General features: G+C 72.6%; 53 protein-coding genes and 1 tRNA gene (3 of these 54 running past the window's edge). 16 read left to right on the top strand and 38 right to left on the bottom strand.

Features of this window, described 5'->3' with window-relative positions:
* Positions 1 to 54 carry the start of a bifunctional FO biosynthesis protein CofGH gene (locus ACFHWS_RS01390; protein WP_416567503.1) on the bottom strand. Its footprint begins 2472 nt before the window's first position, so 54 of the gene's 2526 nt are visible here — the first part of the coding sequence; the start codon lies at positions 52 to 54; its stop codon lies beyond the left edge, outside the window.
* Between the two features lie 128 nt (positions 55 to 182).
* On the bottom strand, positions 183 to 1034 hold the full coding sequence (locus ACFHWS_RS01385) for a hypothetical protein (protein ID WP_416567456.1): 852 nt from the start codon (positions 1032 to 1034) through the stop codon (positions 183 to 185).
* 80 nt (positions 1035 to 1114) lie between these two features.
* Here ACFHWS_RS01385 and cofD point away from each other — a divergent pair, with 80 nt between their 5' ends.
* Positions 1115 to 2128, top strand: a complete 1014-nt coding sequence (gene cofD / locus ACFHWS_RS01380; RefSeq protein ID WP_416556052.1) for a 2-phospho-L-lactate transferase — start codon at positions 1115 to 1117, stop codon at positions 2126 to 2128.
* Positions 2125 to 3288 carry a coenzyme F420-0:L-glutamate ligase gene (locus ACFHWS_RS01375; RefSeq protein WP_416556051.1) on the top strand — a complete coding sequence of 388 codons (1164 nt, stop codon included), beginning with the start codon at positions 2125 to 2127 and terminating at the stop codon, positions 3286 to 3288. The genes cofD and ACFHWS_RS01375 overlap by 4 nt, the downstream gene beginning before the upstream one ends.
* A gap of 13 nt (positions 3289 to 3301) precedes the next feature.
* On the opposite strand, the gene ACFHWS_RS01370 is transcribed toward ACFHWS_RS01375, so the two are convergent.
* Together ACFHWS_RS01370 and ACFHWS_RS01365 are read right to left on the bottom strand one after the other, a co-directional pair.
* Positions 3302 to 4402, bottom strand: coding sequence for a mannose-1-phosphate guanylyltransferase (locus tag ACFHWS_RS01370; RefSeq protein ID WP_416567455.1), 1101 nt, complete (start codon positions 4400 to 4402; stop codon positions 3302 to 3304).
* A gap of 78 nt (positions 4403 to 4480) precedes the next feature.
* Positions 4481 to 5644 carry a glycosyltransferase family 4 protein gene (locus ACFHWS_RS01365; protein ID WP_416556047.1) on the bottom strand — a complete coding sequence of 388 codons (1164 nt, stop codon included), beginning with the start codon at positions 5642 to 5644 and terminating at the stop codon, positions 4481 to 4483.
* A 197-nt stretch (positions 5645 to 5841) separates the two neighbouring features.
* On the opposite strand from ACFHWS_RS01365, the gene ACFHWS_RS01360 reads away from it, so the two are divergent.
* On the top strand, positions 5842 to 6549 hold the full coding sequence (locus ACFHWS_RS01360; RefSeq protein ID WP_416556045.1) for a TIGR03089 family protein: 708 nt from the start codon (positions 5842 to 5844) through the stop codon (positions 6547 to 6549).
* Positions 6550 to 6586: 37 nt separating this feature from the next.
* Here ACFHWS_RS01360 and ACFHWS_RS01355 read toward each other — a convergent pair whose 3' ends face one another.
* Positions 6587 to 6925 carry a hypothetical protein gene (locus ACFHWS_RS01355; RefSeq protein ID WP_416567454.1) on the bottom strand — a complete coding sequence of 113 codons (339 nt, stop codon included), beginning with the start codon at positions 6923 to 6925 and terminating at the stop codon, positions 6587 to 6589.
* Between the two features lie 69 nt (positions 6926 to 6994).
* Entirely contained in the window at positions 6995 to 9004 is a 2010-nt protein-coding gene (locus ACFHWS_RS01350) for an acetoacetate--CoA ligase (RefSeq protein WP_416567453.1), read from the bottom strand.
* A gap of 273 nt (positions 9005 to 9277) precedes the next feature.
* Here ACFHWS_RS01350 and ACFHWS_RS01345 point away from each other — a divergent pair, with 273 nt between their 5' ends.
* Positions 9278 to 10009: a hypothetical protein gene (locus tag ACFHWS_RS01345; protein WP_416556041.1), complete on the top strand. Its 732-nt coding sequence runs from the start codon at positions 9278 to 9280 to the stop codon at positions 10007 to 10009.
* A gap of 80 nt (positions 10010 to 10089) precedes the next feature.
* Entirely contained in the window at positions 10090 to 10998 is a 909-nt protein-coding gene (locus tag ACFHWS_RS01340) for a hypothetical protein (protein ID WP_416556039.1), read from the top strand.
* A gap of 38 nt (positions 10999 to 11036) precedes the next feature.
* Here ACFHWS_RS01340 and ACFHWS_RS01335 read toward each other — a convergent pair whose 3' ends face one another.
* Complete coding sequence (locus ACFHWS_RS01335) at positions 11037 to 12200, bottom strand: acyl-CoA dehydrogenase family protein (protein WP_416556037.1); 1164 nt, start codon at positions 12198 to 12200, stop codon at positions 11037 to 11039.
* Positions 12201 to 12468: 268 nt separating this feature from the next.
* Between ACFHWS_RS01335 and ACFHWS_RS01330 the strand changes: the two genes are divergently transcribed.
* Positions 12469 to 13896, top strand: a complete 1428-nt coding sequence (locus ACFHWS_RS01330) for a UDP-glucose dehydrogenase family protein (RefSeq protein ID WP_416567452.1) — start codon at positions 12469 to 12471, stop codon at positions 13894 to 13896.
* Positions 13897 to 14062: 166 nt separating this feature from the next.
* Positions 14063 to 19159 (top strand): SCO7613 C-terminal domain-containing membrane protein, encoded by a 5097-nt coding sequence (locus ACFHWS_RS01325; RefSeq protein WP_416567451.1) that lies wholly within the window; start codon positions 14063 to 14065, stop codon positions 19157 to 19159.
* Between the two features lie 40 nt (positions 19160 to 19199).
* Here the strand turns inward: ACFHWS_RS01325 and purE are convergent, their stop codons facing one another.
* The 7 genes from purE to mca all read right to left on the bottom strand — a co-directional run bounded on the left by purE (position 19200) and on the right by mca (position 27638).
* Positions 19200 to 19694 carry a 5-(carboxyamino)imidazole ribonucleotide mutase gene (gene purE / locus ACFHWS_RS01320; protein ID WP_416556031.1) on the bottom strand — a complete coding sequence of 165 codons (495 nt, stop codon included), beginning with the start codon at positions 19692 to 19694 and terminating at the stop codon, positions 19200 to 19202.
* Positions 19691 to 20860, bottom strand: coding sequence for a 5-(carboxyamino)imidazole ribonucleotide synthase (locus ACFHWS_RS01315; protein WP_416567450.1), 1170 nt, complete (start codon positions 20858 to 20860; stop codon positions 19691 to 19693). The genes purE and ACFHWS_RS01315 overlap by 4 nt, the downstream gene beginning before the upstream one ends.
* 12 nt (positions 20861 to 20872) lie before the next feature.
* Positions 20873 to 22906: a thioredoxin domain-containing protein gene (locus ACFHWS_RS01310; protein ID WP_416567449.1), complete on the bottom strand. Its 2034-nt coding sequence runs from the start codon at positions 22904 to 22906 to the stop codon at positions 20873 to 20875.
* A gap of 80 nt (positions 22907 to 22986) precedes the next feature.
* Positions 22987 to 23589, bottom strand: coding sequence for an HAD-IA family hydrolase (locus ACFHWS_RS01305; RefSeq protein WP_278173904.1), 603 nt, complete (start codon positions 23587 to 23589; stop codon positions 22987 to 22989).
* Complete coding sequence (locus tag ACFHWS_RS01300; RefSeq protein ID WP_416567502.1) at positions 23586 to 26117, bottom strand: putative bifunctional diguanylate cyclase/phosphodiesterase; 2532 nt, start codon at positions 26115 to 26117, stop codon at positions 23586 to 23588. The genes ACFHWS_RS01305 and ACFHWS_RS01300 overlap by 4 nt, the downstream gene beginning before the upstream one ends.
* Before the next feature lie 327 nt (positions 26118 to 26444).
* Positions 26445 to 26702: a hypothetical protein gene (locus tag ACFHWS_RS01295; RefSeq protein ID WP_416556027.1), complete on the bottom strand. Its 258-nt coding sequence runs from the start codon at positions 26700 to 26702 to the stop codon at positions 26445 to 26447.
* A gap of 51 nt (positions 26703 to 26753) precedes the next feature.
* The gene (gene mca / locus ACFHWS_RS01290) at positions 26754 to 27638 is read right to left on the bottom strand and encodes a mycothiol conjugate amidase Mca (RefSeq protein WP_416556025.1); all 885 of its coding nucleotides are present in this window, start codon (positions 27636 to 27638) and stop codon (positions 26754 to 26756) included.
* Between the two features lie 128 nt (positions 27639 to 27766).
* Here mca and ACFHWS_RS01285 point away from each other — a divergent pair, with 128 nt between their 5' ends.
* Entirely contained in the window at positions 27767 to 28201 is a 435-nt protein-coding gene (locus ACFHWS_RS01285) for a DUF4307 domain-containing protein (protein WP_416556023.1), read from the top strand.
* Positions 28202 to 28355: 154 nt separating this feature from the next.
* Complete coding sequence (gene greA, locus ACFHWS_RS01280) at positions 28356 to 28856, top strand: transcription elongation factor GreA (RefSeq protein ID WP_416567448.1); 501 nt, start codon at positions 28356 to 28358, stop codon at positions 28854 to 28856.
* A 27-nt stretch (positions 28857 to 28883) separates the two neighbouring features.
* Here greA and ilvA read toward each other — a convergent pair whose 3' ends face one another.
* From ilvA to ACFHWS_RS01265, 3 genes are all read right to left on the bottom strand, one after another.
* Complete coding sequence (gene ilvA / locus ACFHWS_RS01275; protein ID WP_416556021.1) at positions 28884 to 30104, bottom strand: threonine ammonia-lyase; 1221 nt, start codon at positions 30102 to 30104, stop codon at positions 28884 to 28886.
* On the bottom strand, positions 30101 to 31492 hold the full coding sequence (locus ACFHWS_RS01270; RefSeq protein WP_416567447.1) for an amidase: 1392 nt from the start codon (positions 31490 to 31492) through the stop codon (positions 30101 to 30103). The genes ilvA and ACFHWS_RS01270 overlap by 4 nt, the downstream gene beginning before the upstream one ends.
* Before the next feature lie 117 nt (positions 31493 to 31609).
* Positions 31610 to 32752 (bottom strand): cystathionine gamma-synthase, encoded by a 1143-nt coding sequence (locus ACFHWS_RS01265; protein ID WP_416556018.1) that lies wholly within the window; start codon positions 32750 to 32752, stop codon positions 31610 to 31612.
* Positions 32753 to 32888: 136 nt separating this feature from the next.
* On the opposite strand from ACFHWS_RS01265, the gene msrA reads away from it, so the two are divergent.
* Positions 32889 to 33545 (top strand): peptide-methionine (S)-S-oxide reductase MsrA, encoded by a 657-nt coding sequence (gene msrA / locus ACFHWS_RS01260; protein ID WP_416556017.1) that lies wholly within the window; start codon positions 32889 to 32891, stop codon positions 33543 to 33545.
* Positions 33546 to 33590: 45 nt separating this feature from the next.
* On the opposite strand, the gene ACFHWS_RS01255 is transcribed toward msrA, so the two are convergent.
* Positions 33591 to 34658: a helix-turn-helix domain-containing protein gene (locus ACFHWS_RS01255; RefSeq protein WP_416556016.1), complete on the bottom strand. Its 1068-nt coding sequence runs from the start codon at positions 34656 to 34658 to the stop codon at positions 33591 to 33593.
* A gap of 783 nt (positions 34659 to 35441) precedes the next feature.
* Here ACFHWS_RS01255 and ACFHWS_RS01250 point away from each other — a divergent pair.
* A complete protein-coding gene (locus ACFHWS_RS01250) occupies positions 35442 to 35996 on the top strand; it encodes a GNAT family N-acetyltransferase (RefSeq protein ID WP_416556015.1) in 555 nt (184 codons plus the stop codon).
* Positions 35997 to 36324: 328 nt separating this feature from the next.
* On the opposite strand, the gene ACFHWS_RS01245 is transcribed toward ACFHWS_RS01250, so the two are convergent.
* Positions 36325 to 37701, bottom strand: coding sequence for a cystathionine beta-synthase (locus tag ACFHWS_RS01245; RefSeq protein WP_416556014.1), 1377 nt, complete (start codon positions 37699 to 37701; stop codon positions 36325 to 36327).
* 120 nt (positions 37702 to 37821) lie between these two features.
* Positions 37822 to 38178, bottom strand: coding sequence for a YkvA family protein (locus tag ACFHWS_RS01240; RefSeq protein WP_416556109.1), 357 nt, complete (start codon positions 38176 to 38178; stop codon positions 37822 to 37824).
* Positions 38179 to 38423: 245 nt separating this feature from the next.
* On the opposite strand from ACFHWS_RS01240, the gene ACFHWS_RS01235 reads away from it, so the two are divergent.
* A complete protein-coding gene (locus tag ACFHWS_RS01235) occupies positions 38424 to 39545 on the top strand; it encodes an SGNH/GDSL hydrolase family protein (RefSeq protein ID WP_416556013.1) in 1122 nt (373 codons plus the stop codon).
* Between the two features lie 41 nt (positions 39546 to 39586).
* Positions 39587 to 40393, top strand: coding sequence for an SGNH/GDSL hydrolase family protein (locus ACFHWS_RS01230; protein ID WP_416556012.1), 807 nt, complete (start codon positions 39587 to 39589; stop codon positions 40391 to 40393).
* A 68-nt stretch (positions 40394 to 40461) separates the two neighbouring features.
* Here ACFHWS_RS01230 and ACFHWS_RS01225 read toward each other — a convergent pair whose 3' ends face one another.
* The 3 genes from ACFHWS_RS01225 to ACFHWS_RS01215 form a co-directional block, all read right to left on the bottom strand.
* Positions 40462 to 40779: a hypothetical protein gene (locus ACFHWS_RS01225; protein WP_416556011.1), complete on the bottom strand. Its 318-nt coding sequence runs from the start codon at positions 40777 to 40779 to the stop codon at positions 40462 to 40464.
* 68 nt (positions 40780 to 40847) lie between these two features.
* Positions 40848 to 41669: a Bax inhibitor-1/YccA family protein gene (locus ACFHWS_RS01220; protein WP_278173889.1), complete on the bottom strand. Its 822-nt coding sequence runs from the start codon at positions 41667 to 41669 to the stop codon at positions 40848 to 40850.
* Positions 41670 to 41812: 143 nt separating this feature from the next.
* Positions 41813 to 41893, bottom strand: a tRNA-Leu gene (locus tag ACFHWS_RS01215).
* 138 nt (positions 41894 to 42031) lie between these two features.
* Here ACFHWS_RS01215 and ACFHWS_RS01210 point away from each other — a divergent pair.
* A complete protein-coding gene (locus tag ACFHWS_RS01210) occupies positions 42032 to 43894 on the top strand; it encodes a hypothetical protein (protein ID WP_416556010.1) in 1863 nt (620 codons plus the stop codon).
* Here the strand turns inward: ACFHWS_RS01210 and ACFHWS_RS01205 are convergent.
* From ACFHWS_RS01205 to eno, 13 genes are all read right to left on the bottom strand, one after another.
* Positions 43887 to 45236, bottom strand: coding sequence for an NAD(P)/FAD-dependent oxidoreductase (locus ACFHWS_RS01205; protein ID WP_416567446.1), 1350 nt, complete (start codon positions 45234 to 45236; stop codon positions 43887 to 43889). The two genes, ACFHWS_RS01210 and ACFHWS_RS01205, sit on opposite strands and share 8 nt — an antisense overlap.
* A 112-nt stretch (positions 45237 to 45348) precedes the next feature.
* The gene (locus tag ACFHWS_RS01200) at positions 45349 to 45912 is read right to left on the bottom strand and encodes a hypothetical protein (protein ID WP_416556008.1); all 564 of its coding nucleotides are present in this window, start codon (positions 45910 to 45912) and stop codon (positions 45349 to 45351) included.
* Positions 45909 to 47321: a DUF58 domain-containing protein gene (locus ACFHWS_RS01195; RefSeq protein WP_416556007.1), complete on the bottom strand. Its 1413-nt coding sequence runs from the start codon at positions 47319 to 47321 to the stop codon at positions 45909 to 45911. Before ACFHWS_RS01195 ends, ACFHWS_RS01200 begins: the two co-directional genes overlap by 4 nt.
* A gap of 13 nt (positions 47322 to 47334) precedes the next feature.
* A complete protein-coding gene (locus tag ACFHWS_RS01190) occupies positions 47335 to 48372 on the bottom strand; it encodes an AAA family ATPase (RefSeq protein WP_416556006.1) in 1038 nt (345 codons plus the stop codon).
* Complete coding sequence (locus tag ACFHWS_RS01185; RefSeq protein WP_416567445.1) at positions 48369 to 48953, bottom strand: hypothetical protein; 585 nt, start codon at positions 48951 to 48953, stop codon at positions 48369 to 48371. Before ACFHWS_RS01185 ends, ACFHWS_RS01190 begins: the two co-directional genes overlap by 4 nt.
* Complete coding sequence (locus ACFHWS_RS01180; protein ID WP_416567444.1) at positions 48946 to 49689, bottom strand: DUF4129 domain-containing protein; 744 nt, start codon at positions 49687 to 49689, stop codon at positions 48946 to 48948. Before ACFHWS_RS01180 ends, ACFHWS_RS01185 begins: the two co-directional genes overlap by 8 nt.
* A 47-nt stretch (positions 49690 to 49736) precedes the next feature.
* Positions 49737 to 50471 carry a uracil-DNA glycosylase gene (locus tag ACFHWS_RS01175; protein WP_416567501.1) on the bottom strand — a complete coding sequence of 245 codons (735 nt, stop codon included), beginning with the start codon at positions 50469 to 50471 and terminating at the stop codon, positions 49737 to 49739.
* 119 nt (positions 50472 to 50590) lie between these two features.
* Positions 50591 to 51298 carry a dienelactone hydrolase family protein gene (locus tag ACFHWS_RS01170; protein ID WP_416556002.1) on the bottom strand — a complete coding sequence of 236 codons (708 nt, stop codon included), beginning with the start codon at positions 51296 to 51298 and terminating at the stop codon, positions 50591 to 50593.
* Between the two features lie 140 nt (positions 51299 to 51438).
* Positions 51439 to 52425, bottom strand: coding sequence for an exopolyphosphatase (locus ACFHWS_RS01165; RefSeq protein ID WP_416556108.1), 987 nt, complete (start codon positions 52423 to 52425; stop codon positions 51439 to 51441).
* Positions 52426 to 52511: 86 nt separating this feature from the next.
* Positions 52512 to 53039: an amino-acid N-acetyltransferase gene (locus ACFHWS_RS01160; RefSeq protein ID WP_416556001.1), complete on the bottom strand. Its 528-nt coding sequence runs from the start codon at positions 53037 to 53039 to the stop codon at positions 52512 to 52514.
* Between the two features lie 9 nt (positions 53040 to 53048).
* Positions 53049 to 53579, bottom strand: a complete 531-nt coding sequence (locus ACFHWS_RS01155) for a DUF501 domain-containing protein (protein WP_416556000.1) — start codon at positions 53577 to 53579, stop codon at positions 53049 to 53051.
* Entirely contained in the window at positions 53576 to 54253 is a 678-nt protein-coding gene (locus tag ACFHWS_RS01150) for a septum formation initiator family protein (protein ID WP_416567443.1), read from the bottom strand. Before ACFHWS_RS01150 ends, ACFHWS_RS01155 begins: the two co-directional genes overlap by 4 nt.
* A gap of 140 nt (positions 54254 to 54393) precedes the next feature.
* A complete protein-coding gene (gene eno / locus ACFHWS_RS01145; RefSeq protein WP_416555998.1) occupies positions 54394 to 55677 on the bottom strand; it encodes a phosphopyruvate hydratase in 1284 nt (427 codons plus the stop codon).
* 215 nt (positions 55678 to 55892) lie between these two features.
* On the opposite strand from eno, the gene ACFHWS_RS01140 reads away from it, so the two are divergent.
* Both ACFHWS_RS01140 and nudC read left to right on the top strand, forming a co-directional pair.
* On the top strand, positions 55893 to 56603 hold the full coding sequence (locus tag ACFHWS_RS01140; RefSeq protein ID WP_416555997.1) for a hypothetical protein: 711 nt from the start codon (positions 55893 to 55895) through the stop codon (positions 56601 to 56603).
* Positions 56604 to 56613: 10 nt separating this feature from the next.
* Positions 56614 to 57480, top strand: coding sequence for an NAD(+) diphosphatase (nudC, locus tag ACFHWS_RS01135; RefSeq protein ID WP_416567442.1), 867 nt, complete (start codon positions 56614 to 56616; stop codon positions 57478 to 57480).
* A 57-nt stretch (positions 57481 to 57537) separates the two neighbouring features.
* Here the strand turns inward: nudC and ACFHWS_RS01130 are convergent, their stop codons facing one another.
* Positions 57538 to 57671, bottom strand: partial view of a hypothetical protein gene (locus ACFHWS_RS01130; RefSeq protein WP_416555995.1) — the 3' portion only. Its footprint extends 4 nt past the window's final position; only the last 134 of its 138 coding nucleotides appear in the window; its start codon lies beyond the right edge, outside the window; it ends in the stop codon at positions 57538 to 57540.
* Positions 57645 to 57671, bottom strand: partial view of a helix-turn-helix domain-containing protein gene (locus ACFHWS_RS01125; protein WP_416555994.1) — the 3' end only. 168 nt of this gene lie beyond the right edge of the window; the window shows 27 of its 195 coding nt (coding positions 169-195); its start codon lies off the right edge, out of view; the stop codon is at positions 57645 to 57647. The genes ACFHWS_RS01130 and ACFHWS_RS01125 overlap by 31 nt, the downstream gene beginning before the upstream one ends.

Genomic DNA, 57671 nt, shown 5'->3' with positions numbered 1-57671 from the left:
CGCCCGCCGGACACTTGCGGTGGTGGGCTGTCCCGCCGGGGCGGCCCCGGTCACCCGGGCGACGACGGATTCGGTGTGCTCGGCCACCAGTGCAGACTAGGCCCTCGGGCTTGCGCCGGCCGGTGGCGCTCGCCACAGCGGTCACCGGCGACCGGAGCTGAGCCGCCGACGACCGGAGCCACTTAGGAGATTCGCTGGGTCGGCCCGTCCGGTCCCGGCTCCTGCGGAGCGGGCTCGTTCCCAGCCGGCCCTGGCTTGTCCCCGGGCGGAGCCGGCGGCCCGGAAGACGGCGCCGTCGGCACAGGCGGCGCGTACATCGGATGCGGGCCGCTCTGCGGTGGTGGCGGTGGCGGGTACGCCGGTCCGGGCTGGTGGTACGGGTGGTACGGGCCCGGCTGGCCGTACTGACCCGGCTGGCCGTATTGACCCGGCTGGCCGTAGCCGGGCGGCGGTGGGCCGTACGGACCGGGCTGGCCGTACTGCCCTGCTGGGCCGTAGCTGGGCGGTGGGCCGTAGCCGTCCGGTGCCGGCGGCTTCGGTGGCACCACCTGGTAGCGCCCCTGCCAGATCCGCCACAGCGCGTACCCGGCGACGCCGAGCACCGCCAGCCACGCCGCCCGGGTCAGCAGCGCCTGAAAGCCGCCGCGGATGGTGTCGTCGACCAGCACGACGAAGCCGACCAGCAGCCCGAACAGACCACCGAACACCGCAGCGACCGCGTACTCGACGAGGGCGACCAGGGTCATCAGCCGAGCCCGGCCCAGCTCCGGGGTGAGGTGCGTGGCGAGCAGCACCGCCAGCAATGGGAAGCTGACCGTGGCCAGGTTGACGAAGCTGCCGAAACTGTCCGCCGAGCGGCGGGCGAACCCCGGCCCGAAGCCGAGCCGGTACGGCACGAGCAGGTCCAGCAACGCGGTGAACAGGAACACTGCGGTGGCACCGAGCAGGACGGCGGCGGCGAGCTCCCGCAGCGGCATGGTGAGATCTCTGGCTGGCGGCCGGTCGCCGGGCCCAGCCTCTGGTTGGGTGGTCACGCGTTTCTCCCGGTGCTCGCAGGTGGCGGCGGTCGATGCCGGTGAGCGTAGTGCTCCGCCGATGGACGAGGATGGACGGCATGCGGATCGTGGTACTGACCGGCGGGATCGGCGGCGCGAAGTTCCTGGTCGGCGCGCGAGAGTACGCCCGACGCACCGAAGCCGAGCTGACTGCCGTGGTCAACGTCGGTGACGACGTGATCCTGCACGGGTTGCGGATCAGCCCGGACCTGGACAGCGTGATGTACACACTCGGCGGCGGCGCGGATCCGGAGCGTGGCTGGGGCCGGGTCGGCGAGACCTGGGCGGTGAAGAACGAGCTGGCCGCGTACCAGGCGGAACCCACCTGGTTCGGGCTCGGTGACCGGGACGTCGCCACCCATCTGGTCCGCACCACCATGCTCAACGCCGGCTATCCGCTGTCGGCGGTCACCGAGGCGCTCTGCGCCCGCTGGCGGCCGGGGGTGCGGCTGCTGCCGGCCACCGACGACCGGCTGGAGACCCACGTCGTCGTCTCGGACCCGGAGTCGGGGCCGGGCTCGGAGTCGGGGCCGGGGCCCGATGCCGGCGGCGAGCGGGCCATCCATTTCCAGGAATGGTGGGTACGCCATCGGGGCGCGCTGCCCACCCACCGGTTCGTCTTCGTCGGCGCGGCACAGGCCAAGCCGGCTGCCGGCGTACTGGACGCACTGGCCGCCGCCGACGTCGTGCTGATCGCACCGAGCAACCCGGTGGTGAGCATCGCACCGGTACTCGCCGTACCCGGGATCCGCGAGGCACTCGCCGGCAACCCGGCCCCGGTGGTCGGGGTGTCGCCGATCATCGGCGACGCACCGGTACGCGGCATGGCCGACCGGTGTCTCGCGGTGCTGGGCGAACCGTGCACGGCGGCGGGTGTGGCGGCGCTCTACGGTGCCCGGCGCGCCGGTGGGCTGTTGGACGGCTGGCTGGTCGACCCGGTGGACGAGGCCACCCGGGTGGACGGGATCGAGGTGCGGGCCGTACCGCTGTGGATGTCCGACGAGGCGGCGACGGCCGCGATGGTCGGCGCCGCGATCGAACTGGCCGGTCGGCCGACCGGGGTGACCGGATGAGGCTGGAGATCCTGCCGGTCACCGGGATCGGCGAGGTGCTCCCCGGTGACGACCTGGCGGCGCTGATCGGGGACGCCGCGCCGTGGCTGCGCGACGGCGACGTCCTCGTGGTGACCAGCAAGATTGTCTCCAAGGCCGAGGGCCGGCTGGCGGACCTGCCGGCCGACGATCCGGACCGCAGCCGGGTCCGCGACGAGGTACTGGCCGCCGAGACCGTCGAGGTGGTGGCGCGGCGTGGGGCGACCCGAATCGTCCGCACCCGGCACGGGTTCGTGATGGCGGCCGCCGGGATCGACAACTCGAACGTGGCTCCCACCCAGCTGGTGCTGTTACCGGTCGACCCGGACCGGTCGGCCCGACAACTGCGGGCCGGGTTGCACGCCCGGCTGGGGCTCGATCTGGCGGTCGTCGTGTCGGACACCATGGGACGGCCGTGGCGCAACGGCCTGACCGACGTCGCGCTCGGGGCCGCCGGCATCGACCCGGTGCGCGACTACTGCGGCCAGACCGACCGGTACGGCAACGAGCTACGGCTGACCCAGATGGCGGTGGTCGACGAGATGGCCGCTGCCGGGGACCTGGTGAAGGGCAAGTCGGAGCAGGTGCCGGTGGCGGTGGTCCGCGGCTATCCGTGGCGGCCGGCCCCGCCGGCGGGGCCGGCCGGTCCCGACGGGCCGGGCGTGCGCCCACTGATCCGCGAACCAGGTCAGGACCTGTTCACGCTGGGTACGGCGGAGGCCCGGCGGGCCGGGCTGCTCGCGGCGGCGACCCTGCCACCGGCCGGGCCGGTAGCGGCCCCGGCCGGACCGGCGGGTGCTCCGGCCGTCGGAGTCGACGATCGCCGTCCGGTCGACGGCGAGACCGTGGCCCGAGCGGTCCGGCTGGTGTCCGAGGTGGTGGCACCCGGCACCCGCTTCGAACTGGCCGACGCCGACGATCAGCGGACCGCGACCGACGGTCTGCCGGCCGACGCAGCGTACCCGGTGTTGCTGCGCTGCCGGCCGCCCGGCGATACGCCGCCGGACCTGGTGCGCTTCGGCGCCGACCTGCACCGGCTACGGGCGGCGCTGGCGGCCGACGGGGTCGCCAGCGCCGAGCTAGGGACCGTCGCCGGCCCCGACGGTACCGTCGTCGCACTCGGGCTCGTCGCGCCGCCGTGACGGACCCGGTGGCCTACACGTAGCCGTCCTCGCCGCGCTCCTTGAGCGCGTCCACCAGCCGCTTGACGTCCTGCGCCCGATCGCGCGGGCAGACCATTACCGCGTCCGGGGTGTCCACCACGATCAGGTCCCGTACGCCGAGCGCCGCGACCAGCCGGTTGGAGTGCGGCACCACCACCAGGCCGCTGCTGTCCCGCAGCAGCACCCCCGGCTTCTCCTCGGCCGCCGAGGCGCCGAGGACGACGTTGCCGTCCGGATCGGCGGGCAGCACGTCGCCGAGGGTGTGGAAGTCCCCGACGTCGTTCCAGCCGAAGTCGCCGGGGACGGTGCCGACCCGCCCGGCGGCGGCCGCGCCCTCCATCACCGCGTAGTCGACGGAGATGCGGGGCAGTGTCGGCCAGATCTCGCCGAGCACCTCGTCCCGGTCGGGGCTGTCCCACCTGGCCGCGATCCGGGTCAGGCCGGAGTGCAGCTCGGGCTGTTGGCGGGCCAACTCGGTGAGGAACGCGTCGACCCGCCAGACGAACATGCTGGCGTTCCAGAGATGCCGGCCGGAGCGCAGGTACTTCTCGGCAACCGCCAGCCCTGGCTTCTCGGTGAACTGCTCGACCCGGCGGACCGGCCCGGAACCGATGGTGTCGCCGCAGGCCAGGTAGCCGTAGCCGGTCTCCGGCCGGGTGGGGGTGACACCGACGGTCATCAGCAGGCCGGTACGGGCTCCGTCCACCGCCTGACGAATCGTCTCCACGAACCGGTCGGTGTCGCCGATCAGATGGTCGGCCGCGAACGAACCCATCACGCCCTGGGGTTCACGCCGGGCGACGACCGCGGCGGCGAGGGCGATCGCCGCGCAGGAGTCCCGGGGCGACGGCTCGACGAGCACGTTCTCCTCCGGCACCGTCGCCAACTGCCGGGCGACCGCTGCGGCGTGCGCCGCACCGGTCACCACCAGTATCCGTTCCGGATCGGTCAGCGGCGCCAGCCGTGCGACGGTCGCCTGCAGCAGTGAGGCGGTGGTGCCGGTGAGGGGGTGCAGGAATTTAGGGTTACCGGCGCGGGACAGCGGCCACAGTCGGGTGCCGCTGCCACCCGCCGGAATAACGGCGAAGAGCATCAGCACATCATGCCCGGCACGGGCACGCCACCCGACGAGATGGCGGAAACCTACCCGTACCGGTAGGTAGTGGTCGGGTCACCAGGCGACCCGGTTCATGCTGGCGGCCCGGCTCCACGCCGCCACGTGCACCTCGGCGCTGGATGCCCAGGTGAACTCCTTGGCCCGGTCCACCCCGGCCTTGGCCAACGCGTGCCGGCGGGACTCGTCGTCGAGCAACGCCACCAGGTCGGCGGCGATCCGGTCCGGATCCTCGCTGGTGTAGGCGACCGCGTCACCGCCGACCTCGGGCAGCGACAGCCGGGGCGTGGTCAGCACCGGAGTACCGCAGGCCATCGCCTCCAGGATCGGCAGGCCGAAGCCCTCCCCGTAGGACGGGTAGGCGGCGACGAGGGCACCGCCGAGGAAACCGGGCAGGTCGGCGTAGCGCAGGTAGCCGGGACGCAGCAGCCGCAGGTGGGCGGGGACGTCGGTGACGGCACGGTCGATCTCGTCGTCGTGGCCCTGCCCGCCGGCGACCACGAGCGCGGGCGGCTCGGGCCGGTCCTGCACCGCGCGAACCCAACCCCGGATCAGGTTGGGCACGTTCTTACGCGGCTCCTTGGCACCGAGGAACGCGATGTAGTCGGTGCCGGTCAGTCCGAGCCGGGCCCGCACCCGAGCCTTCTCTTCGTCACTGGGCACGTGGAAGGCGCGGCAGTCGACGCCGTGGTACGCCACGTCGATCCGGGCCTGGTCGGCGTTGAGTAGCCGGATCAGCTCGTCACGGCTGGCCTTGCTGGGCACGATCACCCGACTGGCCCGGCGCAGCGAGGTCCTGATCGCGCTACGGAAGAAGGTTCGCCGCGACTTGTCGTAGTGCTCCGGTTCAGTGAAGAACGTCGCATCGTGCACGGTTACCGTTATCGGACATCCAGCCCGCATCGGACAGGTGTAGTACGGCGAGTGCAGCACGTCAGCACCGGTCTGCTGGGCGAGCAGCGGCAACCCGGTCTGCTCCCAGGCCAGCCGGGCCGGGCGATGCGCGACGGCGGCCGGCGCAGCGATCACGTCGGCGGCCGGCAACATCCGGGTGTACCGCTCGACATCTGTACGCAGCGCTACGACGGAGAGCTCGACGCCGCTGCCGATGAGCGCACCGAGGGCCCCCAGCAGGCCGTCAACGTATCGACCGACGCCACCGCGGTCGGTGGGCACGCTCGTGGCGTCGATGAGTACGCGGGGCGGTCGACCGGCGGTCACTGGGCAACTCCTCTAAGGGGGTGGTGGAGGGTTGTGAAGAACGACACGTGTGCCAAGACTACGCCGCCCGACGCCGTCCGCCGTGTCGACGACGCGACCGAAAACGCGGCGCGGCGAACCGCGCCGCCAACGATCAGCGGGGCGAGACCACCCGGTGACAGCGTGTACGTACAGTGACGGCGCTACGCTCAGCCCCGATGACCAACAACCTGGCCGGGCTGCTCGCGGTCGCCGTCGCTGCGGACCCGACACGGCCCCTGCTCACCTGGTACGACGACGCGACCGGCGACCGGGCCGAGCTGTCCGGTGCGACGCTGGCCAACTGGGTGGCCAAGACCGCCAACCTGGTGGTGGACGGGGCCGGCGCGGCCGCCGGCGACCACGCCGACGTCGCGTTGCCGGCCCATTGGCAGACCGCCGGCGTCCTGCTCGGTTGCTGGTCGGCCGCGCTGGTGGTACGGACCGCCCCGGCCGCCGGGCCCGGCACCCCGGCTGCGGAAGTGCTCTTCGCCAGCCCGCCGGCGGTGCCCGAGGTCGATCGGCGGCCCGCCGGCGAGCGCTACCTGCTCAGCCTCGCCCCGATGGCGGCACCCGCCCGGGAACTGCCGCCCGGCTGGACCGACTACATCACCGAGGTACGCGGCCACGGCGACCATTTCACCCCGTACCCGGCGGTCGACCGACAGGACCCGGAGCTGGCTGGCCGGGCCCGCCGGCGCGGCGCGGAGCTGGGCATCGGGGCCGGGGCCCGGGTCCTGGTCGACTGCGACCGGTACCCGGACCCGACCGACTGGCTGCTGGCGCCGCTGGCCGCCGAGGCGACCATGGTGCTCTGCCGCAACCTCGACCGGCAGCGACTCGACGGGCGGGTGGACAGCGAAAAGGTCGATTTGGTCCTGACCTGAGTGGTCGTCGTCGGCACCGCCGGACGATCGGGGCCGGTCAGAGTTCGCGGGGCACCACTTCCCGCAGTTCGCCGTCCGGCGCGCACACGTAGAACCCGGCCCGATCGGCCAGCCACGGCTTGCCCGCCGCCTCACCGTCGCTGAGCAGCTTCTCCTGCACGCCGAGGATGATGTACCGGGACCCGTCCGGATTGCCGTCCCGCCAGCCCGGGCCATACAGCCGGTCGACCAGCATCTCGCGCCGCTGTCGCGGCACCGCGCCGTCCACCACCCAGTCAGTCGGCAGCCGGTACCAGAACGTCCGGGTGATCCCGGCCAACGGGTTGAAGGCGTGCGCCCCCTCGACCCGGACGCCGAGCGTGTCGGTGATCTTCAAACGGAAGTAGACACCCACGCCTGTGAGACGCGCTGCGCTGACGCTGCGTTGCCATCCCGGCGGAATCGGTCAACCCACCGACGCTTCCCGGTCCTGGGCGAACCGGATGAACGGCGCCAACGCCGCCGGATCGGTCAACGCCCCGGCCGCCGCCGCCTGCCCGGCAGGCACGCCGGTGAGGATCTTCTTCACCGGCACCTCCAGCTTCTTGCCGGACAGCGTCCGGGGCACGGCCGCGACCTGATGAATCCCGTCCGGCACGTGCCGCGGTGACAGCGCCGAGCGCAGCTCACGCACGATCCGGGTACGCAGCGCGTCGTCCAGCCCGACCCCGGCCCGCAATGCCACGAACAGCAGCAGCTCCCCCGCCCCGCCCTGCGGATCCTCCAGGTGAACCACCAGCGAGTCGGCGACCTCCGGCAACGCCTCCACCACCGAGTAGAACTCGGCGGTGCCCAACCGCACCCCGCCCCGGTTCAGGGTGGCATCCGAACGGCCGGTGATCGCGCAGCTCCCGTCCTCGGCGACGGTGATCCAGTCACCGTGGCACCAGGTCCCCGGGTACCGGTCGAAGTACGCCTGCCGGTAACGGCTGCCGTCCGGGTCGTTCCAGAACCCGACCGGCATGCTCGGCATCGGCTCGGTGATAACCAGCTCGCCCAGCTCGCCGACCACCGTCCGGCCGTCGGCGGCCCGGGCCTCGACCCGCGCGCCCAGACACCGGCAGGCAATCTCCCCGGCCCGCACCGGCAACAGTGGTACGCCGCCCACGAACCCGGTGCACACGTCGGTGCCGCCGGACAGCGACGTCAACTGCAGGTCCTCGCCGACCGACCGGTACACCCAGGTGAAACCCTCGGCCGGCAGCGGCGCCCCGGTCGAGCCGACCCCGCGCAGCCGGGACAGGTCGGCGATCTGGCGGGGCACCAGCTTCTCCTTACGGCAGGCCAGCAGGAACGGCGCCGAGGTGCCGAAGTAGGTGGCGCCGGTCTCGGCGGCCAGTCGCCACAGGGTGCCCAGGTCCGGGCTGGCCGGGCCGCCCGGGGCGGCGCTCACCGCCGGGTTGCCGTCGAACAGCACGATGGCCGCACCCACCGCCGGCCCGGAGGCAAGGTAGTTCCACATCATCCAGCCGGTGGTGGTGTACCAGAAAAACCGGTCCCCCGGCCCCAGATCGTGATGCAACGCCAGCATCTTCAGATGCTCCAGCAGGATGCCGCCGTGCCGGTGCACGATCGGCTTGGGCAGCCCGGTGGTGCCCGACGAGTAGAGCACGTACAGCGGCTGGTCGAACGGCACCGCGTCGAACGCCAACGGCTCGTCGGTCGGCGCGGCGAGCGCCTCCCAGGTCGAGGTGGCCCACGACGGGGCGTCCGACGGCTCAGCCGACAGGTACGAGATGAGCACCCGGTGCCGCGCCGACGGCAACGCGTCCGCGATCGCTGCCACCTCGGCGCGGCGGTCGACCGCCTTGTCGCCGTACCGGTAGCCGTCGACCGCGACCAGCACCGTCGGCTCGATCTGCTGCCAGCGGTCGGTGACGCTGCGAGTGCCGAACTCCGGCGCGCACGACGAGAAGATCCCGCCCAGGCTGGCGGTGGCCAGCATCAGCACGTACGTCTCGGGGATGTTCGGCGCGTACGCCGCAACTCGGTCCCCCGGCCCCACCCCGAGCCGCCGCAGCCCGGCCCGCACCCGGCGGACCTCGTCGCGCAGTTGCCCGACGGTGAGGGTGACCGACGCTCGGGTCTGGCTGTGCGCGATCACCACCGGGGCGTCCTCGGCCAGCCCGGGGGCGCGCAGAACGTGCTCGGCGTAGTTGAGCCGGGCACCGGGGAACCACCGCGCGCCGGGCATCCGCCGGTCGGCGAGCACCTGCTCCGCCGGCTGATGGCCGACCACCTCGAAGTAGTCCCAGATCGACCCCCAGAACCCGGCCAGGTCGTCGACCGACCACTGCCACACCTGCTGGTAGTCGGCGAACCGCAGCCCGCTGGTGCGCTCCAGCCACGCCAGGTATCCGCCGATCCGGGTCCGTTGCCGCACGTCCGCCGGTGGGCACCACAGCACCTCGCTCACGACTGACACTCCTCCCCGGGTCACGGCCGCGTCGCCGGACCGCGTGTGGCCGTCCACTTCCATCCTCGCTCACGTCGCGCGCCGCCGGCGGCGGTGCCGCTGATCGATTGTCCTGCCAACCGGGGCGCAACGGAGCGTGCCGTGAACACAAGCTGTCGTCGGCAGGTAGCGCAACGGGCACAGGCTGCGACGGATACCGAAGCGTCCGGAAAAAGTTCGCCGCCCGTTGCGCCCCGGCTCAAGCATCCCCGCCCGAAACGGTACGGTTTGCCCATGCGTCATCTCTGGAGCCTCCTCAGCGGCCTGGCCGTGGCACCGCTGTGCTGGGTGCTGATCGCGGTCGGCCAGACGACATCGGCCCGCACCATCGCCGGCTGGGTGACCGACGGCACTTACCACCCGGCGACCCTGCTGGCACCGGCCGCGTTCGTGTTCGCCGCCGGGCTGCTGCTCGGGCTGCTGGGCACGCTACGGTTCTCCCCGCTCGGTCCACTCACCGCCGGGCTGGCCCTGGCCACCCCGTACGTCGCGATGTTCGTCGACCCGTTCGGTGCCCGCGACCTGATCGGTATCGGTACGCCGTGGCGGCTCCTCGGTGAACCGGTGGTACTGCTGCAGCCGGTGGAGAACGGCACTCTCGCGTTACTCGGGGTGCTGCTCAGCACCGCGGTGCTGAGCCGGCAGCGGTGGCGGTCCCGGCCCGCGGCGAACAGCACCTCCGGCGACAAGGCCGGCTCCGATGCGACGGCGGCGGAGCCGTTGCCGGTCCGGCCGCTCGGCGAGTTCGATCCGTCGCTCTGGTCACTGCCGGGCGGCAGCACCACGACGTCGGACGAATCCGCCGGCGCGCCGACCGGCCCGGACCGGGCCGACGCAGGTTGGCCGGCGTCGTTGACCACGAAGACGAAGTCGACACTGGCCGCGCCGGCCAAAGACGTTCGACCCGACGGCGACGGGCTACGGCCGGCCCGGCGCATCCCCCGGTCCAGTCGGTTGATCCGCTGAGTTGACCCACCGAACATCGTCGGTGACGTTGCGACCGGCGGGTACCGTGCCGGAAGGCACCATCCCCGCGAGGAGGTCAGATGCGGCACCTGGGCTCGCTGATCCTGTCCCTGCTCCTCGCACCGGTGATCTGGTTCCTCGCCGGGCTCGGCCTGAGCGAGTACGCGCTGGCCCGACGGGACGCGTACAGCGAACCACCGCTCGACGTGTTCATCGGGTTGGCCGCGCTCGCGGTCTGCGGGGTGTCGTACGCACTGTTGCTGCTACCCCGTTTGTCCCCGGTCGGGCCGGTGCTGGCCGGGGCGTCGTTCGTCGCAGTGTCGGTGTGGGCCACCGTCGACATCGTGGGGTTCTACGACACGATGCCGCGCCGGCTGCTCGGCACGGACTTCGTCCTCACGGCGCCGGCCGAAGGGCTCGCCGTGGTACTGGCCGTCCCGTTGTTGGCCACCGTGTTCAGCCCGCGTCGTTGGCGGGGTGAGCGGACGGTGGCGCTGTATGCCGGCGGACCACCACCGCAGGACGTGACGCGGACCGCCCCACTGCCCGGCCCCGGCGGGTACGGCGACCCGGGCGGATACGGCGGCGACGCCGGACCGTCGCCGTGGTCGGCCCAGCCGCCGACCGGCGATCCGGCTCGGACCATCGCGTTCCCGGCTGCCGCCAACCCGCCGCTGCGGCCAGCCCGATCGGCGACGGGTGCCGGGACCGACTCGGAGCACGACACGATGCGGCTGACCCCACCGGGGCACCGGCGAGACGATCCGACCGTCGTACTGCCCCAGGCGGCGGCGTTCGCACCGCCCCGTCCGGCGGGGACCGGCACCGACCCGGACGAGACCACCCGAATCAGCCAGCCGACCACCACCGACCCGGACGAGACCACCCAGATCAGCCAGTCGGACCAGACGGAGCGGATCGACCAGGCCGACGAGACCACGACGGTGCTGCCGGCCCGTCCCGGCGATGCCGGGAAGTCCCCGAGCTGAGGCCGGACCCGGAACCTCAGGTCCGGCCTCAGGTCAGGTCAGGGCGTCAGCAGCTGACGCGCCATCACGATCCGCTGCACCTGGTTCGTGCCCTCATAGATCTGAGTGATCTTGGCGTCCCGCATCATCCGCTCGACCGGGTAGTCCCGGGTGTAGCCGTACCCGCCGAGCAGTTGCACCGCGTCGGTGGTGATCTCCATGGCCGCGTCGGAGGCGAAACACTTCGCCGCCGCCCCGAAGAAGGTCAGGTCGGCGTCGGCGCGCTCCGACCGGGCGGCGGCGGCGTAGGTGATCTGCCGGGCCGCCTCCAGCTTCATGCCCATCTCCGCGATCATGAACTGGACGCCCTGGAAGTCGGCGATCGGCTTGCCGAACTGCTGGCGCTCCCGCACGTACCCGCGGGCGAAGTCGAGCGCGCCCTGCGCGATGCCGACGGCCTGGGCGGCGATCGTCACCCGGGTGTGGTCCAGGGTGCGCATCGCGGTGGCAAACCCGGTGCCCGGCTCGCCGATCATCCGGTCCGCCGGAATCCGGACATTGTCCAGGTAGACCTCGCAGGTCGGTGACCCCTTGATGCCGAGTTTCTTCTCCGGTGCGCCGAAACTCACCCCGGGGTCGGACTTCTCCACGACGAACGCGGAGATCCCCCGTGACCGGGCACCCGGCTCGGTGACCGCGAAGACCGTGTAGTACTCCGAGACACCGGCGTTGGTGATCCACCGCTTCACCCCGGTGAGCACCCAGTGGTCGCCGTCGCGCACCGCGCGGGTGGTCATCGACGCCGCGTCGCTGCCCGCCTCCGGCTCGGACAGGCAGTACGAGAACATCGCCGCCCCGGACGCCACCGGCCGCAGATAGCGCTCCTTCAACTGCTCCGAGCCGGCCAGCAACAACGGCATCGTGCCGAGCTTGTTGACCGCCGGGATCAACGATGAGGATGCGCAGGCCCGCGCGACCTCCTCGATGACGATCGCGGTGGCGAGGGCGTCGGCACCCGCCCCGCCGTACTGCTCCGGGACGTGCGGGGCGTGGAAGTCCGCCGCCCGTAACGCGTCGTAGGACGCGGTGGGAAACTGTGCGGTCTCGTCGGCCTCGGCGGCGTTGGGGGCGACCTTCGCGTCGCACACCTCCCGAACCGCTTCCCGGATCGCCGTGTGCTCCTCTGGTAACTGATAGACATCGAACGCCGGCCCGGACGTCATCACGCCCTCCCTCGCCTGGAGTGTTCCCTCGATATCCTGCTCGAGTGCGAGGATACCGGCGAGTAACGCCGACGTCGGTCGCCCCCACCCAGACATACGGACTATCGTCTGCCGGGCAGCCGATCGGCGGCTCTCAGCCGGGTCGGTCCCCACGGAAGCGGTATGCCGCGAACGTCAAAACCACGATGATTGGTGTCGAGCCCCCCGGCACCGGACCACCGAGTGCGACGCGACCACAGCGCCGCCAGCGCGAGCGGAGAATCAAGGCGTGACCATCCCGTACCCGAACATCCAGCCCGTCCCGGCCATCGCGGCGGTGACCCCGCCGTCCGGCGCCCCCCGCCCGCGCCTGACCTTCCTCGGCACCGGCTACCTCGGCGCGACCTACGCCATCTGCTTCGCCGAACTCGGCTACGAGGTGATCGGCTACGACGTCGACGCCGACAAGATTGCCAAGCTGTCCGCAGGTGAGGTGCCCTTCCACGAGCCGGGTCTGGACGAGTTGCTCAAGCGGAGCCTGGCCGCCGGGCGGTTGCGGTTCACCACGGACATGGCCGCCGCCGCCGATTTCGGCGACGTGCACTTCATCTGTGTGGGCACCCCGCAGCGGGCCGGCGCGATGGGCGCGGACCTGTCCTACGTCGAGGCGGCGGTCACCGGCCTGGCCCAACACCTGACCCGTAAGGCGTTGATCGTCGGCAAGTCCACCGTGCCGGTCGGCACCGCCGAGTGGATCGAGCAACTGGTCGGCAAGCACGCCTCGGCCGACCTGAGCGTCGAGGTGGCGTGGAGTCCGGAGTTCCTGCAGGAGGGCTTTGCCGTCGAGGACGTGCTGCGGCCGAACCGGATCGTGGTCGGGGTACGCAGCGAGTGGGCCAACGGCATGCTGTACGCCGCACACAAAGGGGTGTTCGACCTGGCCGCCACCGAGGACCGGGAGGTGCCGTTGGTAGTGACCGACTTCGCCACCGCCGAGCTGGTGAAGGTCGCGGCGAACGCGTTTCTGGCCACGAAGATCTCGTTCATCAACGCGATGGCCGAGGTGTGTGAGGTGGCCGGCGGCGACGTCACCCAGTTGGCCCGGGCGATCGGCTACGACCCGCGGATCGGCAACCGGTTCCTGCAAGCCGGGGTCGGGTTCGGTGGTGGCTGTCTGCCGAAGGACATCCGGGCGTTCCAGGCGCGGGCGCAGGAGCTCGGCGCGGGTGAGGCGTTGCGGTTCCTGCACGAGGTGGATCTGATCAACCAGCGGCGACGGTCCCGGGTGGTGCAGCTGGCGGCCGAGCTGCTGGGCCGCTGGTCCGGGCCGGCCGGGCCGGATCTGTCCGGCACGACGGTGGCGGTGCTCGGGGCGACCTTCAAACCCAACTCCGACGACGTCCGCGACGCGCCGTCGCTCGCGGTGGCTGCGATGCTGGCCAAGACCGGCGCGCAGGTGCGGGTCTTCGACCCCGAAGGCACGGAGAACGCCCGGCGGGCCCAGCCGGACCTGACCTACGTACCGTCGATGGTCGACGCGGTCCGCGACGCCGACCTGGTCTGCGTCCTGACCGAGTGGGCCGACTTCCGTAACGCCGACCCGGTGGCGTTGGGTGAGCTGGTCGCCGGCCGACGGGTGATCGACGGCCGGAACTGCCTCGATTCGACGTTGTGGACCGGCGCCGGCTGGCAGTACCGCGGTATGGGCCGCCCCTGAGCCCGGCACCGCCCGCGCCGAACCGGCCGGTTGTGGGGCCGTGACGGACCCACGACCGGTTTTTCTCCGATCTCCACGCCGCCTGGGGCTGTTCAACAGTTGCTTGGTTTAGGCATGCTTCGTAGGAAGTGGTCCACAGTGTGGTCCGGGCGTGGAGGAGGGTGCCATGAGTACGCCGTACCGCTGCGCCTCGTGCGGGCGAACCGTGCCGGCGGCGGCGACCTGCCCGCGGTGCGGTGCCGAGCAGCCGCAGTTCGCTGAGGACCTGGCCCGCATCGAGCGGTCCATCGCCGAGATGAAGGCCCGCGAACTCGCGCTGGCCAAAGAGCAGAAGCAGATGGCCAGCGATCTGCAGGCGGCGATCTTCCAGCGGGACATCCTGTCCACCGGCGGTGCCGCCGGTCGGCGTGGCCCGGGGCCCCGGGTCTCGGTCCGCCGCCGGGCCGGGCGTCGACCGCCGACCGCCGACCAGGGTACCGCCCCGCCGAAGTTCCCCCGGCAGAGTCCCAACCTAGCCGCCGACGACGACGCGCCACCGACCGGGCCACCACCGGGCTCTGAGCGTCCCGCCTCCGGCCCGCCCGGCTACCCGCCGGCCGCCGGTGACGACGATCCAACCCAGGTCCTGTCGTCGGACGGCACCCGACCGGAGGCGTCCGCCCAGTCGATCCAGAACGTCCTGCTCGGCCTCGGCGCGTTGATGGCGGTGGTGGTGTTCGCCGCCGTCGCCAACAGCGCGTTGCCCGACGTCACCCGGCTGAGCGTGCTGTTCGCCGGCACGCTACTGCTGCTCGCGGCCCCGCCCGCGGTCGCCGCCCGCGGGCTCACCTCCACCGCGGAGACGATCGCCGCCGTGGCGCTGGTCCTAGTCCCGATCGACGGCTACGCGATCTGGGCGACCGACGCCGTCCGGGCCGGCCCGGTCAGCCCGTCGGCGTTCGCCGGCCTCACCTTCGCCGTCACCGCGCTGGTCGCCGCCGGATACGCCGCCACGACCGGGCTGCGGCTGCCCCGGTACGGCATGGTGCTCGCGATCCAGCCGGTCGTGCCGCTGCTCGGTCAGGACCTGATCCGAGGGCCGGCCGGGTGGGCGTCGGCGCTCGCCGCGGTCGCCGTGCTCGACCTGCTGCTGGTCCGGCTGCTGAGCGGCTCCGGAAAGCTCGGCGCCAGCTGGCGGTCCGGGCCGCCAACGGTGGCACGACCCCGGCCGGACGCGCCGGCCGGACCGGACGGCGGCAACCGGCCCGGCGACCGGGCCAGCGGGCCGGCACCGTCCGGCACCGGCTCCGACCGGCCGGAGAGCGCGCCGGAGGAGGCCGACGCCGTCGTCGAGGGCGAGCCTCCCGGTGGCGGCGACGGTGGCCGACAGCCGGGCTGGCTGCCGCCGGCACCCACGGCGGCCGTCCTCTGGCTACGCGACCTGATCTGGACCATGCACGGGCTGGCCGTCACCGCCGCGCTGCTGTTCGCTGTGGTGGCGGTGCTGCGCGCCGACACGGTGCCCGCCACGCTGGTCGCGGCGGCGGTGCTGCTGATCGCCGCCGGGGTCGGGCTCGTCGGCGGCTTCACCCTGGGCCACCCGCCGTTGCCGGACCTGGCCGCCGGCGTGTTCGCCCTGGCAGTCATCGGCGCGGCCAGCCGGGTCGCGGCGGTCGCCCTGCCGGGCCCGGCGCTGTTGTTGATCGCTGCCGTGGTCGCCGTCGCCGGGATCGGCGTACGGGCCCTGCCGGAGCAGGTCCGCCGTGGCCCGCAGCTCGCGGCGGCGGCCGCGTTGACCGTGCTCGGCGTACTCGTCGCCGGTGGTGCGCTGCGGGCGGCGCTGGCACCGGTCCGCGCCGCGTTACCCGCCTGGCAGGCCGACCTGGCCGGGTACCAGCAGAGCCTGGTGGACTACGCCGGGCCCGCCGACTGGCAGCTCGCCCTGGCCGCGCTGCTGATCACCATCGCGGCGGCGGTCGCCATGCCCGTCGACTGGCGTCGCGAGGCGACCGTCGTCGGCGTGACGCTGACCGCGCTGGCCGTACCGGCGTCCTTCGCCCTGCCCTGGTACGCCGCGCCGTGGCTGCCGGTGCTCGCCGCCGTCGCGGTGGCCGGCACCGGTTTCCTCACCGACACCACCCGGGCCGCCCGGGTGCACGTGATCTGCGCGGCGGTGCTCGGCACCGCCGGTGCGGGCGCTGCGCTGGCCCGACCCGGCTCCACCGCTGCCGCCCTGCTGGTGCTGGCCGCCGCCGGCGTACTGATCGCCGTAGCCGGGACGCTGCCGGAGGTACGCCGCCGGCCCGCCGGGGACGCGGTCGGGGGTTGGGCCGCCGGCGGGGCCGCGTTCGCCCTGCCCGGTGGGGTGGCGGCGTTCGTCACCGCTCTGGTGCCGCCGCCGGGGCCGACCGCACTGGCCGTCCAGGAGACGACCGCCCCGATCCTGGCCGCCGGTTTCCTCGCGGTCTGCGGCACGCTCGGCTACTCGACGCTGGCGCAGGTGGCGGAACGGCAGATCCCCCGACCGTTGACCATCGGCACCGGGCTGGGGGCGCTCGCGGTCACCGCCGCGGCGTTCGGCTCGCCCGGGGCGGCCATCGCCGACGTGTGGGTCGCCGTCGGACTGCTGGTCGCCGCGGGGCTGCTGCTCATGGCGCCTTCGATCGACGCCGGCCGGCGGGCGGACCGGCTGCTCGACGGCCCCGACTACGCCGCGGCGGCGGCCACCGCCGCGCTGGTCGGCACGCTGGCCAGGGTCAGCGCGATCGTGGTACCCGGCACCGAACTGGTGGCCAGCGCGGCGCTGACCCTGCTGGTGGCGGTCGCCGTACGCGCCCTGCCCGAACACTGGCGACGCGGACCGGTCCTGGGCACCGCGGTCAGCGGTGGGGTCATCGCCGTCCTCGCCGGCTACACGGCGGTCGCCGGCGGCGTCCAGGCACTGGCCACTCCGGGCCAGCTCTGGCAGGCGGACCTGACCGCCTGGTCCACCGAGGTCGCCGCCAACTCTTGGCAGGTGCCGCTGGCCCTGGTGCTACTCGCGCTGGCCGCCGCCGTCGCGCTGCCCCGACCCTGGTCGTTCCACGCCGGCGGCGTGCTGGTCGCGCTCGCCACCGTCGGCACCCCGGCGGCGCTCGGCCTGCCCTGGTGGTCGCCGATCGTGGTCGGCTGCCTGGTCGCGATCGGGTACGGGATCGTCTCGGTGGCCGCCAACGATCCACAGGCCGCCACCGCCCGGGCCGGCGTCGCCGTGGCGGTCGCCCTGTACGCCATCGGTGCCAGCCTGGTCCGTCCGTGGACCACCGCCGCCGCGCTCGGTGTCGTGGTACTGACGTGCGTGGTGGTGGCGGTACTCGCCCGGGTCGTCGCCACCGTGACGCTGGCCGATCGATCTGCTCAGGCCGACCAGGCCGACCAGGCAGGTACCGGGCCGCCCGTCCCCGACCGGGAGTCGATGCCGGCGCACCTGGCGAAGATCGGTGGCGCGGCGACCGGGGCCGCGCTGCTGGCACTGCCCGGAGGGGTCGCCGCGCTGGCCGCCGCGCTCGGCTGGACCACGGAGATCGTGCTGACCGGGGCGTTGGCCGCCTCGGCGCTCGGCGTCGCCGTGCTGGCCATGGTCCGCCGCCGGGTCCCGCACTACCTGCCGTACGCCACCGTCGGGTTGGCCGCCGGCGCGACGGTCACCGCCCTCGCCTCGCTCCCGACCAGCCTGCCGACCGGCATGTACGCCGCCGGAGCCGCACTGCTCGGCGTACTCGCCGAACTGCTCCGGGCCGCCACCCCACCGCCGGTGGACCTGTCCCGGCCGAGTCGTCGATGGTCCGGACTCGGCGGCCGGTGGAGCCAGCCGGGGCCGCTGGAGATCGGCCAGGAGTGGGCGATCAGCCCGGTCAAGGGAGCGTTGGCGGCCGCCGCGCTGCCCACCGCGCTGGCCGTCGCGGCGGTGGCGCCGACGCTGGCCGCCGCACTGGTCGAGCCGTACCGCACCCTGACCGCAATCTGGCAGGGGCCACCGGCCAGGCTGCTCGACCCGCCGGCCGCCGCCGTGGATCCGACGAACGTGCTCGCGGCGCTGCTGCTCACCGTCGCGGCGGCGCTGGCCGCGACCGGGTTCAACACCGGCCAGCCGGGCCAGGCGGTTCCGGTGGTACTGCCCGGCGTGGCGATCACCCTGCTGATCACCCCGATGTCGTTCGGCGTCGGCTGGCCGGCGGGCACCATGGCGGCGCTACTGGTCTTCGCGGTCGCCATGGTCGGACTGGCGTTGACCGAACCGCCGCCGGACACCGAGCGGCACCGGCCGCTGCGCATCGCCCGCCGGCTGCTGTTCCTGATCGGCCTCGCCGCCGGTGGCGCCGGACTCGCCGGGGCGCTGGCCAACGATCAACTGACCGTCTTCACGCTGGGCAGCTCGGTGTGCGTCGGAGCGGTGTCCGCGTACGCCGGACGCAGCCAGCCGGCCCGGATCCTCGGCTGGCTGTTCGCCTCGGTGATGGCGCAGATGTTCGTGCTGACCATGGGCCTCGTCGCCGGTTTCCCGCCGAGCTGGTCGGCGTTCGGCGTACTCGCCGTCGGCGCCGGCCTGCTGTTGTCCGCGACCCGACTGCCCCGGCTCAGCCACCCCGAGGCGGTACGCGAGGCGGCGGTGGTCGAGTGGAGCAGCTACGCGGCCGCGCTGCTCGCGCTGGCCCTGGCGTACAACTCGGCCGCGCATCTGGCCGGGCTGCTGGCCGCCTGGGGTGCGGTGCTCGGGGTGACGGCCACCCGGCCTGGCCGCCGTGCGATGGAGCGCCGGGTGCTGTTCTGGCTGGCGGTCGGCTGCGAGATCACCGCCTGGTGGATGCTGATGCGGATCACCGACGTGGCGCTCACCGAGGCGTACACCTTGCCGTTCGCCGTCCTCGCCCTGCTGGTCGGGGTCCTCGAGCTGCGGCACCGGCCGGACCTCAGCAGTTGGACGGCGTACGGGCCGGCACTGGCCGCGGCGTTCCTGCCCACCCTGGTACTGGTGATCAGCTCGGGGGAGAACAGTTTCCGGCAGGTCCTGTTGCTGCTCGGTGCGGTCGGCACCCTGCTGGTCGGGGCGATGAGTCAGCAGCAGGCCCCGGTGGTGGTCGGTACGGTGGTCAGCGCGGTGACCGCGTTGCACGCGTTGACCTTCTTCGGTCCGTGGCTGGTGCTGATCCCGGTCGGGCTGGTGCTGCTGGCGCTCGGGGCCAGCAGCGAGTGGCGCCGGCAGACCCAGGAGCGGGTGCGGGGCGCCCTGCGCGGCATGCGCTGAGGCCGGCCGCCGAGACCCGGCCGGGCCGACTCGGCTGGGGCTAGGTGGTGCCGCCGCGTTGCGCCTGCAGCGCGGCGTCCTTCGCGGCGACCAGCTCGACCAGCTCCTGCTGGTAGGCGAGCATCCGGGCGCGCAGCCCCGGGTCGGTGGCGGCGAGGATCCGTACCGCCAGCAGACCGGCGTTGCGGGCGCCACCGATCGACACCGTGGCCACCGGCACGCCCGCCGGCATCTGCACGATCGACAGCAGCGAGTCCATCCCGTCCAGGTGCTTCAACGGCACCGGCACCCCGATCACCGGCAGCGGGGTCGCCGAGGCGACCATGCCCGGCAGGTGCGCCGCGCCGCCCGCCCCGGCGATGATCACCTGGAGGCCACGGTCGGCGGCGGCGCCGGCATAGTCGAGCATGCCGTGCGGGGTACGGTGCGCCGAGATCACCCGCACCTCGTGCTCGACGTCGAACTCGGCGAGGGCCTCGGCGGCGGCTCGCATCGTCGGCCAGTCCGAGTCGCTGCCCATGATGACGCCGATCATCGGCCCTCCTGTAACCAGCGGGCGGCCCGGGCGGCCCGGATCCGGACGTCGGTGAGGTCCTCGCCGAGCGCCGTCACGTGGCCGATCTTGCGGCCCGGCCGGACCTGTTTGCCGTACAGGTGGACCTTGGCGCCGGGGTCGGTCGCGAACAGGTGGTGCAGCCGCTCGTCGATGCCCATCCCGCCATCCGCGCCGCCAAGCACGTTGGCCATCACCACCGCCGGGGCGGTCAGCCCGGTGTCACCCATCGGATAGTCCAGGACCGCCCGCAGATGCTGCTCGAACTGGGAGGTACGGGCCCCCTCGATGGTCCAGTGCCCGGAATTGTGCGGCCGCATCGCCAGCTCGTTGACCACCAGGCCACCGGGCACCTCGAACAGCTCCACCGCCAGCAGCCCGACCACGCCGAGCGCGCTGGCCAGGTCGATAGCCAGCTGCTGGGCGGCCAGAGCGCGCGACTGCGGCAGGTCCGGAGCGGGCGCCAGCACCTCGACACAGATGCCGTCCCGTTGCACGGTCTCCGCCACCGGGTAGACCGCCAGCTGACCGAACGGCGAGCGGGCCACCTGTACCGCCAGCTCGCGGACCAGCTTCACCCGCTCCTCGGCGATCAGCTCCACTGCCGGGTCGGCCGACGGGCCGGCCGGGTCGAGCCCGGCGGCGACCAGCTCGTCCGGCGTGTCCAGCAACCACACCCCGCGGCCGTCGTAGCCGCCGCGCGCGGTCTTGACCACCACCGGCCAGCCGACCTCGGTGCCGAACTCGGCCAGCTCGTCGACCGAGCCGATCCGCCGCCAGCGCGGCACCGGGGCACCCAGCTCGGTCAGCCGCTGCCGCATCACCGCCTTGTCCTGGGCACACCGCAGCGCGTCGGCCCCCGGGTGGATCCGCACCCCGTCGGCGGCCAGCGCCCGGATGTGCTCACCCGGCACGTGCTCGTGGTCGAAGGTGACGACGTCGCAGCCCTTGGCGAAGGTACGCAGCGCGGCGAGGTCGGTGTGCTCGCCGTACTGCACGTCGGCGGCGACCAGGGCGGCGCCGTCCTCCGGCGTACGGGCCAGCACACGCAGCGACTGGCCGAGCGCGATCGCGGCCTGATGGGTCATCCGGGCGAGCTGCCCACCACCCACCATGCCGACGACGGGCAGTCCGGTACGGGTATCCATGGCGGCGACAGCCTAACCCAGCTGCGCGACCAGGTCCGCGACGGAGGTGACCGGCCGGTCGCAGACGAAGCCCCGGCAGACGTACGCGGTCGACGCCCCGCCGATCATCGGCCGGTCCGCCAGCAGCGGTACGCCGGCCTGGTCGGGACGGCCGGCCACCACCACCGCACCGGGCGGCGCGTGCCGCCGCGCCGCCCGTAGCAGCGGGTCACCGGTCGGGTCCTCGGTGACCACGGCGATCTCGTACGGACCGGAGAGCAACGCCTCGCCGACGGCGGCGGCGTAGCCGGTGAACCGGGCATGCCGGGCGACCACCGGCGCGACGGTGGCCAGCGCGGCCTCGGCGGCGGCCCGGTACTGCGGGGCGCCGCGCAGCGCCGCGTACCCGGTGAGCGCGGCGGCGGTGGCCGACAGCCCGGACGCGGTGGCGTTGTCGGTCGGGTTTGCCGGCCGGGCGACCAGTTGTTCGGCGTCGTCGGCGGTGTCGTAGAAGCCGCCGTTGTCGGCGGCGAACCGGGCCAACGCGACGTCCAGCAGCTCGCCGGCGAGATCCAGCCATCGGCGTTCCCCGGTGAGCTGGTGCAGCGCGCAGAACGCCTCGGCGAGGCAGCCGTAGTCCTCCAGCACCCCGTCTGGCGCGCCGACCAGACCGTCCCGGGAGACCCGGCGCAGCCGCCCGCCGACCAGGTGGGTACGGGCCAGATACGCCCCGGTCGCGACCGCCAGCTCGGCCGCCAGCTCAACGTCGCCGTCGGTACCGGCTGCGGCACCAGCCGGGGCGTCGGCACCAGTCAGGGCGTCGGTGGCGGTGGCGAACTCGACCAGTGCGGTGACGGCCAGGCCGTTCCAGGCGGTCACCGCCTTGTCGTCGCGGGCCGGCTGCGGCCGGCCCGACCGGGCCCGCCGCAGCGCCGCCCGGACCCGGTCCAGCTGCTCCGGCGGCGTGTCGTCGACGTCGCGGGCCAACCGAAGCACGCTGGTGCCGTGTTCGAAGGTGCCGTCGCCAGTCACCCCGTACAGGTCTGCCGCCCACCGGCCGTCGGCCTCGCCGAGGACCTCGATCAGCTGCTGCGGCGTCCACACGTAGCTGGCGCCTTCGACCCCGCCGGTGTCGGCGTCCAACGCGGAGGCGAACCCGCCACCGGGTACGGCGAGCGCCTCGGCGAGGAAGCGGACCGTCTCCCGGGCGATCCGACCGGCCATCCGGTCGCCGGTGAGCCGCCACAGCAGCGTGTAGACCCGCAGCAGCAGCGCGTTGTCGTAGAGCATCTTCTCGAAGTGCGGCACCGTCCAGGTGCCATCCACCGCGTACCGGGCGAAGCCCCCGGCGAGTTGGTCGTAGATGCCGCCCCGGGCCATCGCCTCGCAGGTGTGCTGGACGATCTCCAGGCTGTCGGCGGCGCCGGTGCGTTGATGATGCCGCAGCAGGAAGAGCAGGCTGAGATGCGGGGGGAACTTCGGTGCCCCGCCGAACCCGCCGTGCGTCGGGTCGTACTCCTTACCCAGCGTCGCCGCGGCGGCGTCGAGCAGGTCGGCGGTCAACGGCGTGGTCGCCCCGCCGACCGCCTGCGCGCCGCCGACCGCCTCGGCTACCGCGGCCCCCTGGCGCAGCACGGCGTCGCGCTGGTCGCGCCAGGCGGCACCGACCGAGTGGAGCAGCCGGACGAAGTTCGCCTGCGGGACGTAGGTCCTGCAGAAGAACGGGGTGCCGTCGGCGGTGGCGAACACGGTCATCGGCCAGCCGCCCTGACCGGTCATCGCCTGGGTCGCGGCCAGGTAGACCGCGTCCACGTCGGGGCGTTCCTCCCGGTCCACTTTGATCGCGACGAAGTTGTCGTTGATCAACTGCCCGACCGCGTCGTCCTCGAACGACTCGTGCGCCATCACGTGGCACCAGTGGCAGGCCGCGTACCCGACCGAGATCAGCACCGGCACGTCCCGGCGGCGGGCCTCGTCGAACGCCTCCGGGCACCACGGCCACCAGTCGACCGGGTTGTCGGCATGCTGCTGCAGGTACGGGCTGGTTGCCTCACCGAGCCGGTTCACGCTGGGTCGCTCCTCGGGGTCGTGGCACGACTCCGACGGTGGGGGTCGCACGTTCCGACCATAGCCAGTCGGTGGGCGGCTCACCGCCGGGTCGGCACCGGAACGTCCGGGTATCGCAGCGCGGTGAGGCCCGCCTCGGCGGCGGCCTGGACGTTCTCCGGGCGGTCGTCGACGAAGGTGACCCGGTCGGCGGGCGCGCCGAGCCGGTGCAGCAGCGCCGCGAAGATCGCCGGATCGGGTTTGGTCAACGCCAGCCGGCAGCTGAACAGCCGGTGGTGGAACACCGCCGCCCAGTCGGCCGAGTCGATCGCCGTGGCGATGGACTCGGGGGCGTTGGACAGCAGCGCCAGGCCGTGTCCGTCGGCGGCAAGGCCGGTGACGAGTTCGACGGTACGCGGATTCAGCTGCGACCAGCTGGCGATGTCGGCCCGGTCCAGTTCGGCCACGAGCGGATCGTCGGCGGATAGCGGCCGACCGACCACGTGGCTCCAGTAGCGGTCGGCCGGCCAGCCGGCGTCGTAGGCGTCCCGGTGCCGCCAGTACCCCTCGTCGAAGGTGGCCTGCGGTAAACCGGCCAGCTGGGCCATGGCGGCCACTGCGGCCGACGGCTGCGGCAGCGAGATGACCTGACCGTAGTCAAAGACCAGCCAGTCCCGGACGGCACCGCTGGGCCCGCCGGTCACGATGCACCGTCCGCGCGCAGCGGGTAGATCTGGGCCTGCGCGGAGTCCGCCAGGGACCGGAGCACCGCGAGTACCTTGTCGGCGGGCATCGGCTTGAAGAAGTGGTAGCCCTGGGCGGCGGCGCAGCCGAGGGCGGCCAGGGTGGCCCGCTGGTCGGCGGTCTCCACCCCCTCGGCGACCACCCGCAGGCCCATCTCCCGGCCCAGCCGGACGGTGTGTCGCACGATGGCGGCGTCGCGTGGCGAGTCGGCCATCCGGACCACGAAGGACCGGTCGACCTTCAACTCGTCGACGGTGACCCGGGTCAGGAAGGCCAGTGAGGAGAACCCCGTGCCGAAGTCGTCAACGGCGAGCTGGACGCCCATCTCCCGGAGGCTGGCCAGCACCTCGTCAATGATCTCCAGCTCGCTCATCACCACCGTCTCGGTGATCTCCAGCACCAACCGGTGGGCCGGGACCTGGTGGCGGCGCAGCAGCTCGCCGATCTCGGCCGGCAACTGCGGGTCGAGCAGGCTCCGGGCCGAGATGTTGACCGAGATCGGTACGTCGATGCCGTGCGCCGCCCACTCGGCGGCGGCCGACAACGCCCGGTCGACGACGTACCGGGTGAACGGGGCGAGCAGTTCACTGCCCTCGACCGCTCTGACGAAGTGGACCGGGGTGAGCCGGCCGCGTCGCGGATGCCGCCACCGGATCAGCGCCTCCACCCCGGTCGGCCCGCCGGTGGCGAGGTCGACCGCCGGTTGCAGGGCCAGCTCGAGCTGGTCGTCGACGTCCAGCGCGGCGCGCAGTTCGGCCAGCAGTGCCAACTGGTCGGTGTTGGCGGCGTCCTTCGCGCTGTCGTAGCCGGCGACGCTACCGCCGATCGTCTTCGCCTGGCTCATCGCGATGTTCGCCCGGCGGAGCAGTTCGTTGATGTCGGCGGTGCCGGCACCGGCGACCACCACGCCGAGTGCGCCTTCGACCGACATCCGCACGCCGGCGACCTCGGTCGGCTCGGCCAGCATCGCGATTAACTCGCGGGCCCGGCGCATCGCCACCCCGGTCGGCGAGGTCCGCTCGACGCAACCGGCCGCCGCCGGGCTCAGCGAGGTCAGGAGCAGGGCGAACTCGTCGTTGCCGAGCCGGCCGAGGAGCTCGCCGGGGCGGAGTCGGTTGCTGAGCCGCCGGGCGGCGGACTGCAGCAGCTCGTCACCGGCGGCGTTGCCCAGGGTGTCGTTGACCTCTTTGAAGCCCTTGATGTCGAGCAGCAGCAGAGCGACCGGATGATCGTGCTCCAGCCGGTGCAGAGCGGCGTCCCCCTTGGTGAGCAGCGCTGCCCGATTGAGCAGCTCGGTCACCGGATCGTGCATCGACCGGTGCATGGTCCGGTCGGTGAGGTGGCGCAGTGCCCGCTCGGTCGCCGCGTCGTGCAGGGCTGCGGCGAGCGCGTCACCGAAGGCGGAGAGCGCGGCGCGGTCCCGGGACCTCGGCATGGTGCTGGCCGGCAGGTGGATCCGCAGTTCACCGACGCCGGTCCGGCCGACCGTGAGCGGGTGGACGAGCATCTGGTCGGTTGCGTCGTCCGCGACGTCCTCTGCCGCCGCGACGGGGTCGACGGGATCGGCCGGTGGCTCCGACCGGCGCAGCCCGCCGGCGGCGTCGCCGACGTAGCGCCACAGCCTGCCGTCGACCTGCCGGACGTCGATCTCGACCCGCTCGGCACCGAACAGGGCCAGCCCGCCGGCGACTCCGGCGCCGACGACGGCCGGCTCGTCGAGCTGGTTGAGCGCCCGGGTCGCCCGGGCGAACTCCTGCCAGGCCCGACGCTCGTCCTCGATCCGCAACCGGTGGCCGTAGGTCTGCTGTAGCAGCCACAGCACCGGGGGCAGCAGCAGCAGCCAGCGCGGATCGTGACCGAGCATCCCGACCGTGACCAGCCCGACCAGGACGTTGCCGACGAACATCAGCAGCTTGTTGCGCAGCGCGTGCAGCAGGGTGGCACCGAACGGCCGACCGTGCCGCAGTGACAGGGCGACCGTGGCGAGGACCGCGGTGATCAGCAGATAGACCAGCCCGCCGAGGAGCATGGCGGCGGCGAGCAGTGGGGTGAGCTGCTGGGCGTACGGGTCGGCGACCGCCCGGGCGGCGACGCCGGCCGCCGCGACGGCGACGGTCAACGACGCGGTGACCCGGAGGATCTCCGGCACGGTACGGGGCTCGGAGAAGATCGACAGCAGGGTCCAGGCGATGCCAACGCCGACTGCGGCGGCGGCCGGCAGCCAGCCGGCCGGGAGGACGTAGAGCCCGACGATGAGGGCGGCCTCGCCCCAGGTGAAGCTGACCGTGCCGGTCCCGATGCGGAACCGCAGTCGGGCGAGTTGCGCGACGCCGAGCAGCGCCGCGACGATCGCGAATCCGGCCGGGGGCGGGAGCGCCGACGTCTGCGGGGCCGACCCGGTGAGCAGCCCGATGGCGATGGTGGCGACGGCGGCCACCAGAACGGCGACGGTGAAGACGGGCAGCCGCCACCGGCCCCCGCCGTCCAGGGTTTCGATCGTCGCCTGGTGCGCGGTCGCAGCCGGTTCCGTCCGCGCCGGCGTCACGGATCACTCCCGGTGACCGCCGGGCCGTGGACCGACGCCCGGCGCGGACGACCGACCATGATGAGCATCCCTCGCGTCCGTTCCGTACGACCAGGGACGACAGTTGTGCGATCCATGGTCGCCCCTTTCCGCGCGCGGTCGGAGGAACTGAAGGTCCCCGGCGGAAGGCTAAGCCAAAGCCGATTCCGGCAACAGGGGCCACTGGGCCGGTTTACCGGCGGAGGCCCGCTGGAGGGGAGAAAAGTCCCTGGTGAGAGCGCACGTAAGCGCTTACAAAGGGGATCCGGGACGCGAGTCGCCTTCTGTCGGATCAAGGACATTGCGTTCCGCCGCCGCCGACCCGCTGCCCGGCGCCGCGTCGTCGAACCGCTCGGGCAGCCGACGCAGCCGGGAGTTCATGTTCCTGATCAGAAACACCGTCGCGGCGGCGAGCACCAGGAGCAGGAACAGCCCCATCGGCCCGGCCAGACCACCACTGCGGGTGTCCCCGAAGTTGTTCACCGCCAGGACATGGACAGCACTCAGCACGATCGGACCCCTCTGCGTCGCTGACGTCGACTACACGTTACGCCCGGCGGATCAGGAGTGGCCGAGCCCCTCGCGAATCCCGGCAAACAGGTCGGATTCCGGCTTTGGGCTATCGACGAACGACCGGACCAACTCGAAATCCTCGGTCGGCCAGGCCTGCCGCTGCACCTCCATCGGCACCTGGAACCAGAAGCCGTCCGGATCGACCTGGGTGGCGTGCGCGCGCAACGCGTCATCGCGAACCGGGAAGTAGTCGGCGCAGTCGACCCGGGTGGTGATCCGGTCGCCCTTGTCCGGGCGCCCCTCCCACCGGTCCATCCACTCCTGGTACGGCGACTCCCGACCGATCGCGAGCATCCCCTCGTGCAGCGCGAGAATCCGCGCCCTGGTGAAGCTCATGCAGTAGTACAGCTTCAACGGCTGCCACGGCTCACCACCGACACCCGGGTATCGCGCCGGGTCACCGGCCGCCTCGAACGCGGCGACGCTCACCCGGTTGCACATGATGTGGTCCGGGTGCGGATAACCGCCGTCCTCGTCGTAGGTGGTCACCACGTGCGGACGGAACTCCCGCATCAACCGCACCAACGGCCCGGCTGCCTCCTCCATCGGCTCCAGGGCGAAACACCCGTCCGGCAGCGGCGGCAGCGGATCACCCTCGGGCAGACCCGAGTCGACGAAGCCCAGCCAGGCCTGCTCGACACCGAGGATCGCCCGGGCGGCGTCCATCTCGGCCCGGCGGATCTCGGCGATGTTCTCCCACACGTCCGGCCGGTCGAGTTTCGGGTTCAGCACACTGCCCCGCTCCCCGCCGGTGCAGGTGACCACCAGCACCTGGGCACCCTCCGCGACGTACCGGGCCATCGTCGCGGCACCCTTGCTGGACTCGTCGTCAGGATGGGCGTGCACCGCCATCAGACGCAGTTGCTCAGCCAACGAAAACGCTCCCTCATCCCATGCCTGACATCCCCTGCCGGCGGCGTCCGGGCCCGGCTGCGACAATGGGGCCCGTCAACCATTCTCGCCGACCCCACCGACACGTCCGCCAAGGAGTTCCGTCCCGGGTGACCGACACGTCCGCCACAACCGCCCCGACCGCCGTCATGTTCCCACCCGGGCGGTACGGACGGCGACGCGCGCCCCGAGCGCGCCGGCCGTGGCTCGTCGCGCTGCTCACGGCGGTGGCGGTGCTGGTCGGGACGGCGATCGCCGGCCGGCTCTACACGCTCTACGGCGATCCGCTGCACCAGCCCGAGGTGATCACCTACACCGAGGCCACCGAGGACGGGATCACCATCGACTTCGCCGTCACGGTGCCCCCCGGCGGTGCGACGACGTGCCTGGTCAGGGCCCGGTCGCGGGACGGGGCGGAGGTGGGCCGGTCCGAGGTGACCGTCCGGGCCGAACCGGGCGAACGACAAGTCCGCACCACGTACCGGCTGGCCACCGAACGAGTCGCGTTCCTGGGCGAGGTGCCACGTTGCCGACCCGCCGACTGACCAGCCGACCGTGACCCTCGCCACACCCGCCGATGCGGGTGGCGATCCGGCGGCCGGCACACCCGAGCCGTTGCAACCCCGGCACCTCGGTGCGGAACGCTGGTACGTTGGTAGTTCGACCTCGACCGCCCGCAAGCCCACAAGGAGATCGTCTGTGTCCACGACCGACCGCGAGGCGCCCACCACCTGGCTGTCCCAGGACGCTTACGACCGGCTCCAGGCCGAGCTCAACGAGCTGATCGCCGGACGGACGGCGATGGCCGCCGAGATCAATGCCCGTCGGGAGGAAGGCGACCTGCGGGAGAACGGCGGCTATCATGCCGCCCGCGAGGAGCAGGGCAAGCAGGAGGCCCGGATCCGCTACCTGCAGGAGCTGCTGCGTACCGCCAAGGTCGGCGAGGCACCGGACGCGGACAGCGTCGCGCCCGGCACGGTCGTCACGATCCACTTTGACGACGACCCCGCCGACACCGAGACCTTCCTGCTCGGCTCCCGGGAGATCTCCTCGACGACCGAGCTGACCGTCTACAGCCCGGAGTCCGCGCTCGGCCAGGCCATCCTGGGCAGTCGACAGGGTCAGGCGGTGACCTACACCGCGCCGAGCGGCGCGGACATCAAGGTCACTGTCGACAAGTTCGAGCCCTTCGCCGGCTGAGTTTGCGGCCGCTACAGCGGCGGTGGGTCAGTCAGCGGCGGCGAACGTTACCTGGTAGCCGCGATCACGGAGCACCTCGACCAGCTCGGTCGAGTGCTCCGGGCCGCGGGTCTCCACCGACAGGCCGACCTGGACCTCACCCAACCGCAGATGCGGGTTGCGCCGCTGATGATCGACGTCTACCACGTTCGCCCGCTGCTCGGCGATCAGCGCCAGCAGCGCGGCCAGCTCACCGGGCCGATCGCCGCACCGTACGGTGAACCGCAGGTACCGGCCGGCGGCGGCCAGGCCGTACTCGATCACCCGCAACAGCAGCAACGGATCGATGTTGCCGCCGGAGAGCACCGCGACCGTCGGGGTGGCCGGCCGCACCGCGCCGGACAACAGCGCTGCCACCGCGGCCGAGCCGGCCGGTTCGACCACCTGCTTGCCCCGCTCCAGCAGCATCAGCAGCGCCCGCGACAGGTCCTCCTCGGAGACCGTCACGATCTCGTCGACCAACTTGCTGACATGCGCGAACGTCAGGTCACCGGGGCGTCCCACGGCGATGCCGTCGGCGATCGTACGGTAGTCGGCCAACCGCACCGGGGCACCGGCGGCCAGCGACGGTGGGTACGCGGCCGCGCTGTCCGCCTGCACACCGATCACCCGTACGTCCGGGCGCAGTGCCTTGACCACCACCGCGATCCCGGAGATCAACCCGCCGCCACCCACCGAAGTGACGATGGTGGTGACCTCCGGGCACTGCTCCAGGATCTCCAGCGCGACGGTGCCCTGGCCGGCGACGACGTCCGGATGGTCGAACGGGTGGATCAGCACCGCACCGGTCCGGTCGGCGAACTCCCGGGCCGCCTCCAGCGCCTCGTCCACGGTGGTGCCGGCGAACTCGACCTCGGCACCGTACCCTCTGGTCGCGGTGACCTTCGGCAACGGAGCGCCGGTCGGCATGAACACCGTCGCGCCGATGTCCAGCAGCCCGGCGGCGAGCGCCACGCCCTGGGCGTGGTTGCCGGCGCTGGCCGCGACCACCCCGCGCCGACGCTGCCGCTCGGTCAGCCGGGAGATCCGCAGGTACGCGCCGCGTACCTTGTAGGAGCCAGCCCGCTGCAGGTTCTCGCACTTCAACCAGACCGGCCCGCCGAGCAGGGCGGTCAACGGGCGGGACGGCTCCAGCGGAGTCACCCGTACCACGTCCGACAAAACGTCCCGGGCGGCGAGGACGTCCGGCAGTCCGACCAGTTCCGTCATACCGGGCTGTCCACTCTCGGCCACGACGGGGCGTGCCGGGGCCACGACGCCATCATCTCCAGCTGGCCGGCCACCGCTAGCAGCAGCAGCTCCGAGCCGGGCGGCCCGACCAGCTGGACCCCGACCGGCAAGCCGTCCGGGCGCAGCCCGGCCGGCGCCACCAACGCGGGCAGTCCGGCCATGTTCCACGGCGCGGCGTACGGGGCGTACCGAACACAGCTCCACATGTTCGCCGTCCAGGACCGGCGCGCCCAGCTGGTCGCGGCCGGCGGGGTACTGGCCAGCGCCGGCGTCAGCAGCACGTCGGCGCGCTGGTCGGTGAAGAACCCGGTCATCCGGTCCTGCCAGGCGGTGCGGTCGGCTTCCCGGACGCACCCGCGCCGTTGTGCCCACCGGCCGAGCGCGACGTGCCGACGGGTCCGTGGTTGCAGTTCCCGGCCGCCGGCCCGGCCGGCGGCGGCGTCCTCGGCCGCGGCGGCGAACCAGGTGGCCAGTCCCCGCAGCCCCAGCGAGGCCGGATAGTGCAGCTCGGTGCCGACCACGTCGTGCCCGGCCTCGGTGAGCCGGCGCGACGTCGCCGCCACCGCGTCCCGGTTGGCCGCATCTGCCCGCAGCCCGGCCACCGGCGAGGTGAGCGAGACCGCCACCCGCAGCCGGCCCGGCTGGACAAGCTTCTCCGGTCGCCGGCCAGCGAGCACCGCGAAGCCGGTCGCGGCGTCCGCCACACAGGTCGTCAGGATGCCGTGCTCGGTGAGGCCGAACCAGTCCTCGGTGCCGAGCTGTCGCGGAACCACGTCGCGGCCCGGTTTGAGCCCGAGCAGACCGCAGCAGGCAGCCGGGATCCGGATCGAGCCGAATCCGTCGTTGCCGTGTGCGATCGGCACCATGCCGCTGGCCACCGCGGCCGCCGCGCCACCGGAGGAACCGCCCGGGGTACGCGACAGCTGCCAGGGGTTGCGGCTAATTGCCGTGGCGTCGTCGGTGGTCGCCCAGAGCCCGAGCTCCGGCATCCGGGTGACCCCGACGACGACCGCGCCGGCACCGCGCATCCGGCGGACGATCTCGTGGTCGTGTTCGGCGACCGGGGTCCGCGCGGCGGCCGATCCGCGCCAGGTCGGCAGCCCGGCGACCGGGGTGTTCTCCTTGATGGCCACCGGCACCCCGGCCAGCGGCAGGTTCGCCAGGTCCTCCTGTTCATCGACCTTCTCCGCTTCGACGATGGCCTCGCCGCCACGGACCGCTCGGAAGGCGGACAGCTCCGGGTCGGCCCGGGCGATGTAGTCGAGATGGTCGGCAACGACCCGGGTCGCCGAGGTGTCACCCCGGCGAACGGCCCGGGCGATCTGCCGGGCGGTGGTCCCGACCCAGGTCGGTACGATGTCGTGCACGGCACCTCCAGGCAGCCGGTACGCGGTTCGCGTCGCTGTGCGGACCCGTCGCCGGACCCGCCCGGGTGTCGGGCCGGCCCGGAGTGGGCCCGCCCGTCGGATCTCGCCGACGGATCCTCAGCCGAGCGCCTGATCCAGGTCGGCCAGCAGGTCGTCCACGGTTTCGATTCCGACAGACAGTCGCACGAGATCGCCGGGGACTTCAAGAGGCGAGCCGGCGGCGCTAGCGTGGGTCATCCGTCCAGGATGTTCGATCAACGATTCGACCCCGCCGAGCGATTCGGCGAGTACGAACAGTCGGGCCCGGTTGCAGATTCGCACCGCTTCCGCCTCACCACCGGCCGCCCGGAACGAGACCATCCCACCGAACCGGCGCATCTGCTTGGCCGCCGTCTCGTGACCGGGGTGGTCGCGTTGTCCGGGGTAGAGCACCTGGCGTACCGCCGGGTGGTGGTCGAGGAATTCGACGATCCGCTCGGCGTTGTCGCAGTGCCGTTCCATCCGTACGCCCAGGGTCTTGATTCCGCGCAGGGTAAGCCAGGCGTCGAAGGGTCCGTTGACCGCGCCCATGGCGTTCTGGTGGAAGGCCAGCTCGGCGGCGAGTTCCGGATCGTCGGTGACCAACGCGCCGCCGACCACGTCGGAGTGTCCACCGAGATACTTGGTGGTGGAGTGGACCACCACGTCGGCGCCGAGCGCCAGCGGCTGCTGCAGGTATGGCGAGGCGAAGGTGTTGTCCACCACGAGCCGCGCCGCGACGTCACGGGCCAGGGCGGCCAGCCCGGCGATATCGGCGATGCCGAGCAGCGGATTCGTCGGGGTCTCCGCCCAGATCATCCGGGTACGGCCGGGTTGTACCGCTGCCCGGACCGCGTCGACGTCGGAGATCCGCGCGGCGGTCCAGGTCAGTCCCCAACGCTCGGCGACCTTGGCGAACAGCCGGAACGTGCCGCCGTACGCGTCATCCGGGATGATCGCGTGATCGCCGGGCCGGCAGACGGTGCGCAGCAGCGTGTCCTCAGCCGCCAGACCGCTGGCGAAGGCGAGCCCGACCCGGCCACCCTCGATCGCGGCCAGGCATTCCTGCAGCGCGTCCCGGGTCGGGTTGGCCGACCGGCTGTACTCGTACCCGGCCCGGGGCGCGCCCACCTCGTCCTGAGCGTACGTGCTGGTCTGGTAGATCGGCGGCACGACCGCTCCGGTCCGGGCCTCCGGCTCCTGCCCGGCGTGGATGGCGACCGTGTCGAACCCGTATGTCATGGCACGAGGCTAGGCCATCGGTCCGAGCGCCACCGCCGGTGGGACGGATGCCCGCCTGACCTGCGGGTACCCCGACGGGAACGAGCCGGCCCCCGCCGGTGTTGTCCGAGAGGCCACGAACGAGAGGAGTCGCACGGTGTTCCTGCGACCGATGAAAGCGAATCTGCCTGAACCTGGGCAGGCCCTGCCCGGCCGGGACCGGCCGATACCGGTGGCGGACCGGCACGCCGTGCTCGGTACGCCGCTGACCGGCCCGTGGCCGGCCGGTACCCGGGTGGCGGTCTTCGGGATGGGCTGCTTCTGGGGGGCCGAACGGCTGTTCTGGCGACTGCCCGGGGTCGTGTCGACCTCGGTCGGGTACGCCGGCGGCGAGACGCCGAATCCCACGTACGAGGAGGTGTGCTCCGGCGGGACGGGGCACGCCGAGGTCGTTCAGGTGGTTTACGACCCGGCCCGGATCGGCTACGCCGACCTGCTGAAGGTGTTCTGGGAGAACCACGACCCGACGCAGGGCATGCGCCAGGGCAACGACGTCGGTACGCAGTACCGGTCGACGATCTACACCACCGACGCCGAGCAGGCGACCGAGGCCGCCGATTCCCGGACGGCGTTCGCTCCGGTGGTGGCCGCGGCCGGCCGGGACGGGATCACCACCGAGATTCGGCCGCTGGGCGAGTACTACTACGCCGAGGATCACCACCAGCAGTACCTGCACAAGAATCCCGGCGGCTACTGCAACCACGGGCCGAACGGGATGACCTGCCCGGTGGGCGTCGCCCGGAGCGCCGACTGACAAGCCGACCGTCGCCGATACTGAACCGGAGCCGGCCGTCGCCGATCAGGCGGCGGCCCGCTCCACCTCCCGCAGCATCAACCGCAGCGACTGGCTGTGCTTGGCCGGTGGCAGACTCGCCAGTGCCGATCGGGCGTGCCGCAGCCCTTCGACGCGGTCGCCCGACTTGACCAGCATCAGCCCACGGTGCAGCTCGATGTGGGTGGCGAACCGGGCCAGGCTGGTCGGCCGGGTCCGGTCCGCCCACTCCTGGGCGTCGACCGCAGCCGAGTCGCCGAGGCGGGAGAGCAGCATGCTGGTGAAGATCGCCATCCGCCACTCGGGCACGGCGAAGTCGGAGATCTGCTCGGCGGAACCGGTCAGGTCGAAGACCCGGCGGGCCTCGTCCAGGTGCGTCAATGCGCTGATCCGGTCGCCACGGACGCCGGCGACGTGCGCCTTGGCCATCAACGCGTTGAGCCGCCCGAGCGATGGTCGGTCGGTCAACGCGAGGGCCTGATCGGCCAGGTCCTGCGCGGCCGTGAGGGCAGCGCCCTCGTAGCCGAGGGCCAGCGCGGCGCGGCCCCGGACCCAGACTTGCACGGTCCGGTCGCCGCTGCGATCCGCGCTGACCGCAGCAAGTCGGTACCACCGGACTGCTTCCTGCGCCATCCCGGTGGTCTTGCCGTAGACGCTGAGGAAACGGGCGGCCAGCCCCCACATCACCGGAGTGCCGAGCTGCTGTTGCAGCACGACTAGGTCACTGGCGATCCGGTCCTGCAGCTCACCGGCGCCTACCGACATGTAGTCCCGGCCGAGATTGGCGGCCCGTTCCTGCCATTGGTCCTCGGCCGCCGGGTCACCGAGCGCAGCCGTGAAGCCGCAGTGGATGAGTTCGGAGACGGCTGCCGGTGCCACCACTGCGGCGGCGAGTCCGGTGATCAGACCCCGACGTTGCATATGGTCCCCCAAGACCTGTTCGTAGGCGGTCACCACATCGGCCGTCGCTGTCCGCCGCCCAGCCTCGACGTTCGACAGATGACCCTTGCTGAAGTGGCTCAGCGCGGCCATTTTCGCCAGGCTGACACCAGCGGATTCCCGGGCCTTCCTCAGGGTCTCACCCATGTCACTCATATTCCGCCTGCCCACCTGTATTGAAGACCTGCTGAAAACTCAGCCGCGCTTTTCCTGACCTTCGACTGCCCCTGACGCTCTTGACCAGAGGCCGCGGGGATGGCGCGTGGACGCGTTGGACCGAACCTACCCCGATTCGGCGTAACAACCCGCCGACCTCGCGGCCCATCGACCAGCATGCCAGCGACGGACCACCATGTACACCAACGTTCTAGGGGTAGGTACACCACCTGGAAAAGACGATGGCAGATGTCGGCCGCGCTGGACAAGTCCGAGCAGACTTCATCCGATCTCCAGTGGCGCGATACCCGAGGCCGGACAAAACTAAGACCATAATCAATCATTATCATCAACCACTCAAAGTAATGGCAAGGTAACCATTTGTCACCTTCGGGTGGTGGGCCAGCCGGGTGCGACCGACCGCCGGTTCCACCGACTGGACTGGCCCGCGAGCCGCGCCGCCGGGGCGACGCCGCAGCCCCGGCCGGGCGGGTCCACGCCGTCGCCCCGGCGGCGGAAAAATCGTTGCCGGCGGCTGTAGCGGCCGGCTAGCGTGGCCGTACACGGGAAAGGAGGTGGTCCAGCGTTGTATAGCTATAGGACTCGTGAGGTGGCTGCCCGCTAGCCGCTGTCCTTGACAGCTCCGATCGTCGAGACCGTGTGGCAGCGGTGCGGCGAATCCACGACAGCCACCCGACCCCCGGGGTGCCGGCCCAGTCCAGCCGGCCCGCGTCAAAGACGCGGAAGCCCCGGGGGTCGTTTCATGCCGGTAGGCTCGGTCGGGTGGCGGTCACCCTGCGCACGGCCATCCTCGACGACATCGCCCCGGTCGGTCACCTGCACCACCGGTCCCGGCTCAGTGCGTACCAGGGCATCGTGCCGGACGCCGCGCTGGAGACCTACGGCGCTGACGTCACGGCGCGGTGGTGGATCGAGCGGTGGAGCCACGAACGTGACACGCACCGCCTGACCGTCGCCGAACACCAGGGGCTGCTGATCGGGTTCACCTACGTCGGCCCGCACGAGGACGGCGAGCCGGCCACCGGTGAGCTGTACGCGATCCACGTCGATCCCGGGCACCAGGGCCGCGGCGTCGGCCGGGCGTTGATCCGCGACGCGCTCGACAAGATGCGCGAACGCCGGTGTCGTCGCGCGGTGCTCTGGGTGTACGCAGCCAACCACCGGGCCCGAGACTTCTACGAAGCGGGTGGCTGGCGCCCGGACGGGGTCGGCCGGGACGGCTGGCTCGGGCCGGTGCCGACTCCGCAGCTGCGCTACGCGCGCGACCTCACGGTCGCCGCAGCTCGGCCGACGACACCGGCCGCTGCACCGGGCTGACCGCCGCGCCGCACACCGGGCTGACGGCCGGGCGAGAGTACGGGACCGCTGCTGCGGGGGTTCCGTCCAGCCCCGCACTCTCGCCCGGCACTGCCCGCCCTAACCGGGGGAAAACGCCTGGCCGAAGGCGCTCAACCGGCGGAGGCGTGCCGGTTGATCGGCGTGGGCGGGCAACAGTGCGGGACCCCGGGATGCTGGCGGGCGCCCAGGGTCACCGCGGTGGTGAAGCACCATGGTCGCCTGCCTCGGTGGCGAACCGTGCCGGGGCAGCGCTTCCATGACCCTAGTCAACCCCAGCTACCAGCGATCAACCGGACACACTGTGCGACTATCGACCGGACTTTCCCAGATGTGCCAGCAGGTCCTGACGGGTAATCACCCCACGCGGTTTGCCGTCGACCAGCACCAGGGCGGCGTCGGTGCCGGCCAGCAGCGCCACCGCCTCGCGTACCGGCTGGCCACCGCCCACCATGGGCAGCGGCTGCGCCATGTGCCGCTCGATCATGTCGTGCAGCTGCGCCTTGCCGCTGAACAGCGCGTCCAGCAGATCCCGTTCGGCGATCGACCCGGCCACCTCGCCGGTCACCACCGGCGGCTCCGCCTTGAGCACCGGCAGCTGTGAGATGCCGTACTCGCGCATGTAGTCGACCGCGTCGCGGATCGTCTCGGTCGGGTGCACGTGCACCAGCTCCGGCAGGCCGCCCGGCTTCGCCGTCAGCACATCACCGACGGTCGGTTCAGCCGCCTCGACCCCCAGGAACCCGTACCTGGCCATCCACTCGTCGTTGAAGATCTTCGACAGGTAGCCACGTCCGCCGTCCGGCAGCAGCACCACCACCACGTCGTCCGGCCCGGCCCGGCGGGCCACCCGCAGCGCCGCCGCGACGGCCATCCCGCACGAGCCACCGACCAGCAACCCTTCCTCCCGGGCAAGTCGGCGGGTCAACTCGAACGACTCCTGGTCGGAGACCTCCACGATTTCGTCACAGATCGACCGGTCGTAGGTCTGCGGCCAGAAGTCCTCCCCCACCCCTTCGACCAGGTACGGCCGCCCTGATCCGCCGGAGTAGACCGAGCCTTCCGGGTCGGCGCCGACCACCCGCACCGCGCCGCCGGACACCTCCTTCAGGTAGCGGCCCACCCCGGAGATCGTCCCTCCGGTGCCCACCCCAGCGACGAAATGGGTGATCCGCCCCTCGGTCTGTGTCCACAGCTCCGGCCCGGTGCCCTCGTAGTGCGACTGCGGATTCGCCGGATTCGCGTACTGATCCGGCTTCCACGCGCCGGGGATCTCCGCCGCCAGTCGGTCGGACACCTGGTAGTACGAGCGGGGGTCCTCCGGCGCGACCGCCGTCGGGCAGACGACCACCTCGGCACCGTACGCCCGGAGCACGTTCTGCTTGTCCTCGCTGACCTTGTCGGGGCAGACGAAGACACACGAATAGCCGCGCAGCTGCGCGACCAGCGCCAGACCGACGCCGGTGTTTCCACTGGTCGGCTCGACGATCGTGCCACCGGGCCGGAGCAGCCCGGCCTGTTCGGCGGCCTCGACCATCCGCAGCGCGATCCGGTCCTTCACCGAGCCGCCCGGGTTGAAGTACTCGACCTTGGCCAGCACCGTCGCGGAGATCCCCGCACTGACGTTGCGCAGCCGCACCAGCGGGGTGTCGCCGATGAGATCGACAACGCTGTCGTGGTAACGCACCTCGTTGTGCCCTTCTACTGACGCCGGCGAGGCGCCATCGTCGGGTTGAGGTCGTCAGCCGACAACAGCCCGCTGCCGGCGGTGGAGTATGTCGGGGTCAGCCTACTGGTGCACGGCCGGTCAGCCGACCACCTGACCGGGCACCACCGACTCGCGCCGGGCCTCCCAGTCCAGGAACCGTTCGGTCTCGGCAAGCACGCTGCCAGCGAGCCAGGTCACCACGAGCGCGTCGTCGACGATGCCGAGCATCAGCAGCATCGCCTCCGGCACCAGGTCGAACGGGGACGCGACGTAGGCCACGGCAGCGGTCATCAACGCCAGCCGCAGGCCGCCGTCGTAGTCGCCGCGCATCGTGGCCCGGATCATCCGGGGCAGCGCCGCCAACCGCCGCCCCAGTGAGGGACCACCGCGGGCGCCTGCGGTCAGTGCCCGCCCCAGCGCCGCGAACGCCGCCGCCCGCTTGAGTGTCCTGGCCATCGCGGCCACCTCCTCGTCACCGGGCCTGCCGGATGTGTGTGTGCCCACCGGCCGCCGACCGTACCCCGGTCGTCGATCCGTGGCGCCCTGCCCTCCATGATGCCCGGGATCGGCAACTGTCGCCGGACACGCGTCCCCAGGCCGGTGGACCCCGGCCAGAATCGGGCTGAGCCCGAAACCGCGGGCCGAGATAATCTCGAAGGACCGAGCACGACGGCAGCAGCGAGTCGCAGTCGGGGGGCGCGATGGGCACGGGTGGCGCGGGGAAACGCCCGACCGACTGGACCGTGGCGACGCGGGCCCTCCGGCTGGTGGCGTTCGGAGCCGGTGCCGCCGCGGCGGCCGCGGTGGCCACCGCCGGCACCCTCTACGGGCAGGCAAAGCAGGCCCGGCGGATCATCCCGCTGGCCGAGGCACCGCCGCCGCGCGGCGACGGGATGTACGGTTCCCGGCTGCCCGGGCCGCCGCTGACCCTGGTGGTGCTCGGCGACTCGTCGGCCGCCGGCTACGGCGTGCACCGCCCCCGGGAGACCCCCGGCGCGCTGCTGGCCACCGGCATCTCCCGCCGGCAGCGGCGACCGGTCCGGCTGCACCGGCTGGCGGTGGTGGGTGCCCGGTCGGTCGGCCTGGTCCCGCAGGTGGAGGCGGCGCTGGAGCTACGGCCGGACCTCGCGGTCATCCTGATCGGCGGCAACGACGTCACCCACCGCACCCCGCCGGAGGTCGCGGTCGGGCACCTCGTCGACGCGGTACGGCAACTGCGCGCGGCCGGGGCCGAGGTGGTCGTCGGCACCTGCCCGGATCTGGGCGCGATCAAGCCGATCAAACCGCCACTGCGCTGGCTGGCCCGTCGGTGGAGCCGACAACTCGCCGCAGCGCAGACCGTCGCGGTGGTCGAGGCGGGCGGCTGGACGGTCTCCCTCGGCGACCTGCTCGGTCCACGGTTCGCCGCCGAACCGGGCCGGCTCTACTCCTGGGACCGGTTCCACCCCTCGGCCGAGGGGTACGCCATGGCCGCCGCCGTCCTGCTGCCGGCGGCACTCGGCGCGCTCGGTGCCAGCACCGCCTCGCGTGGTGGCGTCGCCGGCCGGGAGAAGGTGCGGACGCTGCCCCAGGCCGCGCACGAGGCCGTCCGCCACGCCGGCACCGAGGTCCGCGGCACCCGGGTGGCCGGCCGGGAACGCGGTCCGGCCGGCCGCTGGGCCCGGCTGCGGCGTAGGCCGAGATTCGCCGGCCGATCCTGGCAGACCGCCGCGCTCAACTGGTTGTTCGGTCCGCCGGGCGGCGATCGGGACGGCGACCACCGCAAGTCGGCCGTATCCTCCGATCAGCGGGTGGGCCTGTCCACCGCCGGACCGCAGGACTGATCCGTGCGCGACCGCAACCGTACCGACGGAAGGTGACCGCCGTGACGTCGAGAAATATCGCTGTACGGATGGGCCAGGTCACCGCCGCCGCGCTCGTCGCCGGTGCGGTGGGCAGCGCCACGCTGCTGGTCGGGGAGGCGGTGCTGGCCCGTCACCGCCGGTACGCCCAGCCGGAGCTGGGCCTGGTCGTCCGGGTGGCGCTCGGTCCGGCCGGCGGGGCGCCGTTGCGGCTGGTGCTGCTCGGCGACTCGGTGACCCTCGGAGTGGGGGTGGACCGGGTGGCCGACACGGTCGGTGGCCAGCTGGCCCGGCTGCTCGCCGAGCACGAGGGCGGATCGGCGGTCGCCGGACGCCGGGTCCTGCTGTCCAGCGTCGGGGTGGCCGGCTCCCGCTCACGGGACCTGGCCACCCAGGTCGCCCGGGCGCTGCTGGGCGAACGGCCGGACGTCGCGGTCGTTCTGATCGGCACCAACGACGCGGCCGCGCTGCGTCGGCCCGGCGAGTCGGCGGTTCATCTCGCCGCAGCGGTACGCCGGCTACGTAGCGCCGGTACGGAGGTGGTGGTCGGCACCTGCCCGGATCTCGGCGCAGCCCGGGCGATCGCGCCGCCGCTGCGTCAGCTCGCCGGGCTGCTCGGGCGGCGGACCGCCCAGGCCCAGGCCCGCGCCGGCCGGGACGCCGGCGCCAGGGTGGTCGACCTGGCCGGCGAAACCGGGGCGGTGTTCCGGGCCGACCCCAACACCTACTGCCACGACGGCTACCACCCGTCGGCCGACGGGTACCGGATCTGGGCGCACGCGCTACTTCCGGCGGTACTCGCGGCGGCGAACACCGCCCCGCACCGCTGACCCACCGCGGACCACTGCCGTGCCGGCCTGGGTCAGGCGTCGGTCGACGGGCCGTTGCCGGTGGCGGGTCAGAGCGTTTCGAGCCGGCCGCGCAGCCGCTGCGCCGCAGCCGCCGCCGATTCGAGCACCGCGAGGTCAGGTGCCGCCCGCATCAGGTCGGCGGCGACCACCCGCAGCTGGTCGGGCAGCGCGGTGTCCCGGCTCAGCCGGGGTACCTGCCGGCCGGGCCGCCCTTCGGCAGCCGCGCCCAGGTCGGCAAGGTACTGCACCAGGTCGTGGAACTCGTCCGCTCGGTGGCCGTCACCCGCCGCCCATCGGGGCTGTTCCCAGTGGGCCACCTGCCGGACCAGGAGGTCGACCAGGCGGGTCAGATGCGCTGCGGCCACCGCCACAGTTTAGTGCCCGCGACGACGGCCGCGCCGCGCCGACAGTGCGGCGCGGCGCGGACGGACGGTCAGTCGTCGCCCTGCAAGAAGCTGAGCAGGCGCAGGATCTCGATGTAGAGCCAGATCAGGCTGACCAGAATGCCGAACGCCGCGGTCCAGGAGTAGCGCTGCGGCAGGCCGAGCCGGACGCCCTCCTCGACCTCGTGGAAGCTCAACACGAAGCTCAGCGAGGCGACCACGATGCAGATGAGGCTGAAGATGATGGCGACCGGACCGCCGCTACGCAGCCCGGTGTCGACGCCGAAGAGCGACAACACCAGATTGATCATCATGACCGCGAAGACACCGACCATCGCGGCGATCAGGCCACGGGTGAACTTCGGGGTGGCCCGGATGACCTTCATCTTGTAGAGGGCGGCCATCAGGAAGAAGACGCCGAAGGTGGCTACCACCGCCTGCAGGACGATGCCCTGGTAGCCGGCAACCACCTCGAAGAACTTGCTGACCAGGCCGACGAAGACACCCTCGACGACGGCGTAGGTGACCACCAGCGCCGGGTTCGCGACCCGGGAGAACGAGATGACCAGCCCCAGCACCAGACCGACGATCGCGGCGCCGATCCAGGCGCCGAACAGCAGCGAGTCGGGGACCAGGATCCAGGCCGCCGCCGCCGACAGCCCGGTGATGCCGAGCAGGGTGACGGTCTTGACGACGACGTCGTCGACCGTCATCGGCGCGACGGTCGGCGGCGCGGCCGGGTAGCCGGCCTGCGTCGGATATGGCTGCCCGGTGCCGGGCTGCCCGTAGGGACCGGCAGGGGCGTACCCGGTGGCCCGCTCCCGCTCGGCCGCCTGGCCGAGCCGGGCCAGGACCGGGTTGGATGTCTTCACTGTCCAGCCTCCCTCAGGGGGTTGTCACACGATGGTGTGAGGTCAAGGGTAGACGGCTCGATCGACGCTGTGCAGGACCGCCGGTCACAGGCGGACTCCGGCCGCTGGCACTGGGCCCCGAACGGCGCCAGGGGACACCGAGGTACCCGGGGCGGGAATCGAACCCGCACGCTTTTCAGCAGCCGCTTTTAAGGCAGCCGTGTCTGCCATTCCACCACCCGGGCCGGCGGGTCGGCCGGGCTGCGCCCGGTCGGACCGATCGCCGACACGCCACGCGTTGGTACGCGACGGCAGATGTCACGGTAGCGGGTCGTGCCCAGCCGGACGCAGCCCGGCCGGCCCACGGCACTAGGGTGCGAACCGTGAGCCGCTCAGCAACCGCAGCGCAGGACACCGGCCCCGTTCCGCCCCGGCCCGGCCGACCATCGACGGTTGGCTCCCGGTGGTCCCGGATCGCCGCGGCGGCTCGCGGACACCGGGTGGACGCCGTGGTGTGCCTGTTCTTCGTCCTGTTCGCCGGCGTGCTGACCCACCGGCTCTGGCCCGCGCCCGGTGCCCACCTGCTGGCCTTCAACCCGGAGGACCAGACCCTGTACGAGTGGTTCCTGGCCAGCGACGCGCGGGTCCTGTTCGGCGACTTCGGTCTGCTCAGCGACCGGTTGAACGCCCCGGACGGGGTGAATCTGATGGCCAACACGACGGTCATCGCGCTCGGCTTCCTGATGGCCCCGGTCACCGTGCTCTTCGGCGCACCGGTGAGCTTCGCGCTGCTGGTCGCCGGCAACCTGGCCGCCAGCGCGATCGCGTTCTACTTCCTGTTCTCCCGGCCCCTCGGCGCTCGCCGGCTGGCCGCCGCTACCGGCGGCGCGTTCTGCGGGTTCGCCCCCGGGATGGTCTCGCAGAGCAACAGCCACCTGCACATGACCGCGCTGTGGCTGATCCCGGTCATGATGTGGCTGCTCATCCGGATCATGCGGGCCGCCGATCCGACCGGCTCGACACCCGACGGGCGGATCCTCGGGCCGGCCGGCCGGCCCGACCGCCGCCGGATCGTCACCTCCGGCGGCTGGCTCGGGGTGGTCGTCGCGGTCCAGGTGTTCGTCGGCGAGGAGGTACTCTTCCTCACCGCGGTCACGCTGATCATCATGGCGGCGGCGTTCGCCGCGACCGCACCCCGGTACGTGTGGCGGATCCTGCCGAACTTCGTCGCCGGGATGCTGGTCGCCGTGGCCGTCGGCGTGGTGCTGCTCGGGTACCCGCTGTGGTTCCAGTTCGCCGGGCCGCAGAGCGTCTCCGACGGCGTGTTCGACCCGGCGTACTTCTCGGCCGATCTGGCCAGCTGGCCGGCGGTGTCCGAGCTGTCGGTGGCCGGTTCGGCGGCCGCCGCCGAGCTGACCACCGGACCGGCCGAGTACAACACCTTCCTCGGCTGGCCGCTGCTGCTGGTCACGGCCGCCGCCACCGCCTGGTTGATCCGGCGGCCGGTGGTCGTCGCCTGCGCCGCCGGGACGCTGCTGATGGCGGGGCTCTCACTCGGTCCACGGATCGTCGTCGACGGCGCCAAGACCGGCGTACCGGGGCCGTACGCCCTGCTCGACGGGATGCCGGTGGTGGACGGCGCGCTGCCGATGCGGTTCGCCCTCGCGGTGATCCCATTGATCGCCGTCATCCTGACCCTCGCCGTCGACCGGGCGTTGCGGCTCGGCTGGCGACCGGCCCGGCTGGCCGTCCCAGCCGTCGTCGCGGTGGCGCTGCTCCCGGTCGTGCCGGCCCCGCTGCCGGCGATGGACCGCGACCCGTTGCCGGAGTTCATCGTCGGCGGCCACTGGCGGAGCTGCGTACCGTCCGGCGGCGTGCTGGTGCCGGTGCCGCCCGCCACCCCGCCGCAGCCGTGGCCGATGGCCTGGGCCACCGCGACGACGATCGACTTCGGCATGCCGGAAGGGTTCTTCATCGGCCCGTACGCCCCGGGTGGCGACGCCTCGATGGGCACGTTCAAGCTGCCGACGTCGAAGATCCTCGCCGAGGTGGCCCGGACCGGCGAGGTGCCGGAAATCACCGACGAGGAACGTGCCCGGTCCCGTCGTGACCTGACCCGTTGGGGTGCCGACTGCGTGGTGCTGATGGACGGCACCACGCACGCCGCCGAGCTGCGGCAGACCACCGAGGACCTGCTCGGGCCGGGCCAGCGGGTGGCCGACGCCTGGACCTGGCCGGTCAGCTGACCCGGGCCGGCGCGGCACCTGGCTGGTTGAGCTGCGGGGTCGCCCCGAGGAACTCCTCACGCGGGTCGTGCAGTTGCCCGAGCGCCACCACCTCACGCTTGAGCACCAGCGCGAGTGTCCAGTCAACGATCACCCGCACCTTACGGTTCAGCGACGGGATCCGGCTCATGTGGTACGTACGGTGCATGAACCAGGCCGGCAGCCCGGTCATCTTGATCCCGTACACCTGGGCGACGCCCTTGTGCAGGCCGAGACTGGCCACGCTGCCGGCGTGCTTGTGCCGGTACTCGACCGGCTGCCGCCCACGGACCACCGCCAGGATGTTGTCGGCCATCGTCCGGGCCTGGCGCACCGCGTGCTGGGCGCTCGGCGAGCAGTACGCCCCGGGCGGACCGGTCAGGTCCGGCACCGCGGCGCAGTCACCGGCGCTCCACGCCCCGTTGACCGTCCGGTCGCCGTCGACGACCTGCAGCGTCGGCCGGCAGCTGATCCGCCGCCGCTCGTCGCGGGGCAGATCGGTGGCGTCGAGCATCGGAGACGGCTTCACCCCGGCCGTCCAGACGATCGTGTCGGCCGGGAAGCTGTCGCCGTCGGAGAGCCGCACCAGCCCGTCGGCGCAGGACTCCAGCCGGGTGTCCAACCGGATGTCCATCCCCCGCTTGACCAGCCGCTGCACCGTGTAGGCGCCCATGTCCCGGTCGACCTCGGGCAGCACCCGCTGGGTCGCCTCGACCAGCACCCAGCGCATGTCCGTCGGCTTCAGCTCGGGGTAGTAGCGCAGCGCGTCCCGGGCCATGTCCTCCATCTCGGCAAGCGCCTCGATGCCGGCGTAGCCGCCGCCGACGAAGACGAACGTCAACGCGGTCCGGCGGACCTGTTCGTCGGCGGTGGCCGCCGCCACGTCGAGCCGTTCCAGGACGTGGTTGCGCAGGTAGATCGCCTCGCCGATGGTCTTGAACCCGATGCCGTGCTCCCGCAGGCCGGGGATCGGCAGGGTACGGGACACCGAACCGGGGGCGACGATCACATGGTCGTAGCCGATCTCCCGGGGCGGACCGACGATGGGTTGCACCTCGGCGACCTTACGGGCGTGTTCGATCCTGGTCACCGCCCCGGCGATCACGTGGCAGCGGCGCAGTTCCCGGCGCAGCGGCACGACGGAATGTCGGGGTGAGATGTTGCCGGCCGCCGCCTCCGGCAGGAACGGCTGGTAGGTCATGTGCGGCTGCGGGTCGACCACGATCACCTCGACCTCGCCCCGGCGCATCTTGCGGGACAGGCGCAGGGCGGCGTAAAGACCGACATGCCCGGCACCGACGACAAGAATCCGTTGCCTGTTCACATAGCCCATCTTCCTCCCGGTTGCCTCTTGACGCCGCCTCGAAAGCCAGATATGTGACCGAGCACGCCCGTGTGAGCCGCCGCACGCCAGCCGGCTGGGCCGCCGCCGGACGTCAGCGGCGCCGGCCCAGGGTGGCGAGCAGGGCGACCGCGCCGACCGCCACCACCAAGCCGGCCAGCACCGCGAGCAGGAAAGGCTGGCCGGCGGTCCGGCCGGCTGCGGTGATCAGCAGCACCACCAGCACCGCCGAGGCGAGCAGCACCGCCGCCACCCGGGTGGACCAGCGCACCACGACCTCGGGGGCCAGCACCACGTCGTACGGCACGGCGGCGGCCAGCGCGGCGAGACTGTGGGTCAGGTACAGCAGCGCGCCGACCGCTGACAGCCGCCACAGCTGCACCGGGGTCCCGTACCAGGTGGTGGCGAGCACCCAGCCGCCGATCCCGACCAGGATCGTCACCGTCGGCGCGTGCCCGCGCGGCGCCAACGCCGGCAGCAGCGCAACGGCGAGCAGCACCGGCCCGGCCCGGCCGAGGAAGACTTCGGCCGGGTACGCGAGCCCGAATGCGAGCAGCGCGGTGACCGCCACCACGCCCCGCAGCAGTACCGGCGCGAGGGTGACCCGGGTGAATCCGGTGCGCACCGCCGCCACCCGGTCCCGGGTCGCGGTGATCATCGCAGCACCGCCTTCGGCGCCGACGCCAGCCGGGCCACGTCCCGTAGCACCTGGTCGAGGCTTCCAGCCCCGGCCCAGTTCACCACCGGTACGCCGTGTTCGCGCAGCTGCCCGACGGTGTTTTCCCGGTCCAGCCGCCACAGCCGGTACGCCACCTCGGTCCACTGACCCTGCCGGGGCGGCGGCGCCACCGTGGTGGGCAGCGTGTCGACGGCGACGACGATCCGGCCCGACCGGGCCATCCGGGCCAGCATCTCCGCCGAACGCGGGTCCACCAGGGGGGTCAGCACCACGACCAGCGCGTCAGAGGAGAGCAGCTGCGGGCCGAAGACCTGGTCGTACGGTTCGTACGGGGTGGGCCGCACCTCGACGTCGAGCAGCCATTCCAGAACCGTCAGGTACTGCCGGCGGCCGGTGGCCGGGCGGAGCCGGCGGGCCGTCGGCCCATACTCCAGCATCGAGACCCGGTCACCGCGGTGCAGGTAGTGTTCCGCGATCGCGGCCGCCGCCCGGACCGTGGTGTCCAGCACCGACGCACCACCGGACACCCCACCGGAGCGGCCGACCTCGGTGAGGACGTCGAGCAGCAGCACCACCTCGGCGTCACGGTCGGACAGGGTCGCGGCGACGTGCAGCTGTCGGGCCCGCAGCGACACCCGCCAGTCGATGCGGCGCAGCCGGTCGCCGGGGCCGAAGATGCGCACCCCGGCCAGTTCACCGCCCTCCCCCGGCCGGCGGGACCGGTGCCCGCCGACCAGCCCGGCGGCGCGGGGCATCGCCTCGTCGGCGTTGAACGGGTCGATCACCGGGTAGACCGGCACCCGGACCGGTTCGGCGACCACCGGCCGGCAGGACAGTAGCCCGTCGCAGGCGATCGCCCGCGCGGCGACCGGCCCGACCGGCTGCCGGCCCCAGCGCAGCGCCACCCCGGACAGTTCGAAACCGGCCGCCGAGCCGGTCGGCACCGCCAGGCCGAACGGGCGGTCCGGCACCCCACCGCTGGGCCGGGGTCGGGCCGCCGCCAACCGTTCGAGCACCAGCAGCTGGCCGCCGCCGGGTGACGGGTCGATCGAGATCGGCGCCAGCACCCCGACCTCGTCGATGCGCAGCCACGGCGACACCAACGCGCGTACCACCACCAGGTCGTAGTCGGCGTCGGCCGGGTTGGCGGTGGCGGCCCGGGCACCGACCTGACCGCCCTCGACGAGGTTGGCGTCGACCGCCCCGAGGTCCAGCACCGGCGCGGCGACCGGCCGGCGGCGCAGCGCGTACGCGGTGCCCAGCGCGAACGGGGTGGCCAGGGCGACCAGATCGACCCGACCGAGGATCACCCCGGTGATCAGCAGCAGCCCGGTGATCAGCACCGCCCGGCCCAGCGCCCGGGTCGGCTGCCATCGCGTGGCGGTCATCAGGTGCCGCCGGTCACGGTGCCCCGCGGCGGCCGGCCGCCGCGTTGCCCGGTGGGCCGAACCCGCCGCCGTAGCTGGGCAGCGCGCCGCTGGCCGGGGCCGGGGTCTGCGCCAGTACCTCGCCGACCACGAACGACGGATCCACCCGGCGCAGCCACATCTCCGGCCGCAGGGTGATCCGGTGTGCCAGTACGGGGGCGGCGACCTCCTTGACGTCCTCCGGCACGACGAAGTCCCGGCCGGCGAGCACCGCCCTGGCCCGGGCCAGCAGCAGCAGCGCCAGCGAACCCCGGGGCGACGCTCCGACCAGGACCGACGGGTGGTCCCGGGTGGCTGCGGTGAGGGCCACGATGTACCGGCCGATGGAGTCCTCGACCACCACGTTCTCCAGCGCCGCCTGCATGGCCCGCAGCCCGGCCGCGTCGACCACGGCGGCCAGTTCGGTCTCCTCCTGGCGGCGGGAGATACGCCGACGCAGCACCTCCCACTCCTCCTCGTGGGTGGGGTAGCCGAACGACACCCGCAGCAGGAACCGGTCCAGCTGCGCCTCGGGCAGCGGGTAGGTCCCCTCGTACTCGATCGGGTTGGCAGTGGCCAGCACGTGGAACGGCGCCTCCAGCCGGTAGGTCACCCCCTCGACCGACACCTGCTTCTCCTGCATCGCCTCCAGCAGCGCCGACTGGGTCTTCGGCGGTGTCCGGTTGATCTCGTCGGCGAGCAGCAAATTGGTGAACAGTGGACCGGCCCGGAAAGTGAAGTCGGCGCTGCGCTGGTCGTAGAGGAACGAACCGGTGACGTCGGCCGGCAGCAGGTCGGGGGTGAACTGCAGCCGACGGAAGTCCAGCCCCAACGCCTGGGCGAACGACCGGGCGGTCAACGTCTTACCCAGCCCGGGGAGGTCCTCCAGCAGCACGTGCCCACCGGCGAGGATGCCGGCGAGGACCAACTCCAGCGCGTCCCGCTTGCCGACCAGCACGGTGCCGACCGAGTCCAGTACGGCGTGCGCGAGCCGGCTGACCTCGGTGGTCGGGGCTGCCACCACGTCGTTCATATCTTCTCCAATTTGCTGACGAACACCGCGCAGTCCTTGGCCGACGACTTACGCCGAGCCGGGGTGTTCAGGAAGTTCCACAGTTCGTCCCCGCAGATCTCCCGGGCCCGTTGTGGGTCGGTGGCCCGGGTCAGCCCGTACCGGTGCCGTAGCCGCTCGTCGACCAGCTCGCCGAGCACCGGCAAGGTCACCTCGGCGAACCGGCCCGCGTCGCCCTGACCGGCCCGCAGCCGGCGCTCCCACCGGCCGACCGCCTCCCGCAGGCCGTCCTCGCCACCGAAGACGTAGCTGCCGTCCTCCGGGTCGGAGCCGACCCGGCGCAGCTTGACCGGGGGCGGGGCGGCGACCGACCGTACGGTGCGGCGCAGCACCACCAGCGCGAGGCAGCCAGCGAAGACCGCCTCGATCGGCACCGTCAGGCCGAACAGCCGCAGCCCGAGCAGGATGGCAGCGGTGCCGGCGGCGGCCAGCGCCAGCGCCGTCAGCCAGGACCGGACCCGGCCGGGGGCGCGACGCTCGCGGGGCGGCGCCTCCTCGTCGTGGTAGAGCAGGTCGTCGATGCTGGTCTGCGGGTCACTCACCGGCCGGCCCGCCTTCGCCGGGGCCGACCGCGGCGGTCAGCTCGGTACGCAACCGACGCAGCGCCCACCGCGCCTGCTCCCGGGTCCGTTCGTCGACGTCGTGCCGGGCGTAGCGGGCCTCGCGGTAGACGCCCGCGAACGCCGACAGCACCTCGGCGCTGATCTCGTGCCCGGCGAGCAGCCGGGTGACCAGGTCGGTCGACGTGTCGCCGATCTGGCGGGGGGTGCCGGCCGCGGCGGCGGCCTGCTCCAGCCGTACCCAGCAGGCGATCACCGCCCGGCGCGGGTCGGCGTCGGCGGCGGAGAGCTCGACCAGGCCGGCGTCGACAGCGGCGACCACCTCGGCGGTGCTGGCCGGGCCGGGCCCTGTGGTGCTCCGCCGGCGGATACCGACCGGGTTCGGCCGGGGCCGGCGCCGCACCACGTCACGCAGCAGGGTCCACAGCAGCAGGCCGGCGACAACCAGCACGGTGAGGCCGCACAGCGCCCCGGCGAGCAGCGGAACCCAGGACGGAAGCTGCTGCTGGTCGGCGGCGGCGAAGTCGTCCGGCGGCGGCTGGTACGTCGACGCCGTCTGCGGCTGCTGGTAGTCCGGCAGCGCGGGGATGTCCCGTTCGACGGTGGCGTCGGTGCGGCCGACCGGCAGGGTGGAGTTCGCCGCCGCGACCGCGGTCAGCGCGAGAAGTACGGCGACGGCGGCGAGTGGCCACAGCCTGCGGATAGCCGCGGAATCCATTGCCGGCGGGTGCCCCCTCGGGTCCTCCAGTGGTCGTCTCGGCCCGGTCAAATCCGCCCCGCCAGGCGATTCACCTCGGTGAACACCTCGTCGAGCATGGCAGGAGTGAGCCGTCCGGTGAACGTGTTCTGCTGGCTGACGTGGTAGCAGCCCAGCACGTCGGGCACCGCCCCGCCGCCCGACCAGTGTGCCCCATGGCCGAACACCGGCCGGGGTGTGGGCGGTCGTCGCCCGTACACCCGGGTCATCGCCGGCCACCAGGCGGCCCAGGCGAACGCGCCGAGCGCGACCACCACCCGCAGCGTCGGTCTCAGCAGGGCGATCTCCCGGTGCAGCCAGGGCGCACAGGTGTCCCGTTCGGCCGGGGTGGGCCGGTTCGCTGGCGGGGCGCAGCGGACGGCGGCCACCACCCGGGTGTCCGACAGCCGCAGACCGTCATCGACAGCGACGCTGGTCGGCTGGTTGGCCAGCCCGGCGCGGTGCAGGGCGGCGAACAGCACGTCGCCGGAGCGGTCGCCGGTGAAGACCCGGCCGGTGCGGTTGCCGCCGTGCGCCGCCGGTGCCAGCCCGAGGATCGCGATCCGGGCGTCCGGCGGCCCGAAGCCGGGCACCGGACGGCCCCAGTAGGTCTGGTCACGAAACGCCGCGCGCTTTGTCGCGGCGACCTCTTCCCGCCAGGCGACCAGGTTCGGGCAGGCCCGGCAGCCGGCAATCGTGTGGTCCAGCGTCGGCAGGTCCGGCACCCGCGCCGCCGCGCTGGTCACGTGGGCCGCGCTGGTCACGTGGGCCGCGCTGGTCACGTGGGCTGCGGTACCGGTCACCACGGCTCCTTCCGACGTCGGTCGGCCAGCAGACGGCGCACCGCGAGACCGAGACCGAGACCGGCCGGCCGGCCGTGACGTCAGCCGAGTCGGGTCCGGAACATCTCCAAGGTCCGCGCCCAGGCACGCTTCGACGCGTCGTCGTCGTACGACTCCGGCCGGTCGTCATTGAAGAACGCGTGCCGGGTGCCAGGGTAGTCGTAGATTACGCAGCCGCCGCCGGCCGCCTCAATGTAGCCCTTGGCCTGCTGGATCCCGTCGGCGGCGGAGGTGCCGTCCTGCTCCGAGCAGTGGATCATCGCCGACTTGCCGGCGTAGCCCGCCCAGTCGGGACGCATCCGCTCCCACGGCAACGCCGGGTAGAACCCGGCGGTGGCGACGATCCGCCCGGTGAGCGTGGCCGACCAGAGCGCCAGGCTACCGCCAGCGCAGAAGCCGACCGTACCGACGGTGTCGCCCGCCGACTCGGCCCGGCCGGCGAGGTACTCGGCGGCGCCGGCGATGTCCTTGGCCGCCTGGTCCATCGCCAGGCCCATCAGCAGCCGGCGGGCGTCGTCCGGCTCGGTCGCCTGTACGCCGTGGTAGAGGTCGGGAGCGAGGGCCACGAACCCCGCCTCGGCTAGCCGGTCGGCGACCGCGGTGATGTGCGGCACCAGCCCCCACCATTCCTGGATCACGATGACCGCAGGTGCGGCGCCCGCCGCGCCGCCCTCCCCGGGTGCCGGTGGCAGGGCCAGGTATCCCTCGCTGGTCCCGCCGTTGCTGCGGTAGCTCACCATCTCGCCCATGGGGGTCCTCCTGTCGGTCAGTCATCGTTGGCTGGCGCGCAGTGGGGCACGTGTCCGGTAGCCTGACACGCGCCGTGGGGCCGGGGAAGGCGCGCGGAGGGTGGCGTACGCCTCTTGGTGAGCTGCGGTACGTCTGCCGGTCACCGCAAGCTCAGGCAGATCCCGTCCAGGATGTCGTGCTCACTGGCCACCACCGACGACACGTCGGCGCGTTCCATGACGATCCGCAGCACCAGGGCGCCGGCGGCGATCACGTCGGCCCGGCCCGGGTGCATCACCGGGATCCGCAGCCGCTGCCCGACCGGCATGGCCAGCAGGTCGGCGGTCACCTCGGCCACCTGGTCGTAGCTGATCCTGGCGTGGTGCAGCCGGTCCGCCCGGTAGCTGTCCAGCCGCAGCGCGATCCCGGCCACCGTGGTCACCGACCCGGCGAGCCCGACCAGCGTCGGCGGCGGGCCGGACCGGTCCGGCCCGAGCACCACCGACAGCGCCCGGTCGACCGCCGCCGCGATGTCGCGTCCGGCGGCGGCGATCTGGGCGGCGGTCGGCGGATCGGCACGCAGGTGCCGCTCGGTCATCCGTACGCAGCCGACGTCCACCGACACCGCCCGGTGCACCGTGTCGGTGCCGACGACGAACTCGCTCGACCCGCCGCCGATGTCCACCACCAGGTACGGTGCCGGCGCGGTGGCGGCCAGCCCACCGACCGCCCCGGCGAAGGTGAGCCGGGCCTCCTCGTCGCCGGTCACCACCTCCGGGGTCACTCCGAGGGTGGCCTGCACCATCGCCACGAACTCGGCGGCGTTGTCGGCGTCGCGGCTGGCCGAGGTGGCGCACATCCGCACCCGCTCGACGCCGTGCGCGGCCAGCTCGGCGGCGTACCCGGTGAGGGCCTGCCGGGTCCGTTCGATGGCCGCCGGGGCGAGCCGGCGGGTCCGGTCGACGCCTTCCCCGAGCCGGACGATCTCCATCCGACGAACCACGTCGGTCAGCGGCGCGGCGACCGACCCGGCCGGCGAACCGGCTCCCGTGACCGGGCCGGGCCGGGATTCTGCCGGCTGCCACGGGTCCGGCAGGTCCGCGATCAGCAACCGGACCGCGTTGGTGCCACAGTCGATGCCCGCCACCCGCGTCGCCACACCGGACACCGTACCGGGTGCGTAGCCGCTGCCGGGCCGGCGGCCGACGCCGTCGGGCGCGGGTGCGGTGCACGTCAGCGCAGGTGCAGCAGCATCCGGGTGTTGCCGAGAGTGTTCGGCTTGACCCGCTCCAACCCGAGGAACTCGGCGACGCCCTCGTCGTACGAACGCAGCAGTTGCTCGTAGACCTGGGCCGGCACCGGGGCCCCGTCGATCTCGACGAACCCGAAGCTGGCGAAGAACCTGGTCTCGAAGGTGAGCACGAACACCCGGGCCACGCCCAGCTGACGGGCGACGGCGAGCAGCTCCGTCACGATCCGGTGCCCGATCCGCCGGCCCCGGCACTGCGGGTCGACCGCGACGGTACGGATCTCCGCCAGGTCCTCCCACATCACGTGCAGCGCGCCGCAGCCGACGATCACCCCGTCCGCCGGCTGCTCGGCGACCCAGAACTCCTGGACGTCCTCGAACAGCGTGACCGTAGCCTTGCTGAGCAGCCGACGGTCCGGGCTGTACAGGTCAATCAGCCGGCGGATGCCTCGTACGTCGCGGGTCCGGGCCCGCCGGACGACCAGGCCGGCCTCGGATCCGGGATCCGTCACGCCGGTCACCTAGTCCGACTCCGACGGCGGTACGCAGGGGCCGCCGGCCCACCAGGGGCCGATCAGCTCCCGCACCCGGTCGCCGACCGGGTTGACGCCGGGGCCGACGGCGAGCGCGTGACCCAGGTGGACGTGCAGGCACTTGACTCGGCCCGGCATGCCGCCGGCCGACACTCCGGCGATCTCCGGGACGTGGCCGATCGCCTCCCGCCGGGCGAGGTAGTCCTCGTGCGCCGCCCGGTAGTCGGCGGCGAACTCGGGATCCTCGGCCAGCTCGGCGGCGTACTTACGCATCAGTCCGGCCGATTCAAGCCGACTGCAGGCCGATGTCGCCCGGGGGCAGGTGAGATAGAACAGGGTCGGGAACGGCGTGCCGTCGGCGAGCCGGGGCACCGTCTCGACCACGTCGGGCAGTTGACACGGACAGCGGTGGGCGACCGCCCGGGTGCCGCGCGGCGGCCGGCCGAGCTGCGCGGCGACCGCCGCGAGATCACGTTCGTCGGCTGCTTCACTCACCGATTCGTTCACCGGTTCGCTCACCGAGAGATGCCCTCCGCGTCGGCGGCCTGCACGCTCGACCAGAGCGTGTCGTACCACGGGCCGGCCGGGCCGTCGCGCTCACCGGCCGGCTCGACCGGCTCGCCTGAGTCGCGGGCGGCACCGTCCGGATCGTGCAGCACCAGCAGCGGGACCTCACCCGGGTAGACCATGTAGAACCGCCGCTTCGCCTCGATCCGGATGAAGTCCGGGTCCTGCCAGCGCTCGGCCTGCGCGTTGAGCTCGGCGATCCGCTCGCGCTGGGCCTGCTGGGCCTGCTCGATGCGGGCGATGTCGGACTGCTGGGCCAGGTAGACCCGCACCGGATAGGTGTACGCCAGCGCCAGAGCGACCAGCACCACCAGCAGCACGGTCGCCCGGCCGGTGAACCGGTTGGGCTGCGGCGCGGTGGTCCGCTTGACCGGGCCGCCGGGCACCCGGCGGCCGGCGGCCGGCCGCCGGCTGGCCGGGCGACCCGGGTCACCGGAGCGGCCCGCAGCGGAGCGGGGCGCTACGACCCGGTCGGCACCCGCCGACCGGGTCGCTCTGCCGCGCTGGTCGGCCCGGGAGCCGCTGTCGCGGCCGGCGAGCCGCAGTGGCCCGCGCGAGCCGGACCGGCCGGGCTGTCCCGGCCGGCGGGCCGGGCCCTGACCACTCGGTGTGCGCCGTTGCGGCACCGTCGTCACACCCCTCCCAGGCGGTTGGCTGTACGGGACCGGTCGGGTGCGCCGACGGCTGGTCGAACCGTCGGCGCGCCGGGACCGGTCGGACCGGACCCGGTCACCAGGACCGGGCTGGTCGAACCGGCGGGACGCTACTAGGCGGAACGGTACCTCGGGAACGCACCGGCCCCGGCGTAGCGCGCCGCGTCGGCCAGCTCCTCCTCGATCCGCAGCAGCTGGTTGTACTTGGCCACCCGCTCGGAGCGGGCCGGTGCGCCGGTTTTGATCTGACCGCAGCCGGTGGCTACCGCCAGGTCAGCGATCGTGGTGTCCTCGGTCTCACCGGACCGGTGGCTCATCATGCAGCGGAAGTTGCTGCGGTGGGCCAGCTCGACCGCGTCGAACGTCTCGGTCAGCGAGCCGATCTGATTGACCTTGACCAGAACGGCGTTCGCCGCCTGCTCGGCGATGCCCCGGGCGATCCGCTCCGGGTTGGTGACGAACAGGTCGTCGCCGACGATCTGAATCCGGTCGCCGAGCGCGGCGGTCATCGCCGACCAGCCAGCCCAGTCGTCCTCGCCCAACGGGTCCTCGATGGACACGATCGGGTACTCGCCGACCAGCTTGGTGTAGTAGGCGACCATCTCGTCGGAGGTCTTGCCGGCGCCTTCGAAGACGTACGCGCCGTCGCGGTAGAACTCGGTGGCGGCGACGTCGAGCGCCAGCACGATGTCGGTGCCGAGCTGGTAGCCGGCGGCGCCGACCGCCTCGGCGATCAGGTCCAGCGCGGCGGCGTTGGTGGGCAGGTCCGGGGCGAAGCCACCCTCGTCACCGAGGCCGGTGGCCAGGCCCTTTTTCTTCAGCACCGACTTGAGCTTGTGGTAGACCTCGGCACCGCAGCGCAACGCCTCCCGGAAGGTCGGCGCGCCGATCGGGGCGATCATGAACTCCTGCACGTCGACGTTGGAGTCGGCGTGTGCACCGCCGTTGAGGATGTTCATCATCGGCACCGGCAGCAGGTGGGCGTTCGGCCCACCGAGGTACCGGAAGAGGCTCAGCTCGGCGCTGTTCGCGGCGGCCTTCGCGACCGCCAGGGAAACGCCGAGAATGGCGTTCGCGCCCAGCCCGGACTTGTCCGCGGTGCCGTCCAGATCCAGCATCTTCTGGTCGATCAGCCGCTGCTCGCTCGCCTCGAAACCGACCAGCTGGTCGACGATGCGCTCCTCGATGTTGGCCACCGCCTGCTCGACGCCCTTGCCGGAGTAACGGTCCGCGTCGCCGTCACGCAGCTCGATCGCCTCGAAGGCCCCGGTGGACGCGCCGGACGGCACCGCAGCGCGGGCGATGGTGCCGTCGTCAAGCCCGATTTCGACCTCGACGGTCGGATTGCCGCGCGAATCGAGAATCTCCCTGGCGACGATTCCCTCGATGGTAGCCACTGTGTCGCTCCTCGTGATCAAGTCCCGCAAGGCCGCGACGGTGCGGCCGACCGTTCCGGTGGCAGCGTATCGGGCGACGGTGACGTTGCGGGCGCTGGCTTCCGAAACGCGGGATGTACGCGTCGGGAACCACCCGGATCTGGCATCGATCTCATTTACTGACATTGATGTCAATCGGTTTGCGGTAGGTGGACAGGATCGGTCACCCTGTCACCATGCGTGCAACGGAGAACCGGTTCCGCCGCGCCGCAGCGGCCACCGCCGCCGGCACGCTGCTGCTGGTCGCCGGCTGCCAGACCATCGCCGACGCCGGCCAGACCATCGAGCCGGCCGACCTGGTCAACGAGCTGGCCGCCCGACTCGACGGGGCCAGGGCGTTGACCTACTCGGCCGAGTACCAGCTGGTCGGCGGGGCCAGTGCCAGCATTGTGCAGGCGCAGACCCCACAACGTACGGCGTACGTCTACCCGGGCGGCAAGCTGATCGTCACCGACGAGACCACCACCGAGTGTGACACCGACGACTCCCCGCCGGTCTGCACCCTGACCAGCGGGCCGTCCCCGTCCGCCCAACCAGATCCGGAGCTGTTCACCGACGCCAACGCCGGAGGCCTGGTCACCCCACCGGTGGTGATCACGCTACTCAACGCCACCGCGCTGGATCCGGCGGCCGTGGTGAGCCAGAACGACACCACGATCGCCGGCCGACACGCCACCTGTGTGCAGGTCAGCCAGGTGCAGGGGGCGGCGGCGTCCCGATTCGACGTGTGTGTCACCACCGAAGGCGCGCTGGGCAGTTTCAGCGGGGTGGTCGATGGACAGACCGTCGAATTCGCGATAAGCCGGTACAGTGACACTGCCGACGAGACCGCCTTCACGCTCCCCCACGGAGCGCGGTCCGTCGACCGTCGACCCGGCCCCGCGTAACGGGCCGCCCGTGGCCGATCCAACCCCGCCCAGCGATCCAACCCCGCCCAGCAGATTCGTTCCCGATGCCCGGGTGGGCCGGGGCGCCGACCCGGCCGATCCGTGCCTGGTGGTGGCCGGCCGCCGACTGCTGGTCGGCGCCAACGGCGGACTACCGTCGGTGGCCGATCTACCGGCCAGCACCGAGTGGGTGCCGCTGGGCAGCCTGGACGGCGCCCGGGTGTGGGCAGCCGGCCTGCCCGCCGTCGACGATCAGCTCGGCGGCTGGCGGAGCTGGCCGGCGATGGCCGGTGAGCTGGGTGAGCCACTCGCCGCGCTCGCCGGACGCGCTCTGCAGGTGATCACCTGGCGGCGTACCCACCGGTTCTGCGGCGGTTGCGCCACCGAACTGGCCGACGTTCCCGGCGAGCATGCCCGCCGCTGTCCCGGCTGCAATCTGTACGTACCGATGCAGCTCTCCCCCGCCGTCCTGGCTGCGATCACCCGCACCACCCACGTCGGCGCAGCCGAGCTGCTGCTGGTCCGGCACGCCTACGGCGCCACCGCGATCTGGGCGCTGGTGGCCGGCTTCGTCGAGGCCGGCGAAACCCTGGAGGAGGCGGTGCATCGGGAGGTCGACGAGGAGGTCGGGCTGGCTGTGCACGACATCGCCTACTTCGGCAGCCAGCCGTGGGCGATGTCCGGCCCCGGCGTGGTGCTCGCCGGTTTCACCGCCCGCGCCGGGCCGGACGCCGAACCGGTCGTCGACGGCCGGGAGATCGCCGAGGCCCGGTGGTTCGCTCTGAACGACCTGCCGGCCGAGCTGCCGGCAACGTACTCGATCTCCCGCTGGCTGATCGAACACCAGCGGGGCGGCGGCCGGTCAGATCGGCATTGAGAGCCTTGCCGCCCTAAACGGCGGCCTTCGTGCCGTCCGGCATGACCGCGAAGTGCGTCAGCCCCAGCGGACCGTGCGGCCGCCGATCTTCGGCGGCCGCAGACGACCGTTGTCCAGCACCGTGAACCGGGAATCACGGGTGAAGAAGTTGCGGTACGCGGTGTTCAGGTCCGCGAGGGCCTGCCACGACA

Source organism: Micromonospora sp. LOL_013 (genome assembly GCF_048060315.1).
In the GTDB taxonomy this organism is placed as follows: Bacteria; Actinomycetota; Actinomycetes; order Mycobacteriales; family Micromonosporaceae; genus Micromonospora_E.
This window is presented reverse-complemented; position numbering and strand designations above follow the sequence as displayed.

What these genes read in the sequence shown, in the direction of transcription:
- ACFHWS_RS01370 (WP_416567455.1), bottom strand. Translation starts at nt 4,402, where the DNA reads ATGCTCTTCGCCGTTATTCCGGCGGGTGGCAGCGGCACCCGACTGTGG.
- ACFHWS_RS01180 (WP_416567444.1), bottom strand. Translation starts at nt 49,689, where the DNA reads ATGGATTCCGCGGCTATCCGCAGGCTGTGGCCACTCGCCGCCGTCGCC.
- ilvA (WP_416556021.1), bottom strand. Translation starts at nt 30,104, where the DNA reads ATGACGGAACTGGTCGGACTGCCGGACGTCCTCGCCGCCCGGGACGTT.
- ACFHWS_RS01195 (WP_416556007.1), bottom strand. Translation starts at nt 47,321, where the DNA reads ATGACCGCCACGCGATGGCAGCCGACCCGGGCGCTGGGCCGGGCGGTG.
- purE (WP_416556031.1), bottom strand. Translation starts at nt 19,694, where the DNA reads ATGATCGGCGTCATCATGGGCAGCGACTCGGACTGGCCGACGATGCGA.
- ACFHWS_RS01340 (WP_416556039.1), top strand. Translation starts at nt 10,090, where the DNA reads ATGCGGCACCTGGGCTCGCTGATCCTGTCCCTGCTCCTCGCACCGGTG.
- ACFHWS_RS01335 (WP_416556037.1), bottom strand. Translation starts at nt 12,200, where the DNA reads ATGACGTCCGGGCCGGCGTTCGATGTCTATCAGTTACCAGAGGAGCAC.
- ACFHWS_RS01325 (WP_416567451.1), top strand. Translation starts at nt 14,063, where the DNA reads ATGAGTACGCCGTACCGCTGCGCCTCGTGCGGGCGAACCGTGCCGGCG.
- ACFHWS_RS01140 (WP_416555997.1), top strand. Translation starts at nt 55,893, where the DNA reads ATGCGTGCAACGGAGAACCGGTTCCGCCGCGCCGCAGCGGCCACCGCC.
- ACFHWS_RS01235 (WP_416556013.1), top strand. Translation starts at nt 38,424, where the DNA reads ATGGGCACGGGTGGCGCGGGGAAACGCCCGACCGACTGGACCGTGGCG.
- ACFHWS_RS01170 (WP_416556002.1), bottom strand. Translation starts at nt 51,298, where the DNA reads ATGGGCGAGATGGTGAGCTACCGCAGCAACGGCGGGACCAGCGAGGGA.
- ACFHWS_RS01345 (WP_416556041.1), top strand. Translation starts at nt 9,278, where the DNA reads ATGCGTCATCTCTGGAGCCTCCTCAGCGGCCTGGCCGTGGCACCGCTG.
- ACFHWS_RS01240 (WP_416556109.1), bottom strand. Translation starts at nt 38,178, where the DNA reads ATGGCCAGGACACTCAAGCGGGCGGCGGCGTTCGCGGCGCTGGGGCGG.
- ACFHWS_RS01190 (WP_416556006.1), bottom strand. Translation starts at nt 48,372, where the DNA reads ATGAACGACGTGGTGGCAGCCCCGACCACCGAGGTCAGCCGGCTCGCG.
- ACFHWS_RS01360 (WP_416556045.1), top strand. Translation starts at nt 5,842, where the DNA reads ATGACCAACAACCTGGCCGGGCTGCTCGCGGTCGCCGTCGCTGCGGAC.
- cofD (WP_416556052.1), top strand. Translation starts at nt 1,115, where the DNA reads ATGCGGATCGTGGTACTGACCGGCGGGATCGGCGGCGCGAAGTTCCTG.
- ACFHWS_RS01265 (WP_416556018.1), bottom strand. Translation starts at nt 32,752, where the DNA reads ATGACATACGGGTTCGACACGGTCGCCATCCACGCCGGGCAGGAGCCG.
- ACFHWS_RS01255 (WP_416556016.1), bottom strand. Translation starts at nt 34,658, where the DNA reads ATGAGTGACATGGGTGAGACCCTGAGGAAGGCCCGGGAATCCGCTGGT.
- ACFHWS_RS01315 (WP_416567450.1), bottom strand. Translation starts at nt 20,860, where the DNA reads ATGGATACCCGTACCGGACTGCCCGTCGTCGGCATGGTGGGTGGTGGG.
- ACFHWS_RS01375 (WP_416556051.1), top strand. Translation starts at nt 2,125, where the DNA reads ATGAGGCTGGAGATCCTGCCGGTCACCGGGATCGGCGAGGTGCTCCCC.
- ACFHWS_RS01200 (WP_416556008.1), bottom strand. Translation starts at nt 45,912, where the DNA reads ATGATCACCGCGACCCGGGACCGGGTGGCGGCGGTGCGCACCGGATTC.